This is a genomic window from Streptomyces sp. NPDC020780, from assembly GCF_044334475.1.
Taxonomy (GTDB): domain Bacteria; phylum Actinomycetota; class Actinomycetes; order Streptomycetales; family Streptomycetaceae; genus Streptomyces.
In genome coordinates, this window is the sequence record NZ_JBIRTB010000014.1 from 1 (window position 1) to 56,130 (window position 56,130).

The 56,130-nt window shown below is 71.2% G+C and carries 48 protein-coding genes, 2 tRNA genes and 4 pseudogenes (1 of these 54 only partly in view); 27 read left to right on the top strand and 27 right to left on the bottom strand.

The features are described 5' to 3' along the window. Positions 1-1,219: 1,219 nt before the first annotated feature. The 3 genes from ACH4VO_RS24775 to ACH4VO_RS24785 all read right to left on the bottom strand — a co-directional run bounded on the left by ACH4VO_RS24775 (position 1,220) and on the right by ACH4VO_RS24785 (position 4,960). On the bottom strand, positions 1,220-2,974 hold the full coding sequence (locus tag ACH4VO_RS24775) for an oxidoreductase (RefSeq protein ID WP_360996859.1): 1,755 nt from the start codon (positions 2,972-2,974) through the stop codon (positions 1,220-1,222). A gap of 157 nt (positions 2,975-3,131) precedes the next feature. Then, positions 3,132-4,118, bottom strand: coding sequence for a hypothetical protein (locus tag ACH4VO_RS24780; RefSeq protein WP_360996861.1), 987 nt, complete (start codon positions 4,116-4,118; stop codon positions 3,132-3,134). Next, complete coding sequence (locus tag ACH4VO_RS24785) at positions 4,115-4,960, bottom strand: phosphatase PAP2 family protein (RefSeq protein ID WP_360996966.1); 846 nt, start codon at positions 4,958-4,960, stop codon at positions 4,115-4,117. Before ACH4VO_RS24785 ends, ACH4VO_RS24780 begins: the two co-directional genes overlap by 4 nt. A 165-nt stretch (positions 4,961-5,125) precedes the next feature. Between ACH4VO_RS24785 and ACH4VO_RS24790 the strand changes: the two genes are divergently transcribed. The 5 genes from ACH4VO_RS24790 to ACH4VO_RS24810 all read left to right on the top strand — a co-directional run bounded on the left by ACH4VO_RS24790 (position 5,126) and on the right by ACH4VO_RS24810 (position 9,005). After that, positions 5,126-5,749 (top strand): TetR/AcrR family transcriptional regulator, encoded by a 624-nt coding sequence (locus tag ACH4VO_RS24790; RefSeq protein ID WP_360996862.1) that lies wholly within the window; start codon positions 5,126-5,128, stop codon positions 5,747-5,749. A 207-nt stretch (positions 5,750-5,956) separates the two neighbouring features. Further along, a complete protein-coding gene (locus tag ACH4VO_RS24795) occupies positions 5,957-6,970 on the top strand; it encodes an SPFH domain-containing protein (RefSeq protein WP_360996864.1) in 1,014 nt (337 codons plus the stop codon). Then, on the top strand, positions 6,967-7,884 hold the full coding sequence (locus tag ACH4VO_RS24800) for a hypothetical protein (RefSeq protein WP_360996866.1): 918 nt from the start codon (positions 6,967-6,969) through the stop codon (positions 7,882-7,884). The genes ACH4VO_RS24795 and ACH4VO_RS24800 overlap by 4 nt, the downstream gene beginning before the upstream one ends. 54 nt (positions 7,885-7,938) lie before the next feature. Then, a complete protein-coding gene (locus ACH4VO_RS24805) occupies positions 7,939-8,442 on the top strand; it encodes an NUDIX domain-containing protein (RefSeq protein WP_360996868.1) in 504 nt (167 codons plus the stop codon). A 68-nt stretch (positions 8,443-8,510) separates the two neighbouring features. Next, positions 8,511-9,005, top strand: a complete 495-nt coding sequence (locus ACH4VO_RS24810) for an FBP domain-containing protein (protein WP_360996869.1) — start codon at positions 8,511-8,513, stop codon at positions 9,003-9,005. Positions 9,006-9,290: 285 nt separating this feature from the next. On the opposite strand, the gene ACH4VO_RS24815 is transcribed toward ACH4VO_RS24810, so the two are convergent. Both ACH4VO_RS24815 and ACH4VO_RS24820 read right to left on the bottom strand, forming a co-directional pair. Then, complete coding sequence (locus tag ACH4VO_RS24815; protein ID WP_360996871.1) at positions 9,291-9,833, bottom strand: DapH/DapD/GlmU-related protein; 543 nt, start codon at positions 9,831-9,833, stop codon at positions 9,291-9,293. Between the two features lie 82 nt (positions 9,834-9,915). Further along, on the bottom strand, positions 9,916-10,914 hold the full coding sequence (locus ACH4VO_RS24820) for a LysR family transcriptional regulator (protein ID WP_360996873.1): 999 nt from the start codon (positions 10,912-10,914) through the stop codon (positions 9,916-9,918). Positions 10,915-11,083: 169 nt separating this feature from the next. Between ACH4VO_RS24820 and ACH4VO_RS24825 the strand changes: the two are divergent. Beyond that, positions 11,084-11,461: pseudogene (locus ACH4VO_RS24825) on the top strand (helix-turn-helix domain-containing protein); the annotation flags it as partial. 200 nt (positions 11,462-11,661) lie between these two features. Here ACH4VO_RS24825 and ACH4VO_RS24830 read toward each other — a convergent pair. The 3 genes from ACH4VO_RS24830 to ACH4VO_RS24840 all read right to left on the bottom strand — a co-directional run bounded on the left by ACH4VO_RS24830 (position 11,662) and on the right by ACH4VO_RS24840 (position 13,962). Then, positions 11,662-12,228, bottom strand: coding sequence for a TetR/AcrR family transcriptional regulator (locus ACH4VO_RS24830; RefSeq protein ID WP_360996875.1), 567 nt, complete (start codon positions 12,226-12,228; stop codon positions 11,662-11,664). A 149-nt stretch (positions 12,229-12,377) separates the two neighbouring features. Further along, on the bottom strand, positions 12,378-13,766 hold the full coding sequence (locus tag ACH4VO_RS24835; RefSeq protein WP_360996876.1) for an amidase: 1,389 nt from the start codon (positions 13,764-13,766) through the stop codon (positions 12,378-12,380). Beyond that, positions 13,753-13,962 carry a hypothetical protein gene (locus ACH4VO_RS24840; protein ID WP_360996877.1) on the bottom strand — a complete coding sequence of 70 codons (210 nt, stop codon included), beginning with the start codon at positions 13,960-13,962 and terminating at the stop codon, positions 13,753-13,755. Before ACH4VO_RS24840 ends, ACH4VO_RS24835 begins: the two co-directional genes overlap by 14 nt. Positions 13,963-14,091: 129 nt before the next feature. On the opposite strand from ACH4VO_RS24840, the gene ACH4VO_RS24845 reads away from it, so the two are divergent. Further along, a complete protein-coding gene (locus tag ACH4VO_RS24845) occupies positions 14,092-15,048 on the top strand; it encodes an MBL fold metallo-hydrolase (protein ID WP_360996878.1) in 957 nt (318 codons plus the stop codon). Positions 15,049-15,216: 168 nt separating this feature from the next. Here the strand turns inward: ACH4VO_RS24845 and ACH4VO_RS24850 are convergent. Then, positions 15,217-16,145 (bottom strand): annotated as a pseudogene (locus ACH4VO_RS24850) (ADP-ribosylglycohydrolase family protein). A gap of 657 nt (positions 16,146-16,802) precedes the next feature. On the opposite strand from ACH4VO_RS24850, the gene ACH4VO_RS24855 reads away from it, so the two are divergent. Beyond that, positions 16,803-18,557 (top strand): Imm49 family immunity protein, encoded by a 1,755-nt coding sequence (locus ACH4VO_RS24855; RefSeq protein WP_398441398.1) that lies wholly within the window; start codon positions 16,803-16,805, stop codon positions 18,555-18,557. A 344-nt stretch (positions 18,558-18,901) separates the two neighbouring features. Here the strand turns inward: ACH4VO_RS24855 and ACH4VO_RS24860 are convergent, their stop codons facing one another. From ACH4VO_RS24860 to ACH4VO_RS24880, 5 genes are all read right to left on the bottom strand, one after another. Continuing rightward, positions 18,902-19,756 (bottom strand): hypothetical protein, encoded by an 855-nt coding sequence (locus ACH4VO_RS24860; RefSeq protein WP_360996879.1) that lies wholly within the window; start codon positions 19,754-19,756, stop codon positions 18,902-18,904. Beyond that, a complete protein-coding gene (locus tag ACH4VO_RS24865; RefSeq protein WP_360996880.1) occupies positions 19,746-23,093 on the bottom strand; it encodes a hypothetical protein in 3,348 nt (1,115 codons plus the stop codon). Before ACH4VO_RS24865 ends, ACH4VO_RS24860 begins: the two co-directional genes overlap by 11 nt. A 29-nt stretch (positions 23,094-23,122) precedes the next feature. After that, positions 23,123-24,664, bottom strand: a complete 1,542-nt coding sequence (locus ACH4VO_RS24870; RefSeq protein ID WP_360996881.1) for an IS1380 family transposase — start codon at positions 24,662-24,664, stop codon at positions 23,123-23,125. A gap of 204 nt (positions 24,665-24,868) precedes the next feature. Beyond that, complete coding sequence (locus tag ACH4VO_RS24875) at positions 24,869-25,255, bottom strand: group II intron maturase-specific domain-containing protein (RefSeq protein ID WP_360996883.1); 387 nt, start codon at positions 25,253-25,255, stop codon at positions 24,869-24,871. Between the two features lie 127 nt (positions 25,256-25,382). After that, on the bottom strand, positions 25,383-26,246 hold the full coding sequence (locus ACH4VO_RS24880) for a reverse transcriptase domain-containing protein (RefSeq protein ID WP_360996885.1): 864 nt from the start codon (positions 26,244-26,246) through the stop codon (positions 25,383-25,385). A gap of 661 nt (positions 26,247-26,907) precedes the next feature. On the opposite strand from ACH4VO_RS24880, the gene ACH4VO_RS24885 reads away from it, so the two are divergent. Continuing rightward, a complete protein-coding gene (locus ACH4VO_RS24885; protein ID WP_360996886.1) occupies positions 26,908-27,480 on the top strand; it encodes a tyrosine-type recombinase/integrase in 573 nt (190 codons plus the stop codon). 98 nt (positions 27,481-27,578) lie between these two features. Here the strand turns inward: ACH4VO_RS24885 and ACH4VO_RS24890 are convergent. Beyond that, a tRNA-Pro gene (locus ACH4VO_RS24890) sits at positions 27,579-27,652 on the bottom strand. Positions 27,653-27,702: 50 nt separating this feature from the next. Then, positions 27,703-30,363, bottom strand: coding sequence for an AAA family ATPase (locus tag ACH4VO_RS24895; protein WP_360996888.1), 2,661 nt, complete (start codon positions 30,361-30,363; stop codon positions 27,703-27,705). Between the two features lie 107 nt (positions 30,364-30,470). Here ACH4VO_RS24895 and ACH4VO_RS24900 point away from each other — a divergent pair, with 107 nt between their 5' ends. The 3 genes from ACH4VO_RS24900 to ACH4VO_RS24910 all read left to right on the top strand — a co-directional run bounded on the left by ACH4VO_RS24900 (position 30,471) and on the right by ACH4VO_RS24910 (position 31,943). Further along, the gene (locus ACH4VO_RS24900; RefSeq protein WP_360996890.1) at positions 30,471-31,010 is read left to right on the top strand and encodes a DUF309 domain-containing protein; all 540 of its coding nucleotides are present in this window, start codon (positions 30,471-30,473) and stop codon (positions 31,008-31,010) included. A 101-nt stretch (positions 31,011-31,111) separates the two neighbouring features. Then, a complete protein-coding gene (locus tag ACH4VO_RS24905; RefSeq protein ID WP_360996891.1) occupies positions 31,112-31,534 on the top strand; it encodes a DUF350 domain-containing protein in 423 nt (140 codons plus the stop codon). A gap of 79 nt (positions 31,535-31,613) precedes the next feature. Then, complete coding sequence (locus ACH4VO_RS24910) at positions 31,614-31,943, top strand: hypothetical protein (protein ID WP_398441403.1); 330 nt, start codon at positions 31,614-31,616, stop codon at positions 31,941-31,943. A gap of 98 nt (positions 31,944-32,041) precedes the next feature. Here the strand turns inward: ACH4VO_RS24910 and ACH4VO_RS24915 are convergent, their stop codons facing one another. From ACH4VO_RS24915 to ACH4VO_RS24925, 3 genes are read right to left on the bottom strand one after another with little or no spacing between them, the layout of a single operon-like run. Beyond that, positions 32,042-33,295 (bottom strand): FAD-dependent oxidoreductase, encoded by a 1,254-nt coding sequence (locus ACH4VO_RS24915; RefSeq protein ID WP_360996893.1) that lies wholly within the window; start codon positions 33,293-33,295, stop codon positions 32,042-32,044. Beyond that, positions 33,292-34,731, bottom strand: coding sequence for an FAD-dependent oxidoreductase (locus tag ACH4VO_RS24920; RefSeq protein ID WP_360996895.1), 1,440 nt, complete (start codon positions 34,729-34,731; stop codon positions 33,292-33,294). The genes ACH4VO_RS24915 and ACH4VO_RS24920 overlap by 4 nt, the downstream gene beginning before the upstream one ends. Beyond that, positions 34,728-36,161 carry an FGGY family carbohydrate kinase gene (locus ACH4VO_RS24925; protein WP_360996896.1) on the bottom strand — a complete coding sequence of 478 codons (1,434 nt, stop codon included), beginning with the start codon at positions 36,159-36,161 and terminating at the stop codon, positions 34,728-34,730. The genes ACH4VO_RS24920 and ACH4VO_RS24925 overlap by 4 nt, the downstream gene beginning before the upstream one ends. 414 nt (positions 36,162-36,575) lie before the next feature. Between ACH4VO_RS24925 and ACH4VO_RS24930 the strand changes: the two genes are divergently transcribed. Together ACH4VO_RS24930 and ACH4VO_RS24935 are read left to right on the top strand one after the other, a co-directional pair. Then, a complete protein-coding gene (locus ACH4VO_RS24930) occupies positions 36,576-37,583 on the top strand; it encodes a hypothetical protein (protein WP_360996898.1) in 1,008 nt (335 codons plus the stop codon). A gap of 62 nt (positions 37,584-37,645) precedes the next feature. Beyond that, complete coding sequence (locus ACH4VO_RS24935; protein WP_360996899.1) at positions 37,646-39,175, top strand: amino acid permease; 1,530 nt, start codon at positions 37,646-37,648, stop codon at positions 39,173-39,175. A 19-nt stretch (positions 39,176-39,194) separates the two neighbouring features. Here ACH4VO_RS24935 and ACH4VO_RS24940 read toward each other — a convergent pair whose 3' ends face one another. After that, on the bottom strand, positions 39,195-39,977 hold the full coding sequence (locus tag ACH4VO_RS24940) for a sulfite exporter TauE/SafE family protein (protein ID WP_360996901.1): 783 nt from the start codon (positions 39,975-39,977) through the stop codon (positions 39,195-39,197). A gap of 9 nt (positions 39,978-39,986) precedes the next feature. Here ACH4VO_RS24940 and ACH4VO_RS24945 point away from each other — a divergent pair. Both ACH4VO_RS24945 and ACH4VO_RS24950 read left to right on the top strand, forming a co-directional pair. Further along, positions 39,987-40,159: pseudogene (locus ACH4VO_RS24945) on the top strand (sugar ABC transporter substrate-binding protein); the annotation flags it as partial. 122 nt (positions 40,160-40,281) lie between these two features. Next, the gene (locus ACH4VO_RS24950) at positions 40,282-41,307 is read left to right on the top strand and encodes a hydroxyacid dehydrogenase (protein ID WP_360996903.1); all 1,026 of its coding nucleotides are present in this window, start codon (positions 40,282-40,284) and stop codon (positions 41,305-41,307) included. A gap of 138 nt (positions 41,308-41,445) precedes the next feature. Here ACH4VO_RS24950 and ACH4VO_RS24955 read toward each other — a convergent pair whose 3' ends face one another. The 4 genes from ACH4VO_RS24955 to ACH4VO_RS24970 all read right to left on the bottom strand — a co-directional run bounded on the left by ACH4VO_RS24955 (position 41,446) and on the right by ACH4VO_RS24970 (position 45,264). Further along, the gene (locus tag ACH4VO_RS24955) at positions 41,446-42,081 is read right to left on the bottom strand and encodes an LUD domain-containing protein (RefSeq protein WP_360996905.1); all 636 of its coding nucleotides are present in this window, start codon (positions 42,079-42,081) and stop codon (positions 41,446-41,448) included. Next, positions 42,078-43,619, bottom strand: coding sequence for a lactate utilization protein B (locus ACH4VO_RS24960; protein WP_360996907.1), 1,542 nt, complete (start codon positions 43,617-43,619; stop codon positions 42,078-42,080). Before ACH4VO_RS24960 ends, ACH4VO_RS24955 begins: the two co-directional genes overlap by 4 nt. Beyond that, positions 43,616-44,383 (bottom strand): (Fe-S)-binding protein, encoded by a 768-nt coding sequence (locus ACH4VO_RS24965; RefSeq protein ID WP_360996908.1) that lies wholly within the window; start codon positions 44,381-44,383, stop codon positions 43,616-43,618. Before ACH4VO_RS24965 ends, ACH4VO_RS24960 begins: the two co-directional genes overlap by 4 nt. Positions 44,384-44,532: 149 nt before the next feature. Then, positions 44,533-45,264: an FCD domain-containing protein gene (locus tag ACH4VO_RS24970; protein WP_360996910.1), complete on the bottom strand. Its 732-nt coding sequence runs from the start codon at positions 45,262-45,264 to the stop codon at positions 44,533-44,535. 193 nt (positions 45,265-45,457) lie between these two features. Here ACH4VO_RS24970 and ACH4VO_RS24975 point away from each other — a divergent pair, with 193 nt between their 5' ends. Next, positions 45,458-46,339 carry a DUF2510 domain-containing protein gene (locus tag ACH4VO_RS24975; protein ID WP_360996911.1) on the top strand — a complete coding sequence of 294 codons (882 nt, stop codon included), beginning with the start codon at positions 45,458-45,460 and terminating at the stop codon, positions 46,337-46,339. 235 nt (positions 46,340-46,574) lie between these two features. Here the strand turns inward: ACH4VO_RS24975 and ACH4VO_RS24980 are convergent, their stop codons facing one another. Continuing rightward, a complete protein-coding gene (locus tag ACH4VO_RS24980; protein ID WP_360996913.1) occupies positions 46,575-47,189 on the bottom strand; it encodes a phosphatase PAP2 family protein in 615 nt (204 codons plus the stop codon). A gap of 187 nt (positions 47,190-47,376) precedes the next feature. On the opposite strand from ACH4VO_RS24980, the gene ACH4VO_RS24985 reads away from it, so the two are divergent. From ACH4VO_RS24985 to ACH4VO_RS25030, 10 genes and pseudogenes are all read left to right on the top strand, one after another. Continuing rightward, on the top strand, positions 47,377-47,748 hold the full coding sequence (locus ACH4VO_RS24985; protein WP_360996914.1) for a BlaI/MecI/CopY family transcriptional regulator: 372 nt from the start codon (positions 47,377-47,379) through the stop codon (positions 47,746-47,748). Positions 47,749-47,756: 8 nt separating this feature from the next. Next, positions 47,757-48,680, top strand: a complete 924-nt coding sequence (locus tag ACH4VO_RS24990; protein ID WP_360996970.1) for a M48 family metalloprotease — start codon at positions 47,757-47,759, stop codon at positions 48,678-48,680. A gap of 379 nt (positions 48,681-49,059) precedes the next feature. After that, on the top strand, positions 49,060-49,614 hold the full coding sequence (locus ACH4VO_RS24995; RefSeq protein ID WP_360996916.1) for a YceI family protein: 555 nt from the start codon (positions 49,060-49,062) through the stop codon (positions 49,612-49,614). Positions 49,615-49,838: 224 nt separating this feature from the next. Continuing rightward, positions 49,839-50,624, top strand: coding sequence for a TRIC cation channel family protein (locus tag ACH4VO_RS25000; protein ID WP_360996918.1), 786 nt, complete (start codon positions 49,839-49,841; stop codon positions 50,622-50,624). Between the two features lie 46 nt (positions 50,625-50,670). Further along, complete coding sequence (locus ACH4VO_RS25005) at positions 50,671-51,966, top strand: amidohydrolase (protein ID WP_360996920.1); 1,296 nt, start codon at positions 50,671-50,673, stop codon at positions 51,964-51,966. Positions 51,967-52,029: 63 nt separating this feature from the next. Beyond that, positions 52,030-52,185, top strand: a pseudogene (locus ACH4VO_RS25010) (SDR family NAD(P)-dependent oxidoreductase); the annotation flags it as partial. A gap of 172 nt (positions 52,186-52,357) precedes the next feature. Further along, positions 52,358-52,516, top strand: coding sequence for a hypothetical protein (locus ACH4VO_RS25015; RefSeq protein WP_360996922.1), 159 nt, complete (start codon positions 52,358-52,360; stop codon positions 52,514-52,516). Next, the gene (locus ACH4VO_RS25020; protein WP_360996923.1) at positions 52,513-52,692 is read left to right on the top strand and encodes a hypothetical protein; all 180 of its coding nucleotides are present in this window, start codon (positions 52,513-52,515) and stop codon (positions 52,690-52,692) included. Before ACH4VO_RS25015 ends, ACH4VO_RS25020 begins: the two co-directional genes overlap by 4 nt. 220 nt (positions 52,693-52,912) lie before the next feature. After that, positions 52,913-53,791 carry an SDR family NAD(P)-dependent oxidoreductase gene (locus tag ACH4VO_RS25025; protein WP_360996925.1) on the top strand — a complete coding sequence of 293 codons (879 nt, stop codon included), beginning with the start codon at positions 52,913-52,915 and terminating at the stop codon, positions 53,789-53,791. 759 nt (positions 53,792-54,550) lie between these two features. Beyond that, positions 54,551-54,928, top strand: a complete 378-nt coding sequence (locus tag ACH4VO_RS25030; protein ID WP_360996927.1) for a DUF488 family protein — start codon at positions 54,551-54,553, stop codon at positions 54,926-54,928. A gap of 266 nt (positions 54,929-55,194) precedes the next feature. On the opposite strand, the gene ACH4VO_RS25035 is transcribed toward ACH4VO_RS25030, so the two are convergent. After that, a tRNA-Pro gene (locus ACH4VO_RS25035) sits at positions 55,195-55,268 on the bottom strand. A 153-nt stretch (positions 55,269-55,421) separates the two neighbouring features. Further along, positions 55,422-56,130, bottom strand: partial view of an NAD-dependent epimerase/dehydratase family protein gene (locus ACH4VO_RS25040; RefSeq protein ID WP_360996928.1) — the 3' portion only. The gene runs 257 nt beyond the window's last position; 709 of the gene's 966 nt are visible here — the last part of the coding sequence; its start codon lies off the right edge, out of view — the gene reads right to left on this strand; the stop codon is at positions 55,422-55,424.

A 56,130-nucleotide genomic window follows, 5' to 3' on the forward strand; every position in this document is an offset into this window, starting at 1 on the left:
CAATCCACACCGAACCGGAAGGCCCTCACCCGTTCAAGATCCCTCAGCCGAGACTTGGCTCACCCGTCCACAACCTCCCGGGACAGAACACCTAGCGCGCCACCTCAGAGTCCCGGGCACAGAGGCCACTTGAGACAACCTGTTCGCAACGACACGGCGGTGATCCAATCATCGACGCTTTGCCGGGTCGAGGGAGACCTCCGGCAGCCTGAGGGGGATGGATCTCTCCCGGGACGGCAAAGTGGGCACGCCTGTGAAGCGCGGGCGCGCTCTCCATCCAGCGGCAGAGAGAGTGAACGGCTCGGCAGGGGCAGCGGCACCTTCGCCACCCATTTCTCCTCCTGGGGCGTGGCACCCGGCAACTGGACCTTGACGCCATCAACACCCGAGCCGGTCACTTCGACGGGGACGGCCACGACGACCTGGCCACCTACTACGGGTACAGCGACGGTCGCGCGAAGACCATCCCCCCCTGCTCAGCTGGAACGTGGACAACGGCTGGACCTTCGCCAGGGTTCACATGGTGGAGCGCTGCAACAGCTCCATGCCCCTCTGCCCCACGGTCGACGGGCACGGCGGCTACCCCACCGGGGAGAACGCCTGGGGGCGGGACCCGGTTCGCCAGCCGAACCACCCTGAGGGGCTCGCGCAGCAGAAGAGCTGGGGAGCAGGCGGTGTGGAGGCCGACCTCCAGCTCACCAAGGACGGAACCAGCACGTGCCGACGCATCGCGGGCGTGGTTGCCGGAGGGGCCGGTTCCGGCTGCAGCCGAGCCCGTTCTTCATCCGAGCGATCTCCCCGCCCCCTGTCCCCTGTCCCCTGTCCCCTGTCCCCTGTCCCCTGTCCCCTGGAACGAGCTCCCAGCCGCAGCGTCACGCGGCCCATCGGACAGAACCTGGTTCGAGGGCTTCCGGACGCTCCGGCTCACTCCCGCTCAGCCAGGGCGAGCCGGAGCCGTCGCAGACCCGGCACGGGGCTCTGGTCCAGGACCGCTTCCCCGACCTTGCCGCTGCCGCCCGCATGAGCCGGAACGGGCTGGCCCTGGACCGCGCACCCCCATACGTCACGTGGGAAGACACCATCCGGCACAGTACGTGAACCGACGACCAGGTGAAGGGACCGGCCGCGAAAGGCCGCAGAAGCCGGCCTTCTGCTGCCGCAGCGGCGGACCCTTCGCGAGATCGCGGCGAAGGTGACGCCTCCTCTCCGGCGCGGTCGTTCAGTCCCGTTTGAGTACTCCGCTCAGTCCTGCTGCCACTGCCGTGGTCAGCACCCATCCGGCGCCGGAGAACAGCCAGAACCAATACAGTGCGCTGCCTGTCGGCAGCCATGCCTTCTGCTGTCCGAGGTCGACGATCGGTAGCAGGACGTCGAGAGTGTAGGTAACCGGGTGGAAGGCCGGGGCGGGCTTTCCTATGGCGATCATGTGGGCCGGGTGGGCGTGGTCGAAGACGGCGGTGCCGAGGGCAAGCAGGGCGAGCAGCCATAGGGCGGCCAGCCAGGTCCGGTAGCCGTAGCCGACGGTCAGGTAGAGCAGCCGGCTGAGAAGCCTTCCGGCTGGATTGAGCGTGCGGCGTCGGCGGCGATGTTTGTGGATTGCCACGAGCCGGGCGGCATCCTCCTGGCCGGCTTGGCGATACGCGGTGGCGAGTTGGTCATAAGGCTGCGGGGCGTACCCGGCCGGTTGCCGCTCCAGCCAGTTCAGTCTCTCCCGTACCGAGACGTGCTCGTTGATGAGCGCTGTGTAGGTCAAGCCGCGCAGGTCGATCTGGTCGGGCCAGGTCGCGGAGTCGTCGTAAAGGGTACCGACCTTCGCATGGCTGAGGTCGACGCGTCCGTCCGGTGAGTTCCGGGGGAGCAGGTACAGGGCCGGGGTGTTGAGTCGCTCGAAGTCGAGGGCGAGGTCGCCGGGGTTGGTGAAGGTGGCGTCGCGCAGATCGACCCGTGTACCGATGTGTGCCCCGTACAGGCTGAACTCGCCCCGCGCAGTGAAGCCCTGGCGCCCCGAGACCTGGCGATCGACCGTGAGCCAGCCGCCCTCCAGTGCGTTTCCGTCGGGGTTGTCGAGTTCGCCTCCGTCGAGGATGAGCGCCCCGAGGTGCGCTCCTCGCAGATCGATGCCACCGCTCGCGGTGAAGCCGTGGGTGAGTTGCGTTTCCTGTGCCACCTGCAAGCCGGAGGCGGTCAGAGCCCAGTCGCGGGCACGAGCGAGACTGGCTCCGGTAAGGGTGAGCGACCCGCCTATTTCGGCGCCTGCCAGGTGGATGCCGCCTTCGGCCCGGAGCTCGTCGGCTGTCATGCTCTGCGCCACATGAAGCTGGCCGGCGGCGAGGGCCGTGTTGCCGGGGTTGGTCAGTTGCGCGCCGGTGAGGACGAGGTCTCCGCTGATCCGGGCGCCGGTCAGGCAGACTTCGCCGCGCGCGGTGAAGCCTGCGTCCAGGCGCACATGGTGGTCGACGGTGAGCCGTCCAGCGTCCAGCGCGGTTGCGCCAGGATTGTCGAGTCGGGCCCCGGCCAGGGACAGCACGCCGCCGACCCGGGCGCGGGCCAGTTCGACCTCTCCGTGGGCGGTGAACCCGTGATCGAGCGCGAGGTCTGCGTGGACACACAGGTTCTCAGCGTGCAGCCCGGGCAGGTGGCAGCCGGTCATGCGGATCAGGGGGGCGGTCGCATGGGTCAGGACGACCGGCTCGTCCAGCCAGCAATCCACAAGCAGCAGCCAGCGGACGAGCATGGCGCCTTCCAGGCTGAGCGAGCCGGCGATCCGTGCGCCTGCCAGGCGGACCGGGGACCGCGCTTCCGTATCCATGAGCAGCCGGGCGACAATCTCGGCGCGTATGGTGCGCCCCGATGACCACGACGCGCCAAGGCCGGGCTCGTCGTCGGCGGCATCGCCGACCCGCAGGTCGACGGCCTGGCCCCGGGCCGCCGCACGTATGAACTGCTGCTCGGCTGCCGTCAGATCGTCCAGCATCGTCCCCCCAAGGCATCGGCCAACGAACCCTGGTGAGCGTATCCTTCCCCACCGGGCGGGAGACGCTTCAGACCACGATGTCCCGCCCCTGGTCAGGCCCGGGCCCGGTTCGCGGAGGTCGTGCGCATCGCCGTGGGTATGTAACCGCCGCCCTCCCTCAGGGGCCACCGACGGGTGTTCCGACCTGCTCGGGCCGCATCGGCAGGGGGCCGGGCGCGGACGAGCCGGTGCGGGCGGCCCCGGTGCGGGGCGGCCCGGCGATGACGACCCGGGGCGGAGCGCTCGCGACGGCCCGCGTGGGGGCCTGGTCAGGCGCGGTCCGGCTCTGCGCCCGGCTGAGCAGCAGGACGCCCCGGCCGGCGGCCGCCGCGCCGGCGAGCGCGGGAGCGAGGCCGACGGCCCCGCCCTGGAGGTGTTCGCCGAGCAGGACGAGACCGATGGCCGCGGCGGCGACCGGGTTGGCGAGGGTGACCACGGCGAGCGGGGCCCCGAGACCGCCGCGGTACGCCGTCTGGGAGAGCAGCAGGCCGCCCATCGCGAAGAGGGAGACGAGCAGCGCCACGGTCACCAGCCGCCAGCTGAGCAGGGAGCCGGTGCGGTCGGTGGCCGCGACCGTCAGTGTCTGCGTGAGCGCCGACGCCACGCCGGAGGTGATGCCGGACGCGGCGGCGTGCCGGAGTCCGGGGCGTGCGCCGGGACGGCCGAGGCCGGCGACGAGTGCCGTGGTCACCGCGCCGACGGCGAGGGCCTCGGCCAGGGTGAGCGTGTCGTGCGGCGGGGAGCCGCCCGCGGCGATCAGCAGGGCGCCGAGGCCCACCAGCGTGAGCAGGGTGCCGCGCCACTCCGTACGGCTGACCCGGCGCCCGGCGGCGCGGGCCCCGAGCGGTACGGCCGCGACGAGGGTGAGCGCGCCGAGCGGCTGGACGAGGGTGAGCGGTCCGTACTTCAGCGCGGCGACGTGCAGGAGTGCTCCGCCCGCGTTGAGGCCGACCGCCGACCACCAGGCCCCGCGGCGCAGCATGGGCAGGAGCCCGCTGGACGCTTCGGGCCGGCCGGCGAGCCGGGCCTGGGCCACCGCCGCCGCGGCGTAGGCGCCCGCGGAGACGAGGGAGAGCAGGACGGCTACGAGCGTGGCGTTGTTCATCCGCGCGCTCCCGACTGTGCGTAACCGCGGGTCGCACGCGTCCCGTGGGACGCGTGGGCCGGGATGACCGGGAGTGCCGCCGGTGCGGTCGGCCAGGGCAGAAGGACGGAGGCGTCCGCGGGGTGGGGCAGCCGGAGGGATGCGTAGGCGACCGAGAGCAGTGCGGAGACCACGAGGGCGTCGAGCCAGTAGTGGTTGGCCGTACCCACGATGACGAGCAGGGTGAGCAGCGGGTGCAGCAGCCACAGCACGCGCCATCGGGAGCGGGTGGCGACGATCAGCCCGACGGCGACGGTCAGCGCCCAGCCGAAGTGCAGCGAGGGCATCGCGGCGAACTGGTTGGCCATCGAGTCGGTGGCCGGAGTGGCTCCGTAGACCGTGGGGCCGTACACCCGGCCGGTGTCGACGAGGCCCGCCGCGGGCAGCATGCGCGGGGGTGCGAGCGGGAAGAGCAGGTGCAGGGCGAGCGCGGCTCCGGTGAGGACGGCGAGTATGCGGCGCGACCACACGTAGTGGCGGGGGCGCCGCCGGTAGAGCCAGGCCAGGAAGAGCAGGGTGGCCGGGAAGTGCACGCTCGCGTAGTAGGTGTTGGCCGCCTGCACCAGCGTGTGGCTGTGCAGGAGCAGGTTCTGCACGCCCCCTTCGCCGGGGAGGCCGAGGGCGCGCTCCAGGTCCCAGACGTGACCGGCGTTGCGGAACGCTTCCTCGACGTGCCCGTTCGCGGCCCGGCGGCCGAGTTTGTAGACGACGAAGAGTCCTGCGACCAGAAGGAGTTCGCGGAGCAGGGGCGGTCGGGCAGAGATGTCCGGCTCCCGGTCCGCAGGCTCGCTGCGGGCGTCCATCACCCGTGCCCCTTTGCTGACGAAGCGCTGTTTCGGGACCGGCATGGTCGGTCCATGCCGTATCGATACGCCAGTGTACCGATACGGAAGCGTATCGGTACACGTACGTATCGGTACACTGGCGTATCGGAGGCCCCCGTCGCAACGGCGCAGAGAGGGAAGCACATGCAGTCGCCCCGTCCCGCACAGGAGTCAGCACCGTCGCCACGCCGGTCGAAAATCACACCGGAGCGGGCGCAGGAGCTCTACTCGGCCGTACTGGAGCTTCTCCGCGAGGGCGGCTACGAGTCCCTGACCATGGAGGGAGTCGCGTCGCGCACCCGGTGCGGCAAGTCGACCCTCTACCGGCAGTGGGGCTCCAAGCCCGAGCTGGTCGTCGCCGCCCTGCACGGCACCCGTACGCCCCTGCTGGCCCACATCGACACCGGCACCCTGAGCGGCGACCTCCACGAGGCCGCGCGGGTCATCGACGCGGCCTCGAACCGCGACACGGCGCTGATGCACGCGCTGAGCCATGCCGCGCTGCAGAATCCCGGGCTTCTGTGCGCGCTGCGCGAGGCACTGATCGCACCCTCGATCGACGCGATCGACGCGATGGTGCGGCGTGCCGTGGAGCGTGGCGAGGTCGCGGCGGACAACCCGGCCGTGCCGTTCGTCGCCGCCCAGCTGCTGGGGGTCATGCGCGCCCGGCCACTGCTGGAGGGACGGTACGGCGAGGAAGGCTTCCTCACCCACTTCATCGAGTCCGCCGTTCTACCCGCGCTCACGGCCCCCCGCCCCGGGTCCTGATGAACGTGGGCCGTCGCCCGAGCGGATGACGGCGGCCCGCTCGCGCCGCGCCGTGGGGACGGGGTCGGCGCGCACCTCCGGCCGGTGGCTTCCGCGGAAGCCGCCGGCCGGCCGCGTCACGGAACACCACCCCGCGTTTTCGTCCTCTTGACGATATCCCTCAGCCTCCGTTATCGTCGCATTGACGAGAAAGAGGGGGTCCCCGATATGGCCGACATCACCCGGCGTTTCGGCAGGCGGCACCTGCGCTCCGCGCCGACCGCCCACATCCGCCACCACAGACGCGGCAAGCTCGTCCATGACGGTCCGGGGGCCAGCTTCTGGTTCCGGTCACTGACCGCGGCGCTCTCCGAGGTCCCGGTGGACGACCGCGAGCTGGCCATGGCCTTCCACGCCCGTACGGCCGACTTCCAGGACGTCACGGTGCAGGCCACGGTCACCTACCGGATCAGCGACCCGGCCGAGGCCGCCGCCCGGCTCGACTTCTCGATCGATCCGGACACCGGCGTCTGGCGCGCCGCCCCGCTGGAGCAGATCGCCACCCTGCTCACCGAGACCGCGCAGCAGCACACCCTGGACGTACTGGCCCGGACGCCGCTCGCCACCACGCTGGTGGACGGGGTCGCCGCCGTACGGGAACGCGTGGCCTCCGGCCTCGCGACGGAGCCGCGGCTGCCGGCCACGGGGATCGACGTGGTGACCGTACGTGTCGTCGCCATCCGCCCAGAGGCGGAGGTCGAGCGCGCCCTGCGCACCCCGGCCAGGGAACAGATCCAGCAGGACGCCGACCGCGCCGTCTACGAACGCCGGGCCGTGGCCGTCGAGCGCGAGCGGGCCATCGCCGAGAACGAACTCGCCAGCCGCATCGAACTGGCGCGGCGCGAGGAGCAGTTGGTCGACCAGCGGGGGACCAACGCCCGGCGCGAGGCGGAAGAGAAGTCGGCGGCCGACAGGGTGCGCGCGGAGGCCGAGGCCGGCCGCACGGTGAGCCTGGCCCGCGCCGAGGCCGAGGCGGCCCGGGAGGTCGGGGCGGCCCGCGCCGAAGTCCAGTCGGCCTGGCTGCGGGCCCACTCCGAGGCGGACCCCGGCACGCTGCACGCCCTGGCGGCGACCCGGCTGGCCGAGAACCTCCCCCGTATCGACAGCCTCACCCTCTCCCCCGACGTCCTCACAGGCCTGCTGGCCAGGCTCGGCAGGACGGAGCCGGGGGTGCAGGGATGAGCCTGGCGCCCCGGGCGGTGCTGGTGCACCGCAGGACCGAGTACGAGGAGCTCCTGGCGCGCCACGGGACGCACGGGCAGGCCGCGTTCTTCCTCTCCACCCGCGGCCGGTCCGTCGAGGAGGTGGCCGAGCGCCACGCGCGCACCCGGCGCGCGGTCGGCGACGTGGCCGCCGGCATTCCGCTGACCTGGCGCCGCACTCAGGTGGAGCGTGCGGATCTCGACCGCTTCCTGTTCGCCCCGCAGGACGTGGTGCTCGCGGTCGGCCAGGACGGCCTGGTCGCCAACGCCGCGAAGTACCTGGCCGGCCAGCCCGTGATCGGCATCGACGCGGATCCCGGTCGCAACCCCGGCGTCCTCGTGCGCCACCGGCCGGCCGACACTGCGGCGCTCTGCCGGGCGGCCGTCGCGCCCGGCGACCGGACGGAGGCGCTCACCATGGTCGAGGCCGTCGCCGACGACACCCAGCGGCTGCTCGCCCTGAACGAGATCTGTCTCGGGCCGCCCGGCCACGGCACCGCGCGCTACCGCATCTCCCCGGACGGCCCCTCCCCTGCCGGCTCCTCCCCGGCAGGCGGGGAGGCTCAGGCGTCCTCGGGTGTCCTGGTCGGCACCGGTACGGGCGCCACGGGCTGGCTGCGCTCCCTGTGGACCGAACGGGGCAGCACGCTGCGGCTGCCGGCTCCCGGCGATCCCCGGCTGCTCTGGTTCGTACGCGAGGCGTGGCCCTCCCCGGCGACCGGCACCTCACTGCTCGCGGGGGAGCTGGGCCGCGGGGAGGGTCTCGCGCTCACCGTCGAGTCGGACCGGATGGTGGTCTTCGGCGACGGCATGGAGGCGGACGCACTGGAGTTGACGTGGGGCCAGAGTGTCCGTCTCGGCATCTCCCCCACCTCGCTGAGCCTGGTCGTGTGAGGATGGCGAGGTTTCGTACGCCCGTCCCCGACCAGCCGGGAGCAGAGCAGCGACATGACCACCGACTCGACTCACCCCTCCACCCGCAACACCCGCCCGCCGCTCGCCCAGGCCGCCTTCGGGGTGGGAGTGATCGTGCGGGACGGGGAAGGCAGGATCCTCCTCGGCCGGCACCGCGACGGCACCTGGGAGCTTCCCGGCGGCAAGATCGACCCGACGCACGAGTCGGTGGCGGCGGCCGCCGCACGTGAGCTGCGCGAGGAGACGGGACTGCGGGTACCCGAGGACTCCGTACGCGTGTTCGCCATGCTGCACGACGTGGCGGGCGGTATCAACCGGATCAGCATGGCGGCGCTCGTGACGGCGGAGTCGGTGGACGCAGAGGTCACCGAGCCCCACCTCATCAGCGCCTGGAAGTGGACGGCTCCGGAGGAGTTGCCGGATTCCCTGTTCGACCCGTCCGCCCAGGTCCTCGCCGCCTGGCGCCCGGATCTCGGCATCCGGCATCCCCCGGCCCACCACCTGCCCATCGGGTTCCCCGGAGGCACGGGCCTATAGTCCGCGACACTGCCCTACAGCGATTAATCGTTTGCCTAAAGGCCATAGGCAGGCCTAGCCTCGCGGACATGAGAGCAGTGAGTGAGCAGGACATCCGCGCGTCGTTCGTCAACTGTTCGAAGGGCGAGGCGAAGCGTCTGCCGCTGCCCCGTGACCTCGACGAGCAGCCGTGGGACGACCTGGACTTCCTGGGCTGGCGCGATCTCTCCGCGCCCGACCGGAGTTACCTCGTCACCGAACTCCACGGTGAGCTGACCGGCGTGACGCTCCGCTTTCCGTCCCAGCAGCGCGGTTTCCTGCACCGCAGCATGTGCTCGGTCTGCCTGACCACACATCCGGGCAACGGCGTCTCGCTGATGACGGCCCGCAAGCGGGGGCAGGCCGGCCGGGACGGGAATTCGGTCGGCATCTACCTCTGCACCGACCTCGACTGCTCTCTGTACGTGCGGGGCAAGAAGCTCCCGGCCTCCGGTCGGCGTCTGGAGGAGTCACTGACCGTCGAGCAGCAGATCGAGCGGACGAGGAGCAAGCTGTCCGCCTTCCTGGACACCCTCGCCTCCTGACTGCGTCGCCTCCTGACGGCGTCGCCGCCTCCGGTGCCGCAGGCGGCGAGATCCGGTACCCACGGCGGCTGCTGCGGTACGGCCCGGGGCGTCCGGGGGACGGCGCAGCCCCGGCGACGATCACGGCAGGGCCACCGGTCGCCGTCGGCGGCACGGTGTCCGTCCGGGTGACCGGCCTCCCGGCAGGGCGCTGCTCAGCGTCCCACCCGACGGCCCGTGTACCCGAGCCGACGCGAGGAGTCGGTGGACCGGGCACGTGTCACCTCGGCGTATCCGCCCCGGTCGTCACCACCGTCGGCGCACGGCGGCTTTGGCGCCGGTCACCAGGCTCGCCGGCGGAACGTCGTCGGCCACGACCGCACCTGCGGCGACCACGGCATCGCGGCCGATGCTGACGCCGGGAAGAATGGTGGCCCCGGCACCGATCCACACGTTCTCCGCCACGTCGATGGGCGCGCCGGTGAGGTGCAGCCGCCGCTCCCCGGGATCGACCGGGTGGCCACTGGTGATGAACGTGACCTTCGGCCCGACCATCACGCGCTCGCCGAGCCGGATGCCGGCGTAGTCGAGGAACGTGCAGTTCTGGTTGATGTACACGCGCTCGGCGAGGTCGAGACGGAGACCGTGGTCCGTGTAGAAGGGCGGATAGATCGTGACTCTCGCCGGCAGGGGCTTGCCGAGGATCTCCTCGAACAGTTCCGCCTTTCCCACTTCGTCCTCGAAGGGCATGACGTTCAGGCGGGAGGTGAGCTCCGTGACCCGGAGGACCCTCTCGGCCATCGCCTGGAACTCGGCGCCGTGGATGGGCATGAGAACGTCGCGGGACATGCCGCGCCCCTTTCTGTGTTCGGGTGACCGGAGAGGACTCGTCGGGCGCCGGTGAGTGCCGGCCCGGGCAGCCGGGGCCGGGTCATCGTCGTCGTGGTGGGGGTTGACGAGCGTGCGCGGGGTCGCTCGCGAGGTCGCGGTCGCCGGGCCGTGGTGTCGTCGCCCAGGTGGGGAGCCAGACCGGCCCGGGGAGCCGCGGGAGACTTCGCAGGTGGGTGAGGACTGCACGGAGTCCCGGGTGCGGGTTCGTCTTCGGGAGGAGGAGGGAGAGCGGGTAGGCGAGGGTCGGGTTCGCGAGGGGGATACGGCGCAGGTCGTAGGTGGCCGGCCAAACGTACCGGTCGCGTGAACCGACGAGGGTGGCCACGTCCGCGGAGTCCGCGAGGGTGTCCAGGAGCACTTCGTCCCCGAAGTGCGGGCCTGCCGCGTCCACGCGCAGGTCGAAGTCGGTGGCGAGCTGATCGTAGAACTCCGACCACTCGCTTCCGGGTGCGATGCCCGGCACCCAGATCCGGTGCTTCCGCAGCTGGGCCGGCGTCAGTTTCCGTGCGGTGGCGAGCGGGTGTCCCGGGCCGACGAGGAGTTCCAGCGGGGAGTCGAACGCGTGCGCCATCCGTACGTCGGGAGGCAGTGCGGCCGGGTCGGTGACGCTACGGAACGAGGCGTCGACGTCGCCCGCCTCGACAGCGGCGACCGCCACGCGTGGGTCGGTGACCCTGAGGGTCACCACGTCGAGATCGACTTCGGGATGCGACCGCCAGTAGTCGTGCAGAACGACGGCCTGGGCGCTGCGCAGGCCGAGTACGTCGATCCGAAGGGCCCGCGAGCCCGGCCTGACCGCCGCGACGGCACGCTCGACACCCGCGACGACGCTCCGCGCGTGAGGGAGGAACGCCTGACCGTCGATCGTCAGCTCGACCCCCCGGGCGCCCCGTGAGAACAGGCGCACGTCCAGCTCGCGCTCCAGGGCGGCGATCCGCTTGGAGACCGCCTGCTGGGTCACGCCCAGCTCAGCGGCCGCACGGTGGAACTGTCCGAGCTCGGCCGCCCGGACGAACGATCGCAGCGCCTCGGTGTCCATGGGTTCACTGTAGGGGCGCACAACCGATCGTTGTGGCTCGCGGAGAGGTGGTTGTCGACCGCGGGGAGACCGGCTGTCGCGGACGGAGCGGGGACCCGGGTCCGGTCGAGCGGGCCCGGGTCGCGGCCGGCCTCAGCGCACGGCGATGCCAGCTTGCCCGTGGTGCGGCCCGTCTCCCCCAGGACGTGGGCCCGGGCGCCTTCGGCGAGGGGGAAGGTGGCTGGAACTGCCTCTGCCGCTGGAAGAACTGGCCGCGCATGCGGCGATGAGCACCCGTACCTTCGCCCGGCGCTTCCGGGAGGAGACCGGTCTGAGCCCGGGCCGCTGGCTGACCCAGCAGCGCCTGCGCCGGGCACGGCACCTGCTGGAGTCCAGCGACCTGCCGGTGGAACGGGTCGCCCACGAGGTCGGATTCGCCACCGCGACCTCGCTGCGGCGGCACCTGGCGGCGGAGGCGGGGGTGGCCCCGTCGGCGTACCGGCGCACCTTCCGCGCCTCGGGTCCGATCACGGGTGACGTCCGGGCAGAGGACAGAAGCGAGGGCTGAGCAGGCGCCGCACGCTCCGGTCCACGAGCGCCGAGAGCGGGTCCGCGGACACGGAGAAGGGATCCGCGGTCGCCGGTGACCGCAGTCGCCGGTGAACGCGGTGGACAGGGGCACGACGGTTCGGCTCGACGGTTCGGCGCGGGGGCCGCACGGGGTGGAAGTGTTCCGCTGGGACGGGGGTCCGTCCGCGGGGGCGGCGGTCAGCGGTCGGTCGGCCTGACGAGCCCTGCCACCAGTTGACGCGCGTACGCGGTGTCGAGCCCCTGCGGGCTGAAGAGGATGCGATACATCATGGGGGCGACGACATGGTCGAGAACCGTCTCGACGTCGGGCGCGCTCTCCTCGCGGTCGGCTGCGCGGCGGAGTATGACGTCGATCTGCTCGGCTGCGTAGGCCGAGCACCGGCCGGCGTTACTTCCGTCCGGGTCGCCGAGGAGGGCATCGCGGATGTAGGCGCGGCCCGTGGGGGCGGACATCTCTTCCAGGAACTGCTCGGCCCAGCCTTCGAGATCGGACTTCAGGCTTCCTTTGTCCTGCGGTGCCGCCTCCGGACGCAGTCGCTCCACCGCCACGTCGGACAGCAGCTCCTGCAGGTCGCCCCAGCGGCGGTAGATCGTCGACGGGGTGACCCCGGCGCGGGCGGCGACCAGCGGGACGGTCAGTGCGTCCCGGCCCACCTCCGCCTCGAGTTCACGCACGGCGGCGTGCACCGATGCCTGCACCCTGGCGCTGCGGCCCCCGGGGCGCACCATTGTCTTTCGGCTCATGAGACCACCTTAAAGCAAATGCGTTGCTTCAAGGTGGCGCTCCCCGGTTAATGCACCGATGGCTGGTGCACTCGTGGCCGATGCCCCCTTGGCTGGTGCACCCCTGGCCGGCCCTCCCCTGGTCCCTGCTGGCGCCACGCGGCCGCTCGTCACAACGGCGCGAGACGGCCCGCGGGCCGCGTCTGCTCGTAGGCGTGGCCGACCCGCAGCAGCAACGGCTCGCCGAGGGGGCGGCCGAGCAGCTGCATGCCGATGGGCAGGCCTGTCGCGTCGCGGCCGACCGGTATGGACAGGGAGGGCATCCCGGTGATGTTGGCGGGGGCCGAGAGGCGCACATAGGCGTCGGAGACGCTCTCGGAGAAGCCGTCCGGCCAGGTGATCACCTCGTCGCCGACCTTCACCGCAGTGGCCGGGACGGTCGGGGCGGCGACCACGTCCACCTCTTCCATCAGGCGCCCCCAGGCCTGGCGCATGAGGGCACGCGAGCGCTGGGCCCGCAGATAGTCCCCGGCCGGTATGAGCTCGCCGGCTTCGAGAAGGACGCGCACGTCGGTCCGGTACAGCTCGGGGACGGCCCGCAGGGTGCGCTCGTGGTAGGCGGTGGCCTCCGGCACCATCAGGCCCCATTGGGTGGCGTGGACGTAGCGCGCCATGGGGATCTCGACCTCGGCGAGCTGTGCGCCGAGCCCCTCGAGTTCGGCCATGGCGCGCCGCACGGTGGCCTCCACCTCCGGGACGACGTGGTCGAAGTAGTAGGTGCGCGGGACGCCGACGCGCAGTCCGCTCAGGTCCGTGGCACCGTCCGGCCGGTAGGTCTGGCCGGAGGTCACGAGGGACGCGGGATCACGGGGGTCGTGGCCGGCCAGGGTGGTCAGGACCAGGGCCGCGTCCTCGACGGTGCGGGTGATCGGACCGACGTGGTCCAGCGACCAGGACAGAGACGTGACGCCGTGGCGGGGGACGAGGCCGTAGGTCGGCTTGAGCCCGACGACGCCGTTGAGCGCGGAGGGCACCCGGATCGACCCACCGGTGTCGGTTCCCAGCGCGAAGGTCGCGGCGCCCGCGGCGACGGCGACGGCTGACCCGCCGCTGGAGCCGCCCGCGACCCGCTCCTGGTCCCAGGCATTGCTGGTCTGCGGAGTGGTCAGGCCGTAGGCGAACTCATGCGTGTGCGTCTTGCCGATCAGGACGGCGCCGGCAGCGGCCAGACGGGCGGCGACCGTGCTGTCGACCTCCGCCCGATGGTCGGCACGGACCTGTGAGCTGGCCGTGGTGGCCGATCCGCCCACGTCGATCAGATCCTTCAGCCCCATCGGGATGCCGTGCAGCGGGCCGCGCAGGCGACCGGCAGCGACCTCCTGTTCGGCCTCGCGGGCCGACCGGCGGGCCTGGTCCGCGATGACGGTGACATAGGCCTCCAGACGCGACTCGACCTCCTCCACGCGGTGGAGGACGGAGTCCACCAGCTCGACAGGAGACAGGGCCCGCGCCCGGATCGCCTCAGCGGCCTGGGCGAGTGAGAGTTCATACGGCCGCATCGCCCCTCCTCTCCTCGGCGCGGTAGGCGGCGGCAGGCGGGGTGTCTCCGAAGTCCAGCTCCCGCAGGACCGCGACGACGGAGTGGATGTGGTTGGCCGTGGCGGCCACCGCGGCGTGCCGGTCGGCCGGGATCCGGAGCCCGGCGCGGTCGGCCCAGAGGGCCGCCTCCGGCGGGGTGAGTTCGGCAGCGGACATGAGCGTTTCTCCCCTGATCATGCGGGAACAACGAGGCAACCCCACACCAAAGGCAAAGGGTTTGCTTTAACTGACCTTAGGGCCTACCGTCCCTTAAAGCAAACCCATTGCCTTAACGGGAGGAGTTCCATGTCCGGCGCAGCGTCAGACCCGGCCCCCATCCACACCCCACGCACTGCCGAGAACGCCGCCGTTCCGTCCTGGAACGTGGGCACGGTCACCGTCCATCGCATCGACGAGACCCTCCTGCCGCCCGCGACCGGCCCCTGGCTGCTGCCGGACGCCACCACGGACCTGGTCGGGCAACAGGACTGGCTGCGGCCCCACTTCGCCGGCCGCGACGGAGTCCTGCACCTCGACAGCCACAGCTTCGCCCTCACCACCGGCGGGCAGCGCATCCTGGTCGACACGGGCGTCGGCAACGGCAAGGAGCGGGCCAACCCCGCCTGGCACCAGTTGCGGACCGACTTCCTCGAGCGCCTCACCACCGCCGGTTTCCCGCCGGACTCCGTGGACCTGGTGATCCTCACCCACCTGCACGCCGACCACGTCGGCTGGAACACGCGGGAGGTGAACGGCGCATGGGTCCCCACGTTCCCCCGTGCTCGCTACGTCACCTCCCGCGTCGAGCGGGAGTTCTGGGCGGCGTACGACATGGAGGAGGCGCGCGCGCAGATGTTCCGCGACTCGGTGATCCCCGTCGAGGAGGCGGGGCTGCTCGATCTCGTCGACGTGCCGGCCGAGGGGGTCGAGATCGCCGCGGGTCTGCGCCTGCTGCCCACGCCCGGCCACACCCCCGGCCACCTCGCCGTCGAGCTGACCAGCCGGGGCGAGACGGCCCTGATCACCGGGGACAGCATCCACCACCCGGTCCAGTTCGCCCACCCGGCCATCGGCGCGTGCGTCGACATCGACCCCGGGCGGTCCGAAGCCTCGCGCCGCGCGCTGCTCGGTTCTCTCGCCGACACGGACACCCTGGTACTCGGCACCCACTTCGCGCCGCCCACCGCCGGCCGCGTGATCCCGCACGCGGACGCCTACCGACTCGTACCCGTCCCCGCCACTTCGTGGACGGTCCGGCGTTGACCGCGGCACCACTGGCAGGACGTACTGGATCTCGTCGTGGAGAAGGGCTGGAAGTGCCCCTACTCCGATAGAGAGAAGGTACTCCCCCTGCCCCGGGCAGAGGCTGCACTGTCTCCACCAGCGGAACTGAGTGCCCGAGTTCGTGGAGAGTGCGGAGCAGCACCCGGTTCAGCCTCCGAGGCGGTGTGCAAGGTGGAGCAGATCTGCCAGGTGCAGCGCCCGTCCGTCGAAGCGTGGGAGGGGGACATGGAGCGGCCGGGTCCAGCGGGTGGGGATGGCATCCAGCCCGTAGTACGCCCCTGCGAGGCCTCCGGTCACCGCGGCGACGGTGTCCGTGTCACCGCCGAGGTCGATCGCGCGCGTATCGCGTCTTCGAAGCTGGTGGTGGTGCGCAGAGCCCAAACGGCTGAGCCCAGGCAGGGCCAGACGGCATCGTTGAACTCGGTCGCCTGATCGGGGTGCCAGTCGGGCGCGAGGACGGTGGCGTAGCGGCTGCGGTGGTCGGGGTGGACAAGGGCCAGGATGTCCGGGAGCGCGGCGAAGCGGTCGGCGTCCTCGAACGTGAGGCGGATGAGTTCGTGGAAGATCGCGGTGCCCTCCCAGGCCGCGCGGTCGCCGTGGGTGAGGGCGGCGATGCGGTGGGCCGCATCCATGGTGGCTTCCTGGCCGGCGGGTGCGAAATGGACCGCGGACGTAGATGCCCGCATCAAGGAGCCGTTTCCCGCTGCTCGTCGGTTGATTTGGAAATGAAGCGGGGCGGCGAGGTCCCAGGGCATGCCGTTGGTCAGGACGTCTTCGGTCTGCAAGCCGATGTCCTTCGGCTCCGATACCGCCCACCGCTGGAAGCGGGCGAAGATGTCCGGCAGATCCAGTCCGCTCCGCTCCAGCAGTGACTCCGCGACCAGGACGGCCATCTGCGTGTCGTCAGTGGCCTCGCCGGGGTCCCAGCCACCGCCTCCGCACATCTCGCCACCGGCACCGGGCACGGGAAACCGTGCGGAGAACGCTCCTGGGGGGCCAAACTCGAAGGGGGCGCCCAGGGCGTCGCCCACCGCTGAGCCGACGACCGCGCCGGCCGCTCGCCGCATCCGCTTCATTCGTGCAGGGTATCCGCGCCGTACCAACGGCCGCACGGACCTGCTGGGTTCTTCGACTCCCCGAACCATCGGAGGCGAACGCTCTCGTCTGCGGAGGCACACCGCCTGAGACACCCTTGACTCTGAGACACCCGTACAGGTCACATGACGGCGTCGCCCACTGCCTCGACGCCGAGCGCGGCTGGGTAATCTCCGGAAAGGCCGGGCCAAGATCGGTGCCGCGCCTGGACTGGAGGTACGGCTTGGGGCGGTGAACACGAGGACGCCGAACCCCTCCGCTTTCTGCTCGAACAGCACCGGTCGTGCCCCGGGCGGCGGCAGAGCCGTCACGGAGCGGGCCGGTATCGGCTCGACCGGCGGTGGGAGGTGCACTCTCCACACCTCGCGCCCCGCCCGCCCACGCCCCGTGCGGCCAACGGCCGACCAGCAGCGCATCGAACGGGCGGTACACGGTGGATCCAGCCTCGACCGATCGCGGGCCCGCGGAGTGTCGGCAAGCCCAGGCTCGCGCGCCGCCGGGCATGCGCGCACCGGACCGGGCACCTGCCACCGGTCCACACAGCGCGGCCGGGGCCTCCGGTCTGAGCCCTGAGCAGCCGCTGGCTGTCAGACCCCGCGCCTAGGCTGTCCGCAGGGTTTCGATCAAGGAGCGGGGCAGTGCGAATAGAACGTCACCAGGTGGGCGGAGCCGTCGTGTCGGCGGCACGTGAGGACTTCACGAACCGCATCGGGGGTCAGGTGCGGTCCATGTCGCGGGCCGGCGAGATGGCCACCTACGAGTGGCAGTCCATCGCCGACGAGTTTCTCGACTACCTGGGCGCCCTGTCCGTCGAGACGCCCAATCTCGACACCGCGGAGGCCGAGGCCGCCCTCAAGGACGCCTCCGAGGCCGCGGCCGGCGCCGTCGCGTACGCCGCGTACCACCCGCACTGCAGCTTCAGCGTCTTCCTGGAGTACGTGAACTTCGGCATGAGCTACGACCCGGGTGGGGAGGCGGCCGAGGAGAGCGTCACGCCCGGGGAGTGGATCGACGCGCTCTGCCTGTCGGTCATCAGGGACAAGGCCAAGTGGCACGGTGACGGATTCACCTTTGCCCGGGAGAAGTTCGCCGAGCAGGCGAAGGGAACGCCCATCGGGGAGCTCGCCACCGGATTGACGGCCGTGGCCCTGGAGGACGCCGGCGACGGGGAGTACCCGCCGAGCGCGCAGGCCAAGCTGGCTGCCGTTGACGCGGCTCTGGACCGGATCCGTGCGCGTGCGGCGGAGACGGGCGAGCCGCTCCTGGAGCACCCGGACGACTTGGCGCTGCGCACGCTGCGGGCGCTGGCCGCCGAGGAGCGGCAGGCCTTCGACGCAGCACTGGCCGAGCTCCTGGTCGGGTACAGCGCCCTTCACGGTCCCACCGCCTCTCCGAGCAGTCTTCTGCCGCTCGTGCCCATAGCCCTGGCCGCGATCGCGTACCGGACGCTGGGCTGGGCGCCTGCCGTTCACACCGACTACCTCCCGCACGCGCTGGTCACCGGCTTCGAGACCCGGGGCCCGCGGGTTGGAGGGTTCGGCCGGGACCGGCGGCCGGACGCGGTCGCCGCACTCGCCGCCGGCCCGCTAGTGGTGGAGCGGCCCGCTTGCGAGCGCGAGGGGATCGCGCGGATCGAGACCCTGTACGAGAAGCATCTGCGGGAGGCGTTCGCCCCCGCCGACGGGGAGCCCCTCGCCGTCTGGCGCCTCGGCAGCGTGATGGACGACCAGGAGCGGCTCTTCCAGTGGCGGGCGGGGAATCCCGGTGACCACCTGGACGCCCAGCTCGCCACCCTCCGGCTGGCCTCGCGCGCGGGGGCGGCTCTGTTCCGTATCGCCTTGGCGGAGCCGGGCACCGAGGTCGAGGTGAACGTCGACGGCAGCACGCTGCGCTACCAGGCCGAGCGCGGCGACGATGCAGGACCCCGGCGCTGGGAGAGGGCCACCGCCTTCGCCCTGATCACCGGCGCACGCGAGGACCTGGCCCCGCTGGTCCTCACCGGCCCCGCCTTCGCCCCGTTGGAGGGCTCCGCCTTCACCGCGTACCGCGAGGCCCTCCATGCCTATCTGAAGGGCGCCGAGCCCGAAGCGGCCGCGCAGCGGGCCCTTGAGGAAGCCGAGAAGGCCAAGGACTGGGGCTTCGCGATGCCGCCAGCCGTGCTGCTCTCGCAGCTCGTGGACGGCGACGAGGAGAGCTTCAACCTCGCCCTGGCCGACGCACTCGAAGCCCACCGGGCGTATTACGAGGTCGCCGACCGCTCCGAATCTCCGGAGGTCTCCGTCAACCTCGACGTGCTCGCGCTGGCCTGCCACGCCCGCCGTCGCGGCTGGGCCATCCGCGTCGAATCCCCCTACCTTCCGCAGGAACTCCTGCAGGCTGCCGAACCCTTCTGAAGTGAAGCCCTAAAAATGATCGAGGGCCGGTATCAGATTTCTCCGATACCGGCCCTGACCTGCGACTTTCTCCAGTCAGGACGACAGGATTTGAACCTGCGACCCCTTGACCCCCAGGAGTGGGGTCAAGGGTATTTTCTGGATATAGCGGACTAGGAGGTCCGTCGTGCGCCGTCGCGCACATCGTGTGGTCCCCATCTGGTCCCCACAAGCGCAAGTAGGACCGGCGGTTGGAGTGAGCTTGGACGGACACGATGACAGCACCTGGTCCGCACCTGGACCTCCGGCCCGAAGGCGACATCTTCACCTGGAACTCCCTCACAGCTCACCACGAGCCCGCTCGTCTACGACGAGGCGTCGTCCAGCCGCAATGTCACCCATGTGGAGCCGACCAGCTTGAGGAACGCCTCGCCACGAGCCCCTGACACTTCGGCCACTGAGTGGGCCAGCCGCAGGACGGCGGCCGCATCAGCCGTGGCGAGCACGTCCAGCTCCTCGAGTATCAGCTGGTAGTCGCACGGCAACGTCCCCACTTCGGAGACGAGAACGCGCTCGGCAAAAGAGGCCAGCACGTCCACGGCCGACTCTCCGGGCCGTAGCCGGTGCCTGCTCCAGAGTCGTTCCACCTCGCGCACGTAGTAGTCGCGACGCTTGGGGTGCAAATGTAGGCCGAGATCCGCGGCGACCCTGGCAACGACGGCCTGGACGCTCTCCGACACCTTCGCATGCCATCCCCGCCGGAACGGCTCGCTACTCCGGCCCGCGGCGGCCAGCTTGTAGAGGGCCTCGATCGCTTTGTTGAGCGATGCCATGAGAGCCTGGCCGCAGGCAGCCCAGTCGTCCTCGCCGGCAGGCTCGTGTCCGCCGGAGGAGGCCCGCGTCCACGCCGCCCACCGTGCGGTCGCCTGGGCGTTGTCCGTATGCTGCCGAGCCGTACGCAGGTGATAGATCAGGTTGTCGAAGTCCCAAGCCGCCCCACCGGTCCTGCGATCACCGAGCAGGAACCCGATGTCCAGCTTCCACTTCTCGCGCCACAGCTTGTACGCGGCGGAGACGAGACGCTCGAGGTCGCCCTCGCTGCGCACGTGGGCCGGCCACGCGTCCGGCGCGGGGATGTGCAGCTCTTCGCCCGTGCAGAGCCGCCTGTGCTGAGACAGAGTAAGACACGACCGCTTGAACCGTTCCAGCTCATTGTGCATCAGGTGTCCGTCTCTCCCCTCGGTACGCCGCACGGATGGGATCTGCGAGTGCTCCTCGCATGTTGAACGCGATGTGGAATGAGGGAAGGATGTCTCCCTTCCTGCGGAAGTCCGTGACCGAGAAGCGCTGCGGAATGAAGGGGACTTCGATGCGGAGCTGGTCCACCCATGCGATGCCCCGCCTGCCGTCCGGAGTCGCCCAGACAACTCTGCCGGTGAACAGCGAGGCCCTGCCGTCACTCCCCGAGGCGAGGTAGGTGGAGACGATACGGGACGACAAGTCCTGGGATTCCCGGTCGAGCCTGCGGAACACCTCCTCCGAGGCCCGGTAGGAACCGAGGTGGAAGAGGCTCAGACCACGCAAGAAGTCCAGTCGATAGCGATCGAAGTCGCCTGCGACAGGGATGGCGTCGGCAATGCGCAGGCACTCGTTCCAGTCCGCCTCCGTGAAGGCGAGCACTTGGCGTTCACCGCGCAGGAACGGCTTTCCGGTCTTCAACTCCCAGAAGAGATCGAGCAGCAACCGCGAGCAGCGCCAGTCAGCTCGGACCTCGATTGACGCGCGCAACAGGGACTCGACCGCCACCTTCACGCCTTCCGGCCCGCGTCGTGCGGCCGATCGGGCCAAGAAGTAGTAGGCGGCCGGATCGTTGTTCTCCGTCAGCGCCGCGAGATGCTTCGCTTCCAGGGCCTTGTCGTTGAGCATGCGCGCCATTTCCACGCGCCGCTGGTCGTACGTAGCACGCTGGGCGGGGCTAAGCGTGCCCGGATCGATCGAATCCAGGGACGCCTGGGCGTTAGCAAGTAGGTCGATCCGTGTCTCCTCGGAGAGCACACCCGTCTCGACTGCGCGCCGCGTGGTCCATGCCACGACGTCCACCGGATAGACATTCTCCGGGTCGTACGCCCTCGCCGACAGCGCCGCCCGTGTCACCTCGCTCATCAGTGCCGAGATGGCGGACGCGTTCGACGGCTCGCCGCGCTGTGACAGTTCGAACACCTGGGCACCGTCGGTACTCGCAAGCTCCACGAGCAAGTTGAGTCGCGAGCGCGGAGAGGCGTCGGCCTCCTCGATCGTGACTTCGAGTAGGCGCTGTACGTGACGGAGTATCTCAATTCGTTCGGCTGAGCTGCTCACATTGTGCTTCTGCGCCCACAGCACGTGCTCGCGGGTCAGGTTGGCTTCCAGCAGCACCAACCTGTGATGTGCCGGACCGCGCCCCTCCCGCAGGTGTACGAACGCGTTGGCGAGGTCAAGATAGTGCTCCGCGTAGCGGGTCGAATCCCGGGACTGCGGGCCCATCCCTTCCATCAGGTCGACAATGAATTGGACCTCTTCCCCTCCCCCACGGGTAGGCACGGGCCGCAGGTTCTCGATCATCTGGCCCGTGACCTCAACCTCCGTGCGGACGTTCAGGTCCTCACGGGCCAGCAGTTCGGCTTCGAGCTGTGTTCGCGCTCCCAGGTACTGGCTGCCCCTCTCGTCCTCGGTCCAGCGGAAGATGTCGAAGTTTCGTACCAGTTCGACGATGCGGCTCGATCCTTCCCGGCCGAGGATGCGCAGCACGAGTTCCAGCGGTACGAGGAGACCTCTGCGCCCCGCGACGAGCACCATCGAGGTGAGCCGCTCGGTGGAACTCCTCTCCTCAAAGGAGAGGTCGATGAGCTCGGCGTGCGGGCGCTCCGAGGGCGCCAGCGCGTCGATGTCGAACCCGACGTCGGCCAGCGCCTGCGCGATCGCCCCGAGGCGGGACGAGCCGGTCTCCTCGGTTGTCTTGGACAGCTTCTCCAGGCCGATCTCGGCTTCGCGCATCTCCATCGTCAAGCCACGGCGCAGACCGCGCTCCGTCTCCGGCAGCACCCGGTAGAGCAATGCGAGGAACGAAGAGTCGAGTTTCCCGCCGATGTCACCGGGAACCTGGACGGCGAAGGCAGGGAGCCAGTCCTTGACTCGCGCGACCTCGGCCTTACTAAGACCCGAATCGACACGGATGACTTTCTTGACGTGCTGCGGGGGGAGATAGCTGCTTCCGACGATGAGTACGCGCCGGCCCCTGGAGCGCAACTGCCTTTGCAACGTGTAGTACTCGTCTATGTCGACCATGCCGTCCCAGACGAGCAATGTGGGGATCGCGTAGTTCTCGTCGGCCCAGGAAGCGAAGGCGTCGATGTCAGCGAGCGTCGGCCGGTCCCCGCGGCGTGACCGGTGGAGAACGGCGGCCTGACCGGAGCGTGCCACCTGCAGAGCGAGCGAGCACAGCGCTATGGTCTTGCCGGTCGCGGTCTGCCCGGCGATGACGATGGGTTCCGGCATCGACAACTCATCGAGACTGCTCTTCACACGCCTGAGCAGAACCTCTTCGAAGTCCCGGCGCAGGTTGTAGCCGCTCGCCACCGCCTTCCAGGGCGGAGAGCCCTCGCTCGCCCCAAGAAACGTGCGGAAGCGCTGGTACTTCAGGGCCGACGAGGCGGATGGGAAGGGTTCCAGCAGCTCGTTGTCCACCGGGCGCGCTGCGCCAATCACCCGGTTCCACGTGTTGACGTCCACCTCGGCGAAGCCATCGCCGACCGGGATGAGTCGCTGCCCTGCCATCGCCCGGCCAGCCGACATCCGCTGGAAGCGACCTGACGTTTCCAGTTCGTTCAACACGGCGCTGAAGGTCTCGCTGTGCGCGACCAGCATGCCCCGGTCGATCGCGGCACGTACGAAGGTGTCTTCGCGCAGGGCCTCCGTCACGGAAAACAGGTGGGCCTGCCCCGGCTGCAGGCGGTTAACGAAAGTGAAGAGCTCCTGCGTCGTCAGCCAATCACCCGGCCGATAGCCCTCGATCACGATCACGCCGCGTGGAGTGACCAGCGTCTCGGCCAAGACTTGGAGCATCTCAGCGGCCCGCGCCTTGGACTCGAGCTCCTGGATGACGTCCGTCGGTGGCCGCTCCTCCTCGGGCAACCCCACCCCGCCGAAGAGGTACCGCACCTGCATTTCGGTGGCACTGCGTGGATGCCGTCCGAGGAACGCCTGGGCGGTCGGAACAACTCTGCGCCACTCACTGACGAACACGTCCGGCAGGGATGAATCGATCCGAGAGGTGAAGACGCCGTTCCAGGGATACTGAGCGGCCTCGCAGAGCCACTCCGGCGGCTCGACAGCGCGGACCTCCCGGTCGAAGCGCTCGTACTCGGCCGCCGCGTTGTCGCTCAGCGGCTCCACAGCGCTGGGAATGACCGAGCGCCCGGAACCTGAGGCAGCGTGAAACTCCTCCAACGTCTGCCCCAGCAGCATGAAGGCAGGGCCCGTCACGAGCCTGGAGAGCAAAGTTTGGATTGAAGATTCCATACATGCTCAGAGTAGCGCAGACCGCCGCGCTAACCTCGAAGTTTCGTGACGGTCCGCCGACGGAGTCGGTGGACCGTTTTCGTCCCGTGGGGCTGAGGCTGTGCAGGCTGAGGGCCCGAGTGTCGTCTCGGGTGGACGCCGGGTTCCACTGATCCGGGTGGTGCCGGGCTGTCGTAGGGACGGGGAATCCGCTGGTCAGCCGGGTTCGGCAGGAGTGCGAGCCGGTCGAGGGCTGCGGTGATGTGACGGGTCCAGGGCCAGTGCCGGGCGAGGCGGAGGATCCGCCGACGGCCGGTGGTGACGAGCTGTCCGGCCGTGGTGAACAGGCGGAGCCGCAGGCGGCGGGGTTCCCAGAGGCGGGCCTTGCCGGTCAGGGCGAGCATCGGCATCCAGGCCAGCAGGTCGAGCGCGATCTGGACGATCTCCAGCCAGATGCGGTTCTGGGCCGTGCGGTGCAGAGGGAGATTCCGCAGGCCCGTGGCCCGGGCCGCCCGGATGCGGTCCTCGGCCCGGGCCCGCAGCCGGTGACGGAGCTCGAGTTCGGCGATCGGCCGGCCCGAAGTGTTGGTGGCGAAGCACGTCAGCCGCATGCCGTCCGCATCGGTGAGCCTCAACTGTGCCCCGGGGTGCGGTCGTTTGTTCCTGACGATCAGCCGCATGACCTTGGGCCAGCCGTCCTGGACGTCGCCGGTGAGTTCGGCGACCAGGCGCCGTCGCGGATCTCTCCGTCCGTTTCGGCGGCCGCCGTCCAGGCCGATGCCGGAACTTTCAGCACGTGCTGGTGGACCTGCTCGGTGACCGTCATGCCGACCGAGTAGGACAGCCACCGTCCTCGCCGGGGCGAGCCAGGCGACGAAGTCGTGGGTGCCGCCCGCGGAGTCGGTGCGGATCAGGGTCCGGTGCCCGCGCCGGTACTTCTTCGGTAGCTGGGCCAACGCCAGTTGGGTGGCGGTGATGTGGTCGGCCGCCGTGTTCGAGCCCGCGTTCCCGGGCCTGAGCAGGGCCGCGACCGGTTCACCAGTGCCGCCCGGCCCGTGGTCGACGAACCCCATCAGGGGGTGATGCCCGTAGGTCCGCTTCCAGGTCGGGGCCGCGTCCTCCTTGTCCGAGTGCGCGATCACCAGCACCCCGTCGAGATCGACGGTCACCGTCGCGCCCGCATCAGGCGCTTCCCCGCCGGCCAACCGCCAGACCCGCCCGCGCGCTTCGGCCCGCGCGGCACGGATGGCCCCAAGGGCTTTCTCCCCGGAGGCTGCGAGGGTGTCGATGAGTCGGGAGACCGTCGGGTCGGAAGCCACCGGCCCGAACACCGCCGGCTCGGCCCGCAACATCCCGGCATCCGCGAGGCAGTCCCCGCCCAACGCAACCGCCAGCGCCACGTCCAGCAGGATCTTGCCCGGATCGTGCACCGCCCGAGCCTTCCGCCACGGCGCCAGCGCCGCTGATATCGCGGTGTCCAAACCGGCCTTGCGAACGGTCTCGACCAGCAGCACACCCCCGGCCTGCGAGACCACCGCCCGGCCACCACCCTCGATACGGACACGCGGGTACGACCCGATACTCTTCTTCACCTGAGAAGTGCCTCCGGCTGGAGCAGGAACAAGGACCTCGAAAATCCTCATTCTTGCTGGTCAGAGGCACTTTTCGCTTACCTGACCACCCGTCGGACAGCCCGCTTCACGTAGGGTCGGGGGCTGGCGCGGTGGCGTAGTACGTACGCCCCGTTTCCAGCCCCCGCCACATCGAACCGTGCGTGCGGTTCTCCCGCACACGGCTCACCGACGCCGTTCACCACCGGCATTCGGCCTGTCCCGCCAGTCCCTGAAGGATCTGGGTGCAACGACGGTGCCGTGCAAGGCGATCGGACTCAGTTGGCCTCGTGAGGCGAACGCCACCACGGACCATCCGAAGCCCCGGCTGCGGCGATGCCGTTTGGCGAGAAATCCCGCCATCCGCATCCGCGCGTAGGACCCGATCTTGTCGAAGTGCCGGGCCGAGTTCCCGAACCGGAAGTACGCGGCCCACCCCCGCAGGAACGCGTTCACGTCCTGCACGATCACTTCGACAGGCAGCAGCAGCCGACGCCGTTCCGTAAGTTCACGGACCCGGTCGCGGGCATGCTGCATGGCCTTGCTCGCAGGCCAGCGGGCGAGGAAGGTCACAGGGCGCTTCCCGTCGCGGGACCGGGACGCCACCAGACGGTGATGGAAGCCGAGGAAATCGAACCCCTCGCCCGCCACCTCCAGGTGGACGATCCGGGTCTTGGCTGCCTTCGGTTCCAGACCGAGATCAGCCAGCAGACATCAGCCGCTCCAAAGCAGCTTCGGCCTGCGCGCGGGTCGCGCACATCACCACCGCATCATCGGCATAGCGGACCAGCACCCTATGCTGCCGTGTCTCCCACGCCCGGTCGATCCGGTGCAGAAAGACATTGGCCAGGAGCGGGGAGACAACCCCACCCTGAGGAGTACCGGTGACCGGCCGGCGGACCTGCCCGTCTTCCATCACTCCGGCCCGCAGCATTGCGCGCAGAAGCTTCAAAACGGACTGATCACAGACACGTTCCTCGACCGCGTGCATCAACTTCTCATGGTCAATTGCCTCAAAGTAGTTGGCGATGTCCGTCTCTACGACCCATCGCCGCCCCCGCCAGGACTCATCGATCAAGACCTGGAGAGCATCATGTGCATCCCTCCTGGGCCGGAACCCGAAAGAGCACGGCAGCATGTCCGCTTCGAAGACCGGCTCAAGCACGATCTTCAACGCCGCCTGCACGATGCGGTCGCGGACCGCGGGAATCGACAAGGGCCTTTGCTCCGACGTACCGGGTTTGGGAATGAACACCCGGCGAGCCGGAAGCGGCTGCCACCTGCCGTCCTTCAACTCCGCGGCCAGCTCGCCGAGAAGCCGGGTGACCCCGTACTCCTCGACCTGCGCGAGATCAACCAAGTCGATGCCCGGGGCGCCATTGTTACGACGCACCGTCAACCATGCACGCGCCAGGACATCCCTGCGGTGGACCTTGTCCCCCAGCGCGTGGAACCGCCGTCCGGGACCGGCCTTGGCCGCCCGGTAGAGCGCATGCTGGAGGGCACGGACCGGATCCGAGGGAGAACGTCCCCCGACGGCGGGACTAGCCACGCGGGCACTCACCGGGCCCCTCCACTTCAGCAGTACACATCGACGAAGCAGCGGCCCTTCCCTCACCGGCGGTTATGTTGTCCGCCCGGCTCAAGCAGTACTACGGCCGCCTCCGACGCCCACCCGGCCCGCTTCCCCTTCCCGGGGTACCCCCGGTTATAGGTCGCGATGCTTCCGACAGCACTCTTGCCGCAGGCTGCCGGGCCAGGGAGGGCCTCCCCAGTTCCCGCCGTCACCTTCGAAACGTTCCATGCCCCATACGCCGGGGAGTCCCTCGCGGCTGCCCATCCAGGATCTTCACCGCTTCCATGGCCTTCGCCCTGATTTCGGGGGCTCGGCTCTCCCTGTCCCCACCCTCACGAGCAGGCCTCTAACGACGCCGCAGACTTCGCGTGATGCTACGGACCGCTTCTTCGCTCCCCCTTTCACAGGGCTTTCGACGCTGGACTTCGACGCCGGGCCTTTCCCCCCGACGCCGCCAGCCTGCTACCGGGCCTCCTGGCAGCTACCCGGACCGGACTCACACCGGCAGGCGACGACGAGCTTGCGAACCACGATCAACCACCTACATGGCCAACCTCCAAGTTCTGCTGGGCGTACGAAAGCGCGAGGCTAACGGCGTTGTCGACCGCACCGTGCTAACTGGATCGCCGACGAGCACAGCCGCTCAACAGTGAAGAACACCATCGCCGTCCTGGTCCGGGTCATGGAGCAGGCTGTCCGTGACGGCATCATCAAGGTGAACCCCGCCCGGGTCACCGGCTGGCAGAAACTCTACAAGCTGGCCGAGGACGAACTGCTCGGCCCACGCGCGCTAGCCCTCCCCGACTGGGAGACGCTCATCGCACTGGCCGACGCACTCGTCGCCGCATCCCACGACCAGTACCGCATCCTGTCGGCCGGCCCCGATCCCGACGCCCGACTGTTCACTGGCCCACGAGGCGGACGCATCTCCACCGCCGTCCTGCGTGACGCCACACACTGGGACGACGTAGTCACCAAGCTCGGCTACGAACATCTGCGCCGCCATGACCTCCGGCACACCGCATTGACCTGGTTCGCCGACGCCGGAGTCCCCGTACACGTCCTTCGCAGGATCGCCGGCCACGGTTCCCTGACCACCACCCAGCGCTACCTGCACCCCGACGTACACAAGATCACAGCAGCCGGAGCGGCGCTCTCGACCCACTTCAACGCGCTGCGCGCACCACGCTCGCTGCCGAGCCCCATCGTCATGACCCGCTGACCCGGTCAAGGACGCTGGTCCCCAGCTGGTCCCCAAAAACGGTCAAGGGCCGGTTTCGGATTGCTCCGATACCGGCCCTGACCTGCGACTGTCTCCAGTCGGGACGACAGGATTTGAACCTGCGACCCCTTGACCCCCAGTCAAGTGCGCTACCAAGCTGCGCCACGTCCCGATGCGATTCCCCCCGGTTCTGCCGGGTGGCCGCGCAGGACAAACATTACCTCACTCCGGGGACGGCATCGACGTGCGTACCCGATGGGCGCGGGTCGCCAGCGCTTCGGCTCCGCAGGCGGTGGCGAGCTTCTGGGCCCGGGAGAGCTCTCCCGCGGAGCGGCTCGCAACCCCGTACTGGAACCGGGCCATCGCGTGCTCGTAGGCGGAGGACGATGTCTCGAGGTGTTGCACCGACTCCGCGAGCAGCTGCGTCGCCTCCTCGGGCGGGGCGAACAAGGCCACGCAGCGCAGGGCTTCGCCGATCGCGGTGTCCGTGCCGAAGCGTTCCGCGTGGACGCGGGCCCGGGTGGCGACCTGCGCCGCCCGGACCGGGTCGGTGTCGGCCAGGGCACGGGCGAGGTCGCCCGCCCAGGGTGCCCAGACGCCGTTGAACCGGCCCCGCAGTTCCAGCGCCGCGCCGGCTGCCTCGAGCTCCGCCACGGCCTCCTCGGTACGGCCTTCGGCGAGCAGCAGCCGCCCGTGGACGCACGGGGCGTCGGGCAGGACCATGGCGCTGGGGTAGGGCGGGCCGAAGTCGTACCGGTCGGCGACGAGCCTGGCCTCCCCCGTCCTGCCGCGTGCGAGCAGCGTGTCGACGAGCAGGCAGGTGGCGTCCCAGTGGACGGGCAGGCCGCTGCCGACGCGGTCGGCGAGGCGCAGCCCCTCGCGCAGGAAGCCCTCCGCCTCGGCGAGGCGGCCGCGACGCCGGTGGACGAGGCCCAGGAGGGTGTGGGCGAACGCCAGGTGCGCCCCGCTCCAGCCGGAGATCTCGAAGGCGCGTACGGCTTCGCCGAAGAGGTCCTCCGCGCGGTCGAGCCGGTCGGTGAACGCGAAGGTGATGCCGACCATGGCGGGGAGCTCGAAGCCCCATTCGGTGTCGGTCCAGCCGAGTCCCCGTGCGGGCCGGCCGTCCACGAGGGCGCGTTCGCACAGGTCCACCACGAGTGCGGCGTTCTCCCCGCGGAGCATGGCGTCGAAGGCCCGCAGGGTGAGCAGGGCCCGCTCCGCGTTGTCGCGGCCCTTGAGGTGGTCGGCGTTGCGCGCGAGCCGGGCGGACCGTGCGGGCCCGTCGTCCTCGGCGGCCTGCATCCCCTCCCACAGGAAGTGTGCGGCCTGAAGCCGCATCAGCCCGGGCCCGGGGGCCGTGCGGGAGGCCTCGGCGGCCAGCGAGAGCGCCGCGTCCTTGAGCTGGTTGTTGTGGGACAGGGCCGCGGCGAGGCGGAAGGTGGCGTCGACCCGCAGCGTCTCGTCCAGGCCCGGGGTGTCGAGGGCCGCCCGCAGGTGCTGGACCGTGGTGGGCGGTGAGCTGAGCAGCGTGGCGCAGCCGAGCTCGTACAGCAGGGCGGCCCTGTCGTGGGGGCGCGGCGGTTCCTCCAGGGCGCGTTCCAGACAGCGCCGGGCCGCTTCCGGGGCGCCGACCGCGAGGTGCTGGCCCGCTGCCTCGCGGAGCTGCGCGACCACCTCCTGGTCGTCGTCCGGGTGCACCTCGAGAAGGTGGCGGGAGGCCGCCGCCGCTCCGAGTCCGGCCTCGGTGATGGCCCAGGCGGCCCGCCCGTGGAAGGCGGTGCGGGTGGCCGGCGGGATGGAGCGGTAGACGGCGGAGGCGATCAGGGGGTGGACGAACTCGAGCGGGTCGAATCCGCTGACGATGCGTGCGTCCCGCAGTCGTGCCGTGCAGTCGGCGGCCTCGGCCGGGCTCATTCCCGCGAGGTTGGCAGCGAGTTCCTGGGAGATCTCGGTGCCGAGTACGGCCGCGGCCCAGGCGAACCGGTTGGCGTTGGTGCCCAGCCGTTCGAGGCGGGCGACGAGGCCGCTGCCGCGTGCCGATGCCCCGAGTTCGCGCAGGAGTCCCGCCGACTCCTCGACCGGGGGCAGCTCGCGGTCCTGCGCCTTGGCGACGAGCTCGACCGCCTCGTACGGGTTGCCGCCGGTGACGGCCCACACCTCGCGGCAGAACGGATCGTCCGCGTGTTCCCCGAGGCCGGCCCGGACCAGTTCCGCCGTGGCGTCGGGTGTGAGGGCGCGCAGGGCCACGCGTATCAGGGCGGGGTGGCCGGTGTGGCCCTCGCGCTCGGGGCCGCCGCCGGCGACGGCCCAGTCGGCGTTGCGGTCGGCGAGTTCCTGGGGGCGGTGGGCCTGGACGACCAGTAAAGGAAGTTCGGACAGGCGCGTGGTGAAGCCGGCGAGCCAGGCGAGCGATTCGCCGTCCGCCCAGTGGGCGTCGTCCACGATGAGGAGCGGCGGCCGGTGGCTGAGGCGGGAGGCGAGCCGGGAGACGACGTGGTCGAGGCCGTCCCTGACGCCCTGGGGGTCGGGCTGCGGTCCGCTGGGTTCGGCGAGGCCGAGTGCGGGCGCGGTGATCTCGAACCAGTCGCCGAACAGGGCCCTGGCCTCGTCGGCGGGGAACTGGTCCAGCGCGGGCTGCAGGAGCTGGCGTACGACGTGGAACGGTACGGACGTCACGGTCTCGCCACCCCGGGCGGACCAGACGGTGCAGCGGTCGGCGGCCATGGCCTGGATCTCGCGGAGCAGGGCGGTCTTGCCGATGCCCGCCTCGCCGCTGAAGACCAGCAGCCCGCCGGTCGCCTGCCCGCCGCAGAGGGCGTCCACCGCCTGCGCGGCGGCGGCGAGTTCCGGTTCGCGCTCGTACAACGGCCGGGACGGCTTCATGCCTCCCCTTCCCAAGGTGGTTGCGGAGGGTTCCGAGCCTAGTCGTGCGCGGGGGCCCACGGACAGGGTTCACGGGGCTCCTCGCAGGTGCGAGGCACAATCGGAGGATGGACGCATCTCGCAGGGACCGTGACGAGGAGGGGAGGGCGCGCAATGCGCGCCCCCGGGACGGGCTGGGGCGCCCCCTGCCCTACGGGACTGAGGGGGTGGAGCGGCAGCCCGAGGGTGTGGAGCGCTCCCCCGACGAGACGGTGCGTGAGGCGCAGCGGCTGCTGGACGCGGGTATGCCCTTCCATGCGCACGAGGTGTTCGAGGACGCCTGGAAGTCGGGGCCGGAGGCGGAGCGGGAGTTGTGGCGGGGGCTCGCGCAGACGTCGGTGGGGCTGACGCACTGCGCCCGGGGAAATGCGGCGGGCGGTGCGCGGTTGCTCCGGCGGGGCGCCGCCGCGCTGGAGGCGTTCGGGGAGCCGGAGCCGTACGGGATCGGTCTGGGGGCGCTGATCGCGTGGGCGCGGGAACTGGCGGGGCGGATGGAGGACTCGGTACGGCGGGCGGCGAGAGGGCCCGGCGAGGGTCGCGGGGTGGGCGACCCGGTCGACGCCACGGCGGAGGCGCCCCGGCTGCGGCCGGGGGGCCACGCCGGGTAACACACAAGGATGCGATAGGTTTTGCTCTTTCTTGACCGCCTGCCGACCGCATGTGGCAGGTTCCATTCTCAGAACTACTCGCTCAGGAGACGGACGCCCCGATGACCGACATCATCAACGGCCTCGGCCGTGCCACCGCGTACGGCGCCCTCGGCGTCGTACTGCTCGTTCTCGGCATATTCCTGATCGACGCCCTGACTCCCGGCCGGCTCGGCCGGCAGATATGGGAGGAGCGCAACCGCAACGCCGCCCTGCTCCTCAGCTCGGCGCTGCTGGGCATCGGCGGCATCGTGTTCACGTCGATCTGGACGACGTACGAGGACTTCGGCAAGGGCCTGGTGTCGACTGCCGCGTTCGGGCTGCTCGGACTGGTCATGATGGCCGTGGCATTCCTCGTCGTGGACCTGGTCACGCCGGGGAAGCTCGGCGCGACGCTGGTGGAGCGGGAACCCCATCCGGCGGTGTGGGTGACGGCGAGCTGCAATCTGGCCGTGGCCGCCGTCGTCTCGGCGTCGATCGCCTGACCGCGCCCGGCGCGATACGGACAGCGGATCCCTGCGGTCCGGCGGCCGTCGGAGTGCGCAGCCATTACGATCCGGCTTCATGAGCACTTCTGACCAGGACCAGGACCAGGACCAGCAGCCCCAGGACATAGCGGAGCCCGTGGCGCAGGAACGCAGACTGACGCCACGTCAGGCGCGTCGGCTACGGATCGTGCTCTCCTCGGTGGGTATGGCGGGGATGGCCGTCGTCCTGGCCCTTCGCATCGCCAGCCGGTCGTCCGTCCTGGTCGTCGGCGTGTACGGGCTGGCGCTCATCCTCTGCGGCGTGGTGATCGAGCTGAGCAGGAACGGCCGGACCCGCCTCGGCAGCTGGCTGCTGGGCGTCGGCCTGGTGGCGGCCGTCGGCGCGGACCGGCTGCTCATTCCCTGACGTCCGTCCACGCACACCGGGAACCCCGCGGACGCCAGGGCCTCCGCCCGCCCGGCTCCTCGCGGGCGCCTCGCCCTCCCCGCACACCGCCCAGCGGCTCAGAGCGCGCTGATCCGTACGGCCGGGCCGAGCGGGTCGACCCGGTCCAGCCACCCGGCGGCCAGGTGGAGCGGCCGGCCGGGGACGGCCGGCAACAGGAGCCGCTGCCGGTGGAGTTCACGGCCGCCCTGGCTGACGAGGAGCAGCGGCGCCGGCAGCCGCCGCGCGGTACGCAGCACGAACCGGCCGCCGGGCGGCCGCTCCCCGGCGGAGCCCGTCACGTTGGGCGCGATCCACCGTAGCGGCGCGTCCACCACCAGGGGCCGGCCCGCTCCGGCGGGCAGGTCGGTGCCGGCCAGGCGGTGCAGTACGGGTACGGCGACGGCGCGGCCCTCCAGGGCGGCGACGTCCGCACGCTCCACGGCGTGCAGCAGGTTCCCGGCGGCGAAGACGCCGGGCCGCGACGTGCGCAAGGCGGCGTCGTACGCGGGCCCTCGGGTGCCGGGGTCCAGGGTGAGGCCGCCGCACCGGGCCAGCTCGTGGTCGGGGACGAAGTCGCCGGTGAGGACGACGGTGTCGCAGCGCAGGGTCGTGGTGCGGCCGTCGTGGTGGCGCAGTTCCACCCCGGAGAGCCGGGTCCTGCCGTGGAGGGCGGTGACGGTGGCACCGGTGAGCAGCGGGAGGCCGGGGCGCCGTACCCGGAACGGGGTGTCCGGCCGGCCGGTGACGAGGGCGGCGACCTGGACGCCGGCGGCGTGCAGGGTGGCGACGGCCGCCCGGGCGACGGGCTCGTCCCCGACGACGACCGCGCGGGTGCCGATCCACTGCCGGTGGAGGTGGACGGCCTGCTGGAGTTCTCCCGTGGTGTAGACGCCCGCGGGCCGGGTGCCGGGGATCAGCCGCGCGGTGCGCGGGCGTTCGCGGGCGCCGGTGGCGAGGACGACGGCCGTCGCCGTGATCCGTTGGAGCCCGGTGGGGCCCGTGGTGTCGACGGTACGGGATCCCGCCCAGCCGGTGACGGTGACTCCGGTGCGCAGGACGGCGCCGGCGCGCACGGCCGCGGCCACGCTCCGCCGGGCGTACGCGGGCCCGTCCGTCCCGCCCCGGGCGTACGGCCCGCGCAGCCAGGCCCCGGTGCGACGCTCGCCGAATCCGCCGTGGTGGCAGTGGCGGGGGATTCCCCCCGCCTCCTGTTCGCGTTCCAGGATCTCGACGTGTCCCGCGCCGGCGCCGGCGAGTTCGGCCCCGGCGGCGAGGCCGGCGGGGCCGGCCCCGACGATCAGGACGTCGACGTGGCGCTCGGTCCGGGTCACGGTCGTTCCTCCTCGAACAGGGCGCGTACGGCGGCGCCGCAGTAGAAGCCCTGGCAGCGTCCGCCGCGGGCGCGGGTACGGCGCCGCAGACCGTCCACGGAGCGCGGCGGGAGAGTGGCGGAGAACGCGTCGCGGATCTCGCCGAGGGTGACGTGCTCGCAGTGGCAGACGAGCGTGCCGTACGCCGGGTCGCGGGCGATCAGCTCCGCCCGCCGGTAGGGCCGGGGAAAGGCCTCGCCGAGGTTGGGCATGGTGACGGCCGGGAGTTCGCGCCGCTCTCCGAGGTCGAGTCCGAGCCCGGCGAGCAGCCCGGTGACGTGCCCGGCGATCGCCATGGAGGCCGTGAGGCCGGTGGACCGGATGCCGCCGACGGTGACGTACCGCCGGCCGGGGTGGGCGCGGATGCGGTAGTCCTCCTGCCCGGTGGCGGCGCGCAGGCCCGCGTAGACGGCGGTGACCTCCTCGTCGAGGAGCGCCGGCAGGATCCGGCGGCCCTTCTCACGCAGCAGGCGGATGCCGTCGGCGGTGGAGCCGGTGGCCGCCTTGTCTTCGAGGTCCTCGGAGGTGGGCCCGAGGAGCACGTTGCCGAAGACGGTCGGTGCGACCAGGACGCCCTTGCCGGCCGCGGTGGGTACGGGTAGGAGGATGTGGTCCACGAGGTCGCGGGCGAGTTTGTCGAAGACGAGGAGCTGACCGCGGCGCGGGGTCACGGTGAACTCCTCGTGGCCGAGGAACCGGTCGAACTCGTCGGCGTACAGTCCGGCCGCGTTGATCAGGTACCGGGTGCGCAGCGGGCCGCGCGAGGTGGTGAGCGTGTGGCCGTCGGCGTCGCTGACGACGCCCCGCACCCGGCATGTGAGGTGCAGGTGGACCCCGGCGCGGACGGCCTGGGTGGCGAACGCGAGCGGAGTGGTCCAGGGGCAGATGACGCTCTCGTCGGGGACCTCCAGCGCGCCGAGGGCGCCCGGTCCCAGGTGGGGTTCGCGCGCGCGCAGTTCGGCGGCGTCGATGAGGCGGGCGGCGTGGTAGCCGTTGCGGACGGCCTTGGCCAGCAGGTCGGGCAGTACGCCGAGCTGCTCGTCGTCCCAGGCCACGAGGAGGGCGCCGACCCGCTCGACAGGGATGCCGCTCCGGGCCGCGTAGGAGGCGAGCAGGCCGTGGCCCTCGCGTACGAGCCGGGCCTCCAGCGAGCCGGGTAAGGCGTCGAATCCGGTGTGCAGGATGGCCGTGTTGGCCTTCGACGTGCCGTCGCCGACGTCGTCGGAGGCTTCCACCAGTGCGGTGCGCAGGCGGTATCCGGCCAGTTCGCGGGCGATGGCCGCGCCGACGACGCCCGCGCCCACGACGGTGACGTCGTACGCTCCGCCGCTGCCGGGCTCGCCGCCCGGTCCGTCACCCGCGGGCAGGGGACCGGCCGTGGTGACCGTGACCGTCATGTGCGCTCCAGCAGGGTGTCCACGGCGGTACGGAACTGTGCGAGGCGGGCGGCCGCCTCGTCGGGGCCGATCCGGGGTTCGTAGACGGCGGAGGGCGTCCACCGCGGTGTCGCCTCCCGCAGCGGCAGACGGGGGTCGAGTCCGAGCCGGGCCACGGCCCCGGCGCCGAGCGCCGTGACGTCGGGCAGCGCGGAGACCTCCACCGGCCGTTGCAGCAGGTCCGCCTGGGTCTGCATGAGCAGGGCCGAACGAGTGAGGCCGCCGTCGACGCGCAGGACGGTCAGGGGTTCGCCGAGGTCGGCGGCCACGGCGTCGGCGAGGGCGACGACCTGCGCGGCGATGCCCTCGCACAGGGCGCGCACCAGGTGGCCGGCGGTGGTGTCGAGACCGAGCCCGGTCACCGAGCCGCGCAGGTCGCCGCGCCACCACGGGGCGGCGAGGCCGGCGAGGGCGGGGACGAAGACGACTCCGCCCGTACCGGGGACCGTGGCCCCCACCGGGTCGAGGTCGGCGGCGCCGGAGATCACTCCGATGTCGGAGAGCCAGCGTACGGCGGAGGCGGCCGTGTAGACCTGCCCGTCCAGGCAGTAGTCCGTACGTCCGCCGAGCCGCCAGGCGACACAGCTGACCAGGCCGGAGGAACTGTCGCGTGGGCTGCTCCCGGTCTGCGCCAGGAGGAATGCGCCCGTGCCGTAGGTGCACTTGGCCTGGCCGGGTTCGAGGGCGTTCTGCGCCAGCAGGGCGGCCTGCTGGTCGACGAGGAGGCCGGTCAGGGGGATGTCGCCGCCGAAGGCGGTGGTCGTCCCGACGGGGCCGGCGCAGTCGACGACGGTGGGGAGCCGCTCGTCGGACAGCCCGAAGATCTCCAGGGCGGCGGGCGACCAGGCGGTGTCCCGGAGGCCGAGCAGCTGGGTGCGTCCGGCGGTGGCCGCGTCGGTGACGAAGGCTCCGGTCAGCCGGTGGACCAGCCAGGAATCGCTGGTGGTCACGACGCCTTCCCGGGTGAGCTCGCGGCGGATCCAGGCCATCTTGGGCGCGGCGAAGTACGGGTCGAGCGGCAGCCCGGTCAGCTGCCGCAGCTCCTCGCCGTACGCGCCGAGCGCCGCGCAGACGCCCTCCGCCCGCCGGTCCTGCCAGACGACGGCGTCGGTGAGCGGACGGCCGGTGGCAGGGTCCCAGGCCAGGACCGTCTCACCCTGGTTCGCGAGGCCGACCGCCACCACGGGTTCGGCCGCCGCCTCCACGGCCTGCCGGCCGGCGTCCAGGACCGAGCCGAGCAGTTCGGCGGGATCGGCCTCGACGGCCCCTGCGGCGCCGTGGCGCGGGCGCACGGGAGCGGAACCGGAACCGATCACGCCCCGTTCGGGACAGATCACCAGCGCCTTCGTGCCGGACGTCCCCTGGTCGACGGCGAGTACGGCTCCTGTCATCGGCACTCCCGGCGTGCGGGCCGCCCGGGACCGGGCGGACACATGATCATTCGGTTCCCGCGCCCACAGTCGTGCAGACCGGCCCCCGCGTCAACCCTGGATCCTTCCCCCGAACCGGACGTGATCCGAACGGGAGGATCCGGCCGGGACCTGCCACCCACCGGCCCGAACGGCCATCAACGTCCGGTTGCGGCAAGGAACTTGAGTAAGATCCGCGAAGTCGCCGGATCGCGGGTGTACGGCGCCTAAACTCACCGCCGAGCAACCAACCGGACGCTTGACGGCAGTTCACGGCTCGAACTGTCCCACCCCCCCCACGTCCTTGAGGATCGATGACGCACAGATCACGCCCCGTGCCGCCCCACCCGGCATCCCCTCTCGTCCCCTCCGGCCGTCCGGGGACGGGGTACTCAGATGGCGTCCACTGACTTCCGGCCTGTCTACCACCCCGCTGGCCACGACCACGCGTTACGCGCGGCGCTCCAGGATCTGCGTACGGGGCGCTGGCTGTCCATGCGGGATCTGCTGGAGAGCACCCCTGACTGGGCGCAGTGGACCCAGCGCACCCAGGTCCTCGCGACCGCGGCGGCGGGGTCCGACGCCGTCCGGGCCTGGCTCGCCGAGGAACCGCGGAGCGTGGCGGCGACGGTGATGCACGCCCGGGTGGTCGTGGAGCGGGCGGTACGCGCCCACCGCGAGAACCACGCCCGCGCACAGGAGTTGTGGCAACAGGCGTGGGAGGGGTGCCGTTCCGCCGCGCACGCGTCCCCCGCCGATCCCGTGCCCTGGGTCTGCCTGCTGGCGCTGTCCCAGCTCGACGAGCGGCAGCGCCTGGAGGAGCACCGGGTGCCGCCGCCGGGGCCCATGCTCTTCCCCGGGCCGTGGGGCCTGCTGGCGGAGGCGCACAGACGTGATCCGTTCAACCGCGAGGCCTACCACCGGATGCTGCAGTTCGTCTACGCCAGAGCGGCGAGCGGGACGCTCTCGGAGGCGGTCAACTTCGTCCAGTGGGCCGCTTCGTCGGCCCCGGAGGGCTCACCGCTTCATGTACTGCCGCTGTATGTGCGGGTGGAGCGCTACCGGCGCGAGCGCGGCCACGAAAAGGCGCTGGACCTGCACTGGGTGACCGAGGACGGCGAACGCGACGCGCAGCGCGCGCTGCGCGCGTGGTTCGACGGCACCGATCCGGCGACACAGTCCCTGCTCGACCTGAACCAACTGGCCCACGCCCTGTGGGGGTCGCTGCGCTTCGCCGAGGCGGCGCCGGTGTTCCGGGCACTGGGCCCGTACTACACCTCGGTCCCGTGGGTGTACCGCACGCGTGCGGCCTCCGACCCGGCCGGGGCCGAAGAGGTGTTCCTGCGGGCCCGGAGCCGCTGCCTGGCGGCGGAGCGCGACCCCGGCAGAGGGCCGCACGGCTGACCGGCCGATCCCCGTACCACGTCTCTCCCCCGTCCCGTCCAGCCTCCCGGAGGTCCTCTTCCATGTCGATATCCGCCCCACCCCCGCCGAGCGCGGAGGCAGCACCCCAGAAGGACGAAGAACAGCGGCTGCGGGAACTGGGCTACCAGCCCGTGCTGGCCCGCCGCATGGGTGGCTTCGGCAACTTCGCGATCAGCTTCTCCGTCATCTCCATCCTCTCCGGCTGCATGACGCTGTACGGCTTCGGCATGTCGACCGGCGGCCCCGCCGTGATGCTGTGGGGCTGGGCGGGCGTCGGCCTGTTCGTGCTCTGCGTCGGCATGGCACTGGCCGAGGTCACCAGCGCGTACCCGACCTCCGGGGCCCTGTACTACATGGCCGACCGGCTCGGCGGCCGCAAGTGGGGCTGGTACACCGGGTGGCTGAACCTGCTCGGCCTGCTGGGCGCCATTGCCGGGATCGACTACGGCGCCGCGCTGTTCACGGGCGCGCTGCTCAACCTGCAGTGGGGCTTCGACCCCACACCCGGCTCCACCATGCTGATCTTCCTCTGCATCCTGCTGCTGCACGCGGTGCTGAACCTCTTCGGTGTCCGCCTGGTCAGCGTGCTCAACTCCATCAGTGTGTGGTGGCACCTGGCCGGTGTCGCCGTCATCGTGTCGGTGCTGGCGATCGTGCCGTCGAACCACCAGTCGCCGTCGTTCGTCTTCACCGAGTTCGTCAACGACACGGGCTGGGAGAATCCCCTCTATGTGGCGGCGATCGGCCTGCTGCTGGCCCAGTACACCTTCTGCGGCTACGACGCCTCCGCCCACCTGTCCGAGGAGACCTCCAACGCGTCGGTGACGGCCGCGAAGGGCATCGTCCGGGCGATCTGGGTCTCCTGGGTCGCCGGTTTCTTCCTGCTCGCCGGCCTGACGTTCGCCATCCAGGACTACGCGGGCACCCAGAACAGCGCCACCGGGGTGCCGCCCGCCCAGATCCTGATCGACGCGCTGGGCACGGCGGGTGCCACCGCCATGCTGCTGATCGTCATCGCGGCGCAGCTCTTCTGCGGCAACGCGGAGGTCGCGGCCGCGAGCCGGATGGTCTTCGCCTTCAGCCGGGACAACGCCCTGCCCGGCTCCGCGCTGTGGCGCAGGGTGAGCGCCCGCACCCAGACCCCGGTGCCCGCCGTCTGGCTGTCGGTGTGCGTGGCCGCCCTGCTGGCCGTGCCGTCGCTGTACTCCGCGACCGCGTACGGGGCGGTGACGGCGATCAACGTCATCGGTATCACGCCCGCCTACGCCATCCCGATCTATCTGAAGCTGCGGGCCGGCGACCGCTTCGAGCGCGGCCCCTGGCACCTGGGCCGCTGGTCGAAGCCGATCGGCTGGATCGCCGTGGTGTGGGTCGCCATCGTGACGGTGCTGTTCCTGCTGCCGCAGTCCTCGCCGGTGACCATCGACTCGATGAACTACGCGTCGATCGCGCTGATCGCCGTGCTGGTCCTGGCCACGGTGTGGTGGTTCGTCGCCCGCCGTTCGTACGGCACCCCGGCGGCGTACGGGAACGCCCGCGAGCAGGCCGAGATCGCCGAGGGCATCGTCTGACCCTCCTCCCGGGCGGCCTTCAGCGCAGCAGCAGTTGGAGGCCGCCCAGGACGGTCGCGCCGATCACGATCCGGTCGAAGAGCCGCTGGTCGATCCTCCCCACGCAGGCGCGGCCGAGGTACGCCCCGGGGACGACGAACAGCACCAGGACGGCGTCCAGCAGCAGCGACCGGGCGTCGATGAGCCCGAGGCCCACGCTGAAGGGGACCTTGGAGGTGTTGACGATCAGGAAGAACCACGCGGACGTCCCCAGGAAGCCGAGCTTGCGGAAGCCCGCGGAGAGCAGGTAGAGCGACATCACGGGGCCGCCCGCGTTGGCGACCATCGTGGTGAACCCGCCGAGGACCCCGTACGAACGGGCCTTGACCCGCCCGGCGCGCGCGGTCGCGGCCGGTCCCCCGCCTTCGGCCGGCCCGCCGGTGGTTACCGCGGCCTCGGCGCTGCGCCGCCGCAGGAGCGTGACACCGGCCATGAGGAGCAGGATCGCGCCGATCGAGGTCCGCACGGCGTCGTCGTCGGCCCGCATCATGAAGACGGTGCCCGCCACCACGCCGACGGCGACGGCGGGGAAGAGCCGCAGCAGGGTGGGCCAGTGGGCGTGGCGCCGGTAGATCAGCACGGCGAGGATGTCACCGGCGATCAGGATCGGCAGCAGCACTCCGGTGGACTCGCGAGCCGGGAGGACGGCCGCGAAGACCGCGAGGCTGATCGTGTTGGCTCCGCTGACGGCTGTCTTGGAGAAGCCGACGAGTGTGGATGCCGCCGCGAGCGCGACCAGTTGCCAGAGTGTGAAGGTGTCCATGCCAGGTCGGATGCTATACGCGTCCGCTGCTCCGGAACCAGCAGCCAGTACCCGCCGCCCCCGGGCTCGTGGACGTCGGCCGTGCGGCCTTGGACCGCGGTTACTACGGCGGTCAGGACATCTACACGCTGTTCGAGCAGGAGGCCGGCAAGATCCGGGAAGGCCGGGTCTGGGGCCCGCAGCCTGCTCTGCGCCGTCCTGGGCGCGGCCCTCGGCGCGCTGGTCGGCATCGCCTGCGGCTACGCCTTCGACAAGTACCGCTTCCCGCAACCACCGCTTCCCCCAACCACCGCACAGGAGAACCATGCCCGACACCCACCCCGTACCCCGACGTCCGCGCGCCGCGCTCGCCATGGGGGCGGAGGCCGCAGCCGCGGTGCTCCGCCCGGACTCCCTGGCCGCACTCGCCGAGGTGTGCGCCCTCGCAGGGCCGGTGATCGACGACTTCTCGGCCGCGCGGGCCCGTACCGCTCTCGCGGACGCGGAGATCCTCGTCACCGGCTGGGGCTGCCCGCCGGTCAACGCCGAAGTCCTGGCGGCCGCGCCCGCCCTGCGGGCCATCGTGCACACGGCGGGCACCGTGCGAGGCCATGTCACCGACGCCTGCTGGGAGCGGGGCATCGAGGTGTCCTCGGCGGCCTCGGCGAACGCGCTGCCGGTCGCGGAGTACACGCTCGCGATGATCCTGCTCTCCGGCAAACGGGTCCTGGAGCGGGCCCGGGACTACCGGACCGAACGCCGCCGCGACGCCTGGCTCGCCGTGCCGCACGAGGTGGGCAACTACGGCCGCACGGTGGGCATTCTGTCCGCCTCCCTGATCGGCCGGCGCGTGATCGAACTGCTGCGCCCCTACGACGTACGGGTGCTGCTCCACGATCCGTACGTCTCCGGGGCCGAGGCCGCAGCGCTGGGGGTCCGCCCCGTCCCCCTCGCCGCTCTCTTCGCCGAGAGCGACGTGGTCAGCGTCCACACCCCGCTGCTGCCCGAGACCACCGGGCTCGTCAGCCGCGGACTCCTCGCGTCCATGCGGCCCGACAGCGTCCTCATCAACACCTCGCGGGGCGCGGTCGTCGACCAGGAGGCCCTCGCCGACGCGTTGGGGCGGAAACGGATCCGCGCGGTACTGGACGTCACGGACCCGGACCCGCTGCCGCCCGGCCACCCGCTGTGGGACTGCGGGAACGCGCTCATCACCCCGCACCTCGCGGGCTCCCAGGGCAACGAACTGCGGCGGCTCGCCGACCTGGCGGTCGCCGAGGTCGCCCGCTGGGCCGCGGGCGACGGCTTCGCCCATCCCGTACGACGCGAAAGGCTGGCGTTCCTCGCGTGATCCCTGCGCGCCGCCGTGAGCGCGGGGACGGTGCGGGTGAGCTGGGCGCAGGACGGTGCGACGACTGGGGTCGACCTCTCACCGCCGGGGTCACCCACACGGTGTGAGGGCTGTCCGGCGGGGCAGGACCGGTCCCCTCTACGCGTCGGTGCGGACCACCACCGCGAGGGTGCGGGGGCCGTGGACGCCCTCCACCCGTTCCAGTTCGATGTCGGAGGTGGCCGAGGGCCCGCTGATCAGGGTCGTCGGCCTCTCCGGGACCAGCCGGGCGATCGCCTCCGGGACACCTGCCACGACCGAGGACAGGTCGACCACGCACACGTGCAGGTCGGGGACGAGAGAAAGGGCACGCCGGCCCTGGTCGGGCGACCCGTCCAGGAAGATGGTGCCGGTCTCGGCACAGGTGACGGCCGAGCCGGTCACAACGCCGTCCAGTGCGTCGAGGCTGGGGGCGGGAATCTCCGCCGAATCCCGTCGGACCTCTCCGTCGTACGCCGCGAGCCAGTGCTCCTCCAGCCCGGCCGGTACCCCGATGCGCAGGGCGCCGCGTTCGCGCAGGATCCCGGCGATCACTTCGGCCGTGCGGTCCGCGGTGCAGGGGTGGACCTGGGCCTTGTAGTCGACGAGCCGGTCGGTCAGGAGGGCGAGGCGTTCGCCGTCGGGCAGGGTGCGGCCGGTGCGGTAGGCCCGGGGGACCACCGTGTCGGGCGGGGGCGCGAGGGCCAGGGCGTCCCTGATCCGGCCCAGGACCGTGTCGCGGGCGCTGGTGGTCACTGCTCCTCCTGGTGGTCGTCGGTGTGACGGGCGCCCTCTTCGGCGGCGGCGCGCATCGTCGCGGCGCCTTCTGCGGATGCCAGCCAGGCGCGGAAGGACTGTTTCGGAGGGGCGGCGGTGTCCCGGCTGTCGCTCCAGCCGCTGAAGGGGGCGGGCAGGTGCGCGATGGTGCCGTCGCGTCCGCCCACGACCCGGCCGAGGGCGGCGGCCTTCTGGGCAGCCGCGTACAGCTTCGGTTTCCTCATGACGGTGGCCGCGGCCTTCATGGCCAGTTTCTCGGTCGTGGTGCCGGACTGTTCGGTGTTCTGGTGGCGTAGCTCGACGAGCATCGACGGGATGTCGATCTTGACGGGGCAGGCGTCGAAGCAGGCGCCGCAGAGGCTGGAGGCGTACGGCAGCGAGCTGTTGGGGTCGTTCTTCGCGGCGTGCATCCCGGCGAGCTGAGGGGTGAGGACCGCGCCGATCGGTCCGGGGTACGTGGACCCGTACGCGTGCCCGCCGGCCCGTTCGTAGACGGGGCAGACGTTGAGGCAGGCCGAGCAGCGGATGCAGTTGAGCGCCGCACGGCCGATCGTGTCGGCGAGCGCGGCGGTGCGGCCGTTGTCGAGGAGGACCAGGTGGAAGTCCTGCGGTCCGTCGCCGGGGGTCACACCGGTCCACAGCGAGGTGTACGGGTTCATCCGCTCGCCGGTCGAGGAGCGCGGGAGCAGTTGGAGGAAGACCTCCAGGTCCTGGTAGCGCGGGAGGACCTTCTCGATGCCCATGACGGTGATGAGCGTGTCGGGCAGGGTCAGGCACATGCGGCCGTTGCCCTCGGACTCGACGACGGACAGGGTGCCGGTCTCGGCGATCCCGAAGTTGGCTCCGGAGACGGCCACCCGGGTCGTCATGAACTTCTCGCGCAGGTAGGCGCGTGCCGCGGCGGCGAGGTGCGCGGGCGCGTTGTCGAGCCGCGGGTCGACCCCCGGGATCTCGTCGAGGAAGATCTGCCGGATTTCGTCCCGGTTGCGGTGGATCGCGGGGACGAGGATGTGGGAGGGCCTGTCGTCGGCGAGCTGGACGATGAGCTCGGCGAGGTCGGTCTCGTAGGGGGTGATGCCGACGGATTCGAGGTGCTCGTTGAGGCCGGTCTCCTGGGTGGCCATGGACTTGACCTTGATGACGTCGCTGCTGCCCGTCGCCCTGACCAGCCGGGCGACGATGTCGTTGGCCTCATCGCCGTCGCGGGCCCAGTGGACGGTGCCGCCGCGCTCGGTGACCTTCCGCTCCAGTTGTTCCAGGAGTTCGGGCAGGCGGTTCATCGTGTCGGTCTTGATGGCCGATCCGGCGTCCCGCAGTGCCTCCCAGTCGGGGAGTTCCCCGGTGACGTGGAGGCGTTTGCCCCGGATGGTGCGGGTGGCCTTGCCGAGGTTGCGGCGCAGCTGGCCGTTGCGCAGTTCGTCGTGGGCGGCTGCGGGGAACTTCCGGTCGCCGCGCAGGTTGCCCGTCCCGTACGGGGAGCGGGGCGGTGGGGCGGGCATGCCGAGGAAGGTGCTCATCGGGCGGCCTCCGTGAGGGCGTACGGCGTGGTCCGGGTGGACCCGAGGATCTGGGCGAGGTGCAGGGTGCGCGTACCGGACCTGATGCGGGAGAGCCCGCCGCCGATGTGCATGAGGCAGGAGGAGTCGCCTGCCGTGCACACGTCGGCCCCCGTGCCGCAGACGTTGCGCATCTTGTCCTGGAGCATCGCGGTGGACGTCTCCGCGTTCTTGACGGCGAAGGTGCCGCCGAAGCCGCAGCAGGAGTCGGCCTCCGGAAGTTCGACGAGGTCGATCGACTCGACGGCGCGCAGGAGCTTCAGGGGCTTCTCACCGACCCGGAGCATGCGCAGCGAGTGGCAGGTGGGGTGGTAGGTGACCCGGTGCGGGAAGTACGCGCCGACCTGGGTCACGCCGAGGACGTCCACGAGGAGTTCGGAGAGCTCGTACGTCTTGGCCTTGACGGTGGCCACCCCGGAGCGCAGCGCGGCGTCCCCGTACCGGGCGGCGATGATCTCGTGCTGGTGTCGCACGGAGCCCGCGCAGGAGCCGGACGGCATGACGACCGCCTCGATGGAGGCGTCCCCGAACTGCTCCGCGAAGTTCCGTACGAGGGGAACGGGTTCACGTTGGTAACCGGTGTTGACGTGCATCTGGCCGCAGCAGGTCTGGTCCGGCGGGAACACCACCTCGTGGCCCAGGCGGGCGAGCAGCAGCGCGGTGGATCTCACCGCCTCGGGGAAGAGCGTGTCTCCCAGACAGGTGGCGAAGAGTCCGATGCGCATGGGGCCTCCCCGGGTCGTTATGGTCCGACCATACTAGCCTCCGTCCGTAGGGGACGCCATGGGCGCACCGGCCGGCCTGAACCCGGACATGGAAAAGGGGCGGGGGACGGTGCGTGCGCACCGTCCCCCGCCCCCTCGGGCGGTGTCCGCTATCGGCCGTCGTTCCCGTCGACCAGCGTTCCGTGCAGCCCCCGGATGTGCTGCTCGGCCAGGTCGGCCGCCTCGCCGCCCCGCCCCTCGCGAACGAGTCCCAGGAGCAGCGCGTGCTGGGTGTTGAGCGCGCCCGCGGCGGCCGGCCAGTCCTCGGTCTCCTCGAGGGCCCGCAGGATCAGCGGACGGACGGACTCGCGCACCGCGGAGGTGAGCGTGGAGGTCAGCGCGTTGCCCGAACTCCGGGCGACGAGTACGTGGAAGCGGGTGTCGAGGTCGTTGAACTCGGCCACCCCCACACCTGGTTCACCCATCCGCCGGACCAGCTCCCCGGCCGCGTCGAGGTCCTCGTCCGACGCGTGCCGCGCGGCCGCCTCCCAGCTCGAGCGTTCGAGGACGACGCGCGCCTCCAGCACGTCGTGCAGGCTGTAGCTGCCGAGCGCGAAGTGCAGGCGCAGCAGGCGCCCCAGGGCGTCGTCCGGGTTGCGCACGATCCGCGCCCCCGAGTCGGGCCCCCGGCCGGGCTGCGCGACCAGGACGCCGATGGTCTCCAGGACCCGCAGCGCCTCGCGCAGCGCCGAACGGCTGACGCCGAGCACCGGCGCGAGCTCCCGCTCGGGCGGCAGCCGGTCCCCCGCCTTCAGTTCGCCGGCGAAGACCCGTTCCTCGATGGTGCGGAGCACGAGTTCGTGCGTACGGGACTGACGTACGGGTTGCCACTCGACAGGCATCCGCTACTCCCCGCTCAGGGTGATACGCATGGCCCGACTATGTCACACACGGTGTGTGGTCGGACCAAAGGCACCTAAAGGGCGCGAGGTGCCCGTCGGCCGGTCCCGGCACACGTGTCGTACCGCCCGGAACATGATGACGAACACCCGGAACGTTTATACGATTCTCACCGAGTGGGCCTACGGTGCTGTCGTGACCCAGACGAGCCCGCCCGGTTGGCATCCAGACCCCGGGTATTCAGGAATCGGCCCCGCGCAGGAACGCTGGTGGGACGGGAGCCGGTGGACCGAACATCTGCGCATACCGCCCGCGACCGTACGACGCCGGCGGATACGGATCGGCGCCGGCATCGCCGCCGGTGTCGTCCTGCTCGCGGCCGTCGGCGGCGGCGCCTACATGCTGGGGGACGGCTCCGGCGACCGGAACGGCACCTCGGCGGCCACCACCCCCTCGCAGAGCCCCGACCGCCAGGGCGCGCCCGGGGGCGGCGACCAGGACGGAGGCGGCGGCCAGGAGCCCGGCCAGGAGATGCCGCCCGTCGAGGAGGGGTACGCCACCGACATGGCCAGCGGCATCAGCATCCCCGTCCCCGACGGCTGGAAGGGCCAGTCGGGACCGGTCGGTGCCGGCGTGACGACCGGCGAATACGCCTGTCCCGGCGACGAGGCCCAGAAGTGCGTGCGCGGTGGGGTGTTCTCCGCCCCGGCGCAGGCCCTGAAGGTCACGCAGACCACGGCGAAGGCAGCGGCCGAGGCCGACATCAAGGCCAACGCCGAGGAGTCGTACGGCGAGAAGATCTACGGCGGGATCACCTCGCACGAGCAGCTCAGGTCCAAGGCCGTGACGGTGGCCGGGCAGAAGGGCTACGTGGTGCGCTGGAAGGTGGTGACGAAGGAGGGCGACGACGGATACGTGGAGTCGCTCGCGTTCCCCTCCCCCCGCATCGAGGGCATGCTGGTCGTCGTCCGCTCCGGCTTCGACATCAACGTCAAGGCCCCGAAGCTCTCCGTCCTGGACGACATCACCGAGGGCATCAAGGCGGCGGCGGGAACGGGTACCGGCGAGACCGCCTGACCGGCCGGACGTGCGCACCGCGTGCGGACGGGGGCCGTACCGGAACGTTCCGGTACGGCCCCCGTCCGGGCCCGGGGACGTGATCACTCCGCGTTCCCGTGGCCCCGCGCGGCCCGCTCCGGACGCCGCCGGGCCGACGCCGGGTCGCACCTGCCGCCGCCGGGCGCCCCTCGGAGGCGGAGGTGACCGGAGGAACGCGGAGACCCGGGCGCGGCCGTCGCGGGCGCCCTGCGCGTCACGCCACCAGCAGCGGACGCAGCCGCGTCGCCGTCAGCCGCTGGACCAGCGGCCGGTGCCACCGGCGAACGCCGGCCATCAGCAGGGCGCCGGTGACGGCCCCCACCAGCATCCCCACGGCCACGTCGTGCGGATAGTGCGCACCGACCCAGACCCGGGACGCCCCCATGGCGCAGGCCGCCACGACGGCGACCGCTCCGATCCGCCGGGAGACGAACAGCAGGGCAACCGCCGCCGCAGCCGCGATCGCCGCGTGATTGCTCGGGAAGGACCAGTCACCGGGCGCCGGGCACGCCTCCAGGGTGACGAGGTGCAGGCTGCGGCACGGCCGGATCTCGTGGACCAGCGTCTTCAGCACGTCGTTCAGGACATACGCCACGACCACCACCACCGGCACGGCGAGGGCCTCGACCGCGGCCTCGGCATCGGCCCGCCGCGCCCGCCACCACACCACGACCATCAGCACGGCGAGCAGGACGAGCCCGTACGCGGACCAGGCGGTCACGACGTCGTCGAGCCAGCCGGGCGCGCGCCCGGCCAGATCCACCACGTCACGGTAGGCGGAGCCGTCGATGGAGGGTCCGTCGAGGGCGAGAGTCGTACGCGGATGCATCCGCGGGCCTCCTCGGTCGTGTGGCTCCGGCATGACCGCAGCAGCGGGACGGCGAGCGGGACGAGGGGAATTCCTTCGCCTCGGCGGAGCGGAGGCCCGGGTGGGCACCCCGCTCACGACAGCCGACGACTACAGTAATGTAGACCGTCTACCACACTGTAGACGATGACGGGATGAGGATCGCCCCATGACCGACGCGTTGGACGAACGCAGGCCGGCCGGCGAGCTGGAAGCCGCTGTGATGGCCGCCCTGTGGGCCGCGGACGAGCCGCTCACGCCGGGCCGGGTGCAGGAGGCGCTCGCCTCCGGACTCGCCCGCACGACGGTGACCACGATCCTCTCCCGGCTCCACGAGAAGGGCACGACCGGCCGGGTGCGGCAGGGACGCGGTTACGCCTACTTCCCCGTACAGGACGCCCCGGGCCTGACCGCGCGCCGGATGCACACCGAGCTGGACCGGGACACCGACCGCGAGACCGTCCTGGCCCGCTTCTTCGCGCAGCTCGAGCCCGGCGACGAGGATCTGCTGCGCCGGCTCCTGGAGGCCGACGGCCGGTGACCCTCCCGCTGCTCGCCCTTCTCCTCGTGCCGCTGCTGCTGCCGTTCGCGGCGCCGCCGCTCGCCCGGCACATCCTGGACCGGCTCGCCCCGGCCCCCGCCCTCTGGGCCCTCACCTCGTGCGCGCTGGCCCTGGCTGCGTCGTGCACGATCGCGCTGGGCTCCCTGGTCCTGACGGGACTGCTCGAACTACCGCTCTTCGCGGCCCTCGGCGACCTGATCCACCCGCTGCCCACCCCGTCGGGCCTGCCGGCCCTGCCCGCCGCCGCACTGGCCACCGGAGCACTCACGCTCAGTGCCTGCACGCTCGGCCGGTCCGCCCTGCGCCAGCTCGGTGCGTTCCGCGTCGCCCGCGCCCAGGCGAACCGGCGCCCGACCGCGGGCGACCTCTGCGTCGTGGAGTCGCCCCACCCCGACGCGTACGCCCTTCCCGGCCGCCCGCACCGCATCGTCGTCACGACCGCGATGCTGCGCAGTCTCGACGCGACCGAACGCCAGGCCCTCTTCGCCCACGAACGCGCCCACAACAGCGCCGGGCACCACTACTTCCTGGCCGTCGCCGAACTCACCGCACACTGCCACCCCGCGCTGCGCGCTCTGCGGGCCGACATCCGGTTCGCCGCCGAACGCGCCGCCGACGAGGCAGCCGCCACCGCGGTCGGCGACCGCGGCCTCACGGCCCGTGCCATCGCCCGTGCCGCGCTCGCCGGGAGCACCGCACCGTCCACCCGCCCGGCCTTCGCCCCCGGGGCCACGACCGGGCCCGTGCCGCGCCGCGTCGCCGCGCTGCTCACCCCCGGCCGGGGCCGCCCCCGCGCGGCCCTCGCCGTGGCCCTGGCCGTCGGCGCCCTGCTCTCGGCCGGCGCCACGACCACCGCCGTGCTCGGCGTACACCATCAGGTCGAGGTGGCCCAGGGCGAGGTACGCCGCTGAGCGGCGCCGACGTCCTCCCGGGGTCCCGAAGCGGTCGCAGTCGGCGGCCAGCCAGCGGTTCAGCAGAGCGTTCACGGCGGCTGGGCTGTCCCGCAAACCACGGCCGATTCACGGCGGGCGCGCGACAACAGCTACGGCACCTCGCCGCGTTGCCGGAACGTTCACATACTTATAGGGACGACCCTCCGCCTTGCGATCGCACGCACCGGACGCACCGGACGCACCCGGGCCTGCCCTTCGGGCAGGCGGCGCTACGGTCGAAACACGGCCTGACCCATCGGAATGACCCGGGGCTGGACCGGGCGTGGCCCCGCCCTCCGGGGTGCCCGTCCGGCCTAGCGTGAGGGGCCCACTTCCGCGTGACCTGAAGGAGCACCCTGTGACCACGGCCCCTCTCGCCGACCTGACCGGTACGTATGTTCTGGACCCCGTACATACCCGGATCGGTTTCGTCGCACGGCACGCGATGATCACCAAGGTGCGTGGATCGTTCCACGAGTTCGAGGGCACCCTTCACTTGGACGGGTCCGATCCGGCCAGGTCGAGGGCTTCGGTGACCATCCAGGCCGACAGCATCGACACCGGCAACGGCGACCGCGACGGGCACCTGCGTACGAACGATTTCCTGGGCGTCCCCCACCACCCCGAGATCACCTTTGCCTCCACCAAGGCCGAGCAGGTGGACGACACCCACTTCCGGCTGACCGGAGACCTGACGATCAAGGGCGCCGGCAAGCCGATCAGTATCGACTTCGAGTACACCGGCGCTGCCCAGGACCCCTTCGGTAACCAGCGGGTCGGCTTCGAGGGCGCCGTCACCGTCAGCCGCAAGGAGTACGGCCTGACGTGGAACGCCGCTCTCGAGGGCGGCGGTGTTCTGGTGGGAGACAAGGTGGTACTGGAGTTCGACATTTCCGCGATCAAGCAGGCCTGACGGTACGGGCGACGGCGAGGCTGCGAGGGGCTCTCCGCCTGCGTGGCGGCTGAGAGGGGGCCGGCCGTCAGCCGCGCCACGCTCGCCCCAGCCTTCACAGTCATCTGGACCAGCCGCTGCCTCGGCGCCATCGCCGTCCCGAAGCCCTGCGACATGGTCCAGGGATTTTCCAGGGAGCCGGGGACCGAGGGCCGTACTCCAGCGCCGTCCGCGTGGCGATGCGGATGGTGGCCATCGACATCATCGTGTTCGCCGGAGTCGACAAGGACAAGGTGGCCGAAGCGGGACGGGCCAGTGGGCGGCAGGCACCGGGGCCGGACGCGTACGGGAGGTGGTGGTACGTGAGCGGCTGGTTGTCACCGGAGAAGGTGGCTGAGGTGACGCGGGCGCTGGACCTGACGGGGGTCTTCGTCAACGGAGTGCTCGGCGGAGTGCTGGCACGGGGCCGCCGTCTGGACCTGTTCGGGTTCCTCACGATCGGCGTGGTCTCCGGCCTGGGCGGCGGGGTCATTCGTGACACCTTGCTGCAGCACGGTACCCCGGTGGCCCTGACCGACTACACGTATCTGACGACCGCTGTCGCCGGGACCGTGCTGGCGTTCGTACTCGACCTAAGTCGGCACACCTCCGGTCCGGCCTTCAACCTGCTCGACGGTGTGGCGATCAGCGTCTGGGCGGTCGCCGGGGCGCAGAAGACCCTCGCCACCGGCCTGGGCTGGCTGCCCGCCGTGCTCCTGGGCATCATCACGGCGGTCGGTGGCGGGATCGTTCGAGACCTGCTGCTGGGCCGCACCCCTGGTGTCTTCGGCGGCTCCCCCCTGTACGCCACCGTAGCGGCGCAGGTCAGCGTGGTGACGGTGTTCTGCATCTGGCTCGGCGTACCCACCCTCGGCATCGTGGTCGGCATCACTGGCGGCACCGCGCTGCGGATAGCCGCACTCACCTGGGGTTGGAAGCTGCCGGGCGGCCGCGACTGGCAGCCGAGAATCTCCCGGCACCGGGAATCATGACCTGTCAGACCAAGAACCGTAGGAGAGGAGTTGGCAGGCAACGGTGATGAGCAACGAATCCACGGGCCGGAAAGTCCGTGCGGACGATGTCCTGGCCGGACTGGCGGACATCCGTTCCGAGCTGGAGGACTTCTACAGGGATCTGCACGCCCATCCTGAGCTCGGTCACCAGGAACACCGGACCGCGGCCCGCGTGGCACAGCGCCTGACGGACTGGGGCTACCTGGTCCACGAGGGTGTCGGCGGCACCGGCGTGGTCGGCGTGTTGGCCAACGGCGACGGACCCGTCCTCCTGCTGCGGGCCGACATGGACGCCCTGCCGGTCCGGGAGGAGACCGGTCTGCCGTATGCCAGCGCGGTGACAGCCACGGACACATCCGGTCGGGACGTGCCCGTGGCACACGCGTGCGGCCACGACATGCATGTCACGTGCCTGCTGGGCGCGGCCCGGCTGATGGCGGCCTCCCCGCAGTCGTGGCGGGGCACACTCGTCGCGTTGTTCCAGCCGGCGGAAGAACCGGGGGACGGTGCCGACCGCATGCTCGCCGACGGTCTCGCCGACCTCATTCCCCGCCCGGACCTCGCACTCGCCCAGCACGTACTGCCCTATCCCTCCGGACACCTGGGCACCCGCTCCGGATCCTTCCTCTCGGCGGCGGACAACCTGAAGATCACCGTCCACGGGAGGGGAGCCCACGGCTCCGCTCCACAGGCCGCGATCGACCCGGTAGTCATGGCTTCGATGATCGTGGTCCGCCTCCAGACGATCATCTCCCGGGAGCTGGCCGCCACTCAGCCCGCAGTGCTGACGGTGGGTTCCGTCCACGCGGGTACGACCGGCAATGTGATCCCTGATTCGGCCGAGATCCAGCTCAATGTGCGCACCTACGACGAGGGCACCCGTAAAGACGTTCTGGCCGCCGTGCGACGCGTCGTCAAAGCGGAGTGCGACGCGTCCCGCGCGACCCGGGACCCGCAGTACGAGGAAGGCGGCCGCTTCCCCCCGACCGTCAACGACGGCGCCGTCACCCGTGAGGTCTCGGCCGCCTTCACCGCGTACTTCGGGGAGCGGGCCCACACCAGCCGGCTGCAGAGTGCCAGCGAGGACTTCAGCCGGATCCCGGACGCCTTCGGCATCCCGTACACCTACTGGGGCATCGGCTGCATCGACCCCGAAACCTACCGGGCGGCCGAGGAACGCGGCACCGTCGCCCAGGATGTCCCGGTCAATCACAGCGCCCGCTTCGCACCGGTGCTCCAGCCCACGCTGGACACCGGCGTGCAGGCCCTGGTCGTCGCCTCGCTGACCCGGCTCGCCAACCCCGACGACGAACGCCCCTGAACCGGCGCACCCAGCGACGCCACGGACTCCCGGCCGGGTCGGCCAGGGCCGGTCGAGGCGTTTGCCCGGACCGCTGCGGACGCACTCGGCGCTATCGACGCACTCGTCGACAATGCCGGCATTCCCGGGCCGACAGCCTCGGACGAGAAGATGGACTCCGGTCAGTGGGACGCGGTCCTCGCGGTCAACCTCACGGGACGTTCAACGTCACGCGAGTGACCATCCCGTTCCTGACACAGGCCGACGCGGGTGTCATCATCAGCGTGTCTTCGGTGGGCGGACGCTTCGGCTGTCCGAAGCGAAGTCGGTACGCCACCACCGAACGCGGACTCCCCGGGGCAGCGAGACAGTTGCCCGGGAACTCGGAGAGGCCGGTGTCCGGGTCAACGCGATGGCCCCGGGCGTGGTCGACGGCGAGCACATCCGGCGGGTACCGCGGGACCGGGCAGAGGCCACTGGTCGCAGCCAGGACGAGGTCACCGCCGACGCCCTGGGCGTCCAGGTGGTGAAGTACATCGTGGACCCGGCAAGGAGGCGGTCCGCCTGGTGACGCAGCGTGCCGCCGGGGTCGCGGCAGCGGAGGCCCTGGGCGACGCAGTCTCCGGCGCGTCCGTCGTCATCACGGTGCTACGTGACGACGACGCGGGCGCAGCGGTCCTGTCAGATGCGGTCCCCCGGCGGCTCAGACGCGATCTGGCTGCGGGCGAGCACGGCGGGCCCACGTAGCGCACGCCGGTGCGCCGGGAGTGCACGCGGTCTGTCGGCCGCACCACGGGCGTCGTGGCTGTGTGCGGAAGGCCGGGGTCCGCTCCAGCACCGCGCGTCAGCTGTTCACCGCCCACGGCCCGCGTGCCGCGCTCGCCGGTAGGCGCTCGCGGCACGACACTGGAGCCACCGCCGGGCACGCGGGCCTCGCCGCAGCGATCAGGGATCAGGGATGAGTGGCATGACGGACCAACCTCCAGGTCGGCACACCGGGACGAGGGTCGCGGTAGTTACCGGCGCGGCCAGGGGCATCGGGCGGCATGCTTCGCTCGCCCTCGCGCGCCAGGGCATCTGGATCGCAGGTATCGACATTGCCGGACCGGTGAGCCCGATCCTGGACTACCCGCCCGCAACCACCCAGGATCTTGCGCACACCGGCGACTTGGTGCGGCAGGCGGGCGGCAGGTGGCTCGCCATCGAAGCCGACCAACGCGACATCGACGCGATCCGAGCCGCCGCCGACCGGATCGAGCACGAGTTCGGCGGCGTGGACATCGTCTTCGCCAACGCCGGAATTCAGGCGTTCAAGCCGCTGTTGGAGATGAACGACGCAGACTGGCAGGACCAAATCGAGGTGAACCTCAACGGCACCGCGAATATGCTGCGGGTCTTCGCCCCCCTGCTGGTGCACCGCGGCGCGGGGCGGATCATCGTCACCTCTTCGACCCAGGGCCAGCACGGCACGCTGAACGGAGCCGCCTACTCGGCCTCCAAGTGGGCACTGATCGGGCTGGTGAAGTCCGCCGCCCTCGAGCTGGGCTCGCATGGAATCACCGTCAACGCCCTCATCCCCGGATTGATCGACACACCTCTGACCAGGCACGAGGACCGCTACGCCCAAGCGATCAGCACCGCCGGGGGCCACTCGAGCGGAGACCCCCACCAGGACGTAGCGACGGCCAAGCATCTGCTTACGACAAAGAGCCCACTTGGTGTGCCGTGGATCGAACCCGCTGATGTAGCACCTGTCGTCGTGTTCCTTGCCTCGGAGGACGCCCGGATGGTGAGCGGCGCCTCATTCGCCGTGACCGCAGGCGACAGTGCAACCATCACTGCCTGAGGGCTGCCCCACACTCGCCGGCGGGCGCGCGACGACAGCCACGGCGCCTCGCCGCGTTGTCAGCGGGTCCATATGCAATCCGGTATGCGGACATCCCTGCGGCGTGCGATGCGCCGTATCTGACGCCGCGCGCTGATCTACCGGGAAGTGCGGGACAGCCCTTTGCTCGACTCTGTCGGGGCTCTTGGAGTTGCCGGGGGCAGGTGCCCAGGGTGTGCCAGGACTTCGGGCGGGGATCTCGTGCTGATCGAGGTAGGTCCGGAGGGCGATCCGTCGGCGGGGAGGGCGTGCGTCTTCGCCCGAAGGGCTCCGCCCGCGCGATTCCGGCCTCCGTGCCGCGGGTACCTTCCGGATCTCGATCCTCCGCCCGTACCGCTTGCCGCCATGTGATCGCGGTCGGCCTGGGACCGGGCGGTGAGCAGGCAGGGTCCGTGCGCTGGTGTCTGCGGGCCGGCGGGGGCAGGCTGGAAGGTGCACTCGCGCCGTCGGGCCAGGTGCGACTGCCGAGTGTCGATGATTGCGGCGAGCAAGCTCCGCGAGTGGCACGCCCGTGACGTACATCGCCGGTCACTGGGCGTCGCTCTCCGGGCTGTCAACCGCGGGGCATGCCTTTGCCGCGGAGGGCAGCCTCCCGAAGGGAGGAGCGCCCTGAGTGGTCGGCGCAGCCAGCGCCGTAGGCGCTCCCCGTGAACGCCCGCGGCCCCAGCAGGAGGGGAGCGCAGCGTGGGCCGCAGGCGTAGGACGCCGCGTGGAAGGACCATGAGGAGGCCGCTGGTGACTGCGAAGCACAAGGTACAGGTGCGGAGGGCATACGAGGAGCCGGCGCGGGGGGACGGCACGCGAGTGCTGGTCGACCGGATCTGGCCACGAGGGCTGACCAAGGCCAAGGCCGACTTGGACGAGTGGTGCAAGCAGGTCGCCCCGTCCACGCAGCTGCGCACGTGGTACCACCACGATCCGGACCGCTTCGAGGAATTCGGCCGCCGCTACCGCAGCGAGCTGGACGATCCGGAGCGTGCCGAGGCGCTGGCGCACCTCCGCGAACTGGCGCAGGGCCGGACGCTGACGCTGCTCACCGCGACCAAACAGCCCGAAATCAGCGAAGCCGAAGTCCTCGCCGAGTTGCTCCGGAGCTGACGCCGGCAGGGTCGAGGGGCGGACGCCCCGACCGGCACCACACCCGACGGTCACACCGTGCCCGTGCCGAAGGCGCACGCCGACGCGGCGTTCGACGCCGCGACCTGCTCGGCTCCGGAGCGTGTGTCGCGGCGTCCCGACGGCTCGGCGGCGCTCTCACCCGCTGACGCCGGTCAAGCGCGCTGGTCCCCCACGGGTCCTCAGGGACAGTCAAGGGCCGGTTTCGGATTTCTCCGAAACCGGCCCTGAACTGCGACTTTCTCCAGTCGGGACGACAGGATTTGAACCTGCGACCCCTTGACCCCCAGTCAAGTGCGCTACCAAGCTGCGCCACGTCCCGCTGCCCGTCTGACCTGGGGCTTTCCCCTGGCTGAACGCGCATGAGAACAATACCGCACTTGGAAGGGTGGTCACGAACCCGTTTGCCGGACCGGCCGCGCACACGCTCGGCGCCGGGGCGGGAGCCGTACCCCGCGAGGTTCACACCGTGGTGTCAGCGGTCGCCCCGCCTGGCGTGGGCGGCGAGGAACTCTCCGTACCAGAGGAGGGTGGCGTCCAGGGTTTCGGCCAGCGGCGTGGGGTTCAGCCCGAACGCCTCCTCGATGTCCGACGAGTCGACCGTCTGCCCTTCGGTGTGCTGATAGAACATCTCGGCGTACTCCGCCATGAACACCTCGTCGAACGGGCCGAAGGGTTGCGGCTTGGGCACGACGGTGACATCCAGGGGGCGCCCGACGCGCTCCTCGATCATCGAGAGGATGCGGCGCGTGGTGAGTGCCGGGGCCGTGGGCAGGTGCCACACCCGCCCGTCACCTCCCGGGTGCTCCCCGAGGGTGGCGAGTCCGGTGGCGACGTCGCCGATGTACGTGTAGCTGTGCGGCAGGTCGATGTCGCCGAGGGCCGGGACCTCGCCCCCGGTAAGTGCCGCGGGGAAGACCGCGCCACCCAGCGTGGAGTTGAGGACACCGGGGCCGACGAAGTCGGCGGAACGGCCCAGTACGACGCGGAGCCTGCCCTCCGCGTGGGCGGCGAGGTATCGGGCATCCAGTTCCGCCCACATCAGCCCCTTGCGGCTGGTCGCGTTCCACGGGGTCCGCTCGGTCATCACGGCGCCGTGCGTCTCACCGTACGGGTAGAGGGTGTCCAGGACGACGAGCCGGGCGCCGGCCGAAGCCACCGCGTCCACGACGGCCTCCTGTATG

Bases quoted from the DNA above. Each gene is read 5' to 3' on its own strand.
- ACH4VO_RS24930 (WP_360996898.1), top strand. From the start codon at position 36,576: ATGGCGTCCACTGACTTCCGGCCTGTCTACCACCCCGCTGGCCACGAC.
- ACH4VO_RS25000 (WP_360996918.1), top strand. From the start codon at position 49,839: ATGGTGGCCATCGACATCATCGTGTTCGCCGGAGTCGACAAGGACAAG.
- ACH4VO_RS24985 (WP_360996914.1), top strand. From the start codon at position 47,377: ATGACCGACGCGTTGGACGAACGCAGGCCGGCCGGCGAGCTGGAAGCC.
- ACH4VO_RS24895 (WP_360996888.1), bottom strand. From the start codon at position 30,363: ATGAAGCCGTCCCGGCCGTTGTACGAGCGCGAACCGGAACTCGCCGCC.
- ACH4VO_RS24940 (WP_360996901.1), bottom strand. From the start codon at position 39,977: ATGGACACCTTCACACTCTGGCAACTGGTCGCGCTCGCGGCGGCATCC.
- ACH4VO_RS24910 (WP_398441403.1), top strand. From the start codon at position 31,614: ATGAGCACTTCTGACCAGGACCAGGACCAGGACCAGCAGCCCCAGGAC.
- ACH4VO_RS24790 (WP_360996862.1), top strand. From the start codon at position 5,126: ATGCAGTCGCCCCGTCCCGCACAGGAGTCAGCACCGTCGCCACGCCGG.
- ACH4VO_RS24900 (WP_360996890.1), top strand. From the start codon at position 30,471: ATGGACGCATCTCGCAGGGACCGTGACGAGGAGGGGAGGGCGCGCAAT.
- ACH4VO_RS24960 (WP_360996907.1), bottom strand. From the start codon at position 43,619: ATGAGCACCTTCCTCGGCATGCCCGCCCCACCGCCCCGCTCCCCGTAC.
- ACH4VO_RS24905 (WP_360996891.1), top strand. From the start codon at position 31,112: ATGACCGACATCATCAACGGCCTCGGCCGTGCCACCGCGTACGGCGCC.
- ACH4VO_RS24810 (WP_360996869.1), top strand. From the start codon at position 8,511: ATGAGAGCAGTGAGTGAGCAGGACATCCGCGCGTCGTTCGTCAACTGT.
- ACH4VO_RS24800 (WP_360996866.1), top strand. From the start codon at position 6,967: ATGAGCCTGGCGCCCCGGGCGGTGCTGGTGCACCGCAGGACCGAGTAC.
- ACH4VO_RS24830 (WP_360996875.1), bottom strand. From the start codon at position 12,228: ATGAGCCGAAAGACAATGGTGCGCCCCGGGGGCCGCAGCGCCAGGGTG.
- ACH4VO_RS24815 (WP_360996871.1), bottom strand. From the start codon at position 9,833: ATGTCCCGCGACGTTCTCATGCCCATCCACGGCGCCGAGTTCCAGGCG.
- ACH4VO_RS24780 (WP_360996861.1), bottom strand. From the start codon at position 4,118: ATGAACAACGCCACGCTCGTAGCCGTCCTGCTCTCCCTCGTCTCCGCG.
- ACH4VO_RS24920 (WP_360996895.1), bottom strand. From the start codon at position 34,731: ATGACGGTCACGGTCACCACGGCCGGTCCCCTGCCCGCGGGTGACGGA.
- ACH4VO_RS24835 (WP_360996876.1), bottom strand. From the start codon at position 13,766: ATGCGGCCGTATGAACTCTCACTCGCCCAGGCCGCTGAGGCGATCCGG.
- ACH4VO_RS24980 (WP_360996913.1), bottom strand. From the start codon at position 47,189: ATGCATCCGCGTACGACTCTCGCCCTCGACGGACCCTCCATCGACGGC.
- ACH4VO_RS24845 (WP_360996878.1), top strand. From the start codon at position 14,092: ATGTCCGGCGCAGCGTCAGACCCGGCCCCCATCCACACCCCACGCACT.
- ACH4VO_RS24950 (WP_360996903.1), top strand. From the start codon at position 40,282: ATGCCCGACACCCACCCCGTACCCCGACGTCCGCGCGCCGCGCTCGCC.
- ACH4VO_RS24805 (WP_360996868.1), top strand. From the start codon at position 7,939: ATGACCACCGACTCGACTCACCCCTCCACCCGCAACACCCGCCCGCCG.
- ACH4VO_RS24785 (WP_360996966.1), bottom strand. From the start codon at position 4,960: ATGGACGCCCGCAGCGAGCCTGCGGACCGGGAGCCGGACATCTCTGCC.
- ACH4VO_RS24865 (WP_360996880.1), bottom strand. From the start codon at position 23,093: ATGGAATCTTCAATCCAAACTTTGCTCTCCAGGCTCGTGACGGGCCCT.
- ACH4VO_RS24925 (WP_360996896.1), bottom strand. From the start codon at position 36,161: ATGACAGGAGCCGTACTCGCCGTCGACCAGGGGACGTCCGGCACGAAG.
- ACH4VO_RS24840 (WP_360996877.1), bottom strand. From the start codon at position 13,962: ATGTCCGCTGCCGAACTCACCCCGCCGGAGGCGGCCCTCTGGGCCGAC.
- ACH4VO_RS25030 (WP_360996927.1), top strand. From the start codon at position 54,551: ATGAGGAGGCCGCTGGTGACTGCGAAGCACAAGGTACAGGTGCGGAGG.
- ACH4VO_RS24965 (WP_360996908.1), bottom strand. From the start codon at position 44,383: ATGCGCATCGGACTCTTCGCCACCTGTCTGGGAGACACGCTCTTCCCC.
- ACH4VO_RS24860 (WP_360996879.1), bottom strand. From the start codon at position 19,756: ATGCACAATGAGCTGGAACGGTTCAAGCGGTCGTGTCTTACTCTGTCT.
- ACH4VO_RS24820 (WP_360996873.1), bottom strand. From the start codon at position 10,914: ATGGACACCGAGGCGCTGCGATCGTTCGTCCGGGCGGCCGAGCTCGGA.
- ACH4VO_RS24935 (WP_360996899.1), top strand. From the start codon at position 37,646: ATGTCGATATCCGCCCCACCCCCGCCGAGCGCGGAGGCAGCACCCCAG.
- ACH4VO_RS25005 (WP_360996920.1), top strand. From the start codon at position 50,671: ATGAGCAACGAATCCACGGGCCGGAAAGTCCGTGCGGACGATGTCCTG.
- ACH4VO_RS25015 (WP_360996922.1), top strand. From the start codon at position 52,358: ATGGCCCCGGGCGTGGTCGACGGCGAGCACATCCGGCGGGTACCGCGG.
- ACH4VO_RS24795 (WP_360996864.1), top strand. From the start codon at position 5,957: ATGGCCGACATCACCCGGCGTTTCGGCAGGCGGCACCTGCGCTCCGCG.
- ACH4VO_RS24775 (WP_360996859.1), bottom strand. From the start codon at position 2,974: ATGCTGGACGATCTGACGGCAGCCGAGCAGCAGTTCATACGTGCGGCG.
- ACH4VO_RS25025 (WP_360996925.1), top strand. From the start codon at position 52,913: ATGACGGACCAACCTCCAGGTCGGCACACCGGGACGAGGGTCGCGGTA.
- ACH4VO_RS24970 (WP_360996910.1), bottom strand. From the start codon at position 45,264: ATGCCTGTCGAGTGGCAACCCGTACGTCAGTCCCGTACGCACGAACTC.